Raw genomic sequence first — 57,671 nt, forward strand, 5'->3', positions numbered from 1 at the left:
ACAGCAGGAAGATCGCCATGACCCAGACCCAGCAGGTTTCCACCCATCTGCTCGATCGCGTGTCGCTGTGGCTCAAGCAGACGGCCCTGACGGGAGGCTCGCTGGAAACGCTGGTGACAGGCTTTTGCGAACGTCTCGCGGCCGCCGGCGTGCCGCTGTCGCGCGTGCATCTGAGCTTCGCCATGCTCCACCCGCTCTACGACGCGCTCGGTTTTACCTGGCAGCGCGGCAAGGGCGTGACCGTCGAGGGCTTTCGTGCCGGGCAGAGCGAAACGGATGCCGAACGCTTCCTGCGCAGTCCCTATTACTATCTCTTCTCCCATGACCTCGACCATCTGCGCCGACGGATCACGCCGGAATCGCCGATCGAGTTTCCGATCTTCGAGGAACTGAAGCGCGACGGTGCGACCGACTATTTCGCCTTCGTCCAGTCCTTTAACGAAAGCCACGGCCAGGGCATGGTCGGTTCCTGGACCACGGACGCACCCGAAGGCTTTTCCGATCAGCTGATCGAGGCCATGCTGCGTCTCCAGAGCAGCCTTGCCGTTGCCGCCAAGATGGCGGTGCTCGGCAAGCTCGCCGACAACATGCTCACCACCTATCTGGGTGAAAATGCCGGCAAGCGCGTTCTTTCCGGCCAGATCCGCCGCGGCGACGGCGAAACCATCCGCGCCGTGCTCGTCATGGCGGACATGCGCCAGTCGACCGTGCTGGCCGAACGCGAGGGTCGGCAGGCCTATATCGACACGCTGAACCAGTTCTTCGACGCGATCGCGACGCCGTTCAACCGGGGCGGCGGCGAAATCCTGAGCTTCCTCGGCGATGGCTTCCTCGCGGTCTATCCTTGCGGCCGCCATCGCGAGCCGTCCCAGGCGGCAGCCCTTGCAGCCATGGACGCCGTCCGCCAGGCGACCGCCCGCATGATCGAGATGAACCGCGAACGGCGTGAGAACGGGCTGACCGAAATCGGCTACGGCATCGGCCTGCATATCGGCAACGTCATGTTCGGAAATGTCGGCCTGCGCGACCGTCTTACCTTCTCCACCTTCGGCACGGCGGTGAACGAGGTGTCCCGTCTGCAGGGGCTTACCAAGAAGTACGCAACCCACATCGTCGCCAGCCAGGCCTTCACGGCCTATGCCGGCGGTGAGTGGGAAACGCTCGGAGAGGAAAAGCTGCGCGGGGTCCGCCAGAAGCTCACCGTGCTGGTGCCGAGCAGGAAGCTCCTGCAGATCGATCAGGCGGAGGCCATCCGCCACAGCACCCAGGAAAGCAGCTCCGAGGCAGAGCAGGTCATGCTGCTCTATCGCAACCGCAACACGCCGCAGCGGGACATCTGGAACAAACTGTTGCAGTAGTGATTATTTTCCCTGCGGGAGCAGGCATTTCAAAAAATCGATACATCACGACGCTAGACCCGCAGCCGACGCCGGGAAGGCGTGACCGTGGTTTGCAGAGCGGTCATGGACAGGCCGAAATGCCTGCGATAGTCTTCCCTTAAAGGTTTCGGCGAAAAGCCGGCCACCATCCGCACCGGATGGAGAAAAAAGTGGGGAATGGCAGGCATGACATCAGGCGGAGACCTGTTGAGGATCGAAGACCTGAGCGTTTCCTTCGCCATGTTCGGCGGTCGGATCGACGCGGTGCGCAAGGCAAGCCTTCGCGTCCTGCCAGGCAAGGTCACCGCCCTGGTGGGCGAGTCCGGGTCCGGCAAGTCCGTGATCAGCCAGGCCATCATGGGTATTCTGCCGAAATCGGCGGAGATCGGCGGCAAGATCCTGTTCAAGGACGAGACCGCTCCGGGCGGGGTCGTCGATCTTGCGTCTCTCGCACCCGATGGCGCGGACATGCGCGCCTTTCGGGGCAACCGCATGGGCATGATTTTCCAGGAGCCGATGACGTCGCTGTCGCCGCTTCACACGATCGGCAACCAGATCAGCGAAAGCCTGCGCGTCCACCGGGATGTGGACAAGGCGGAACAGCGGTCGCAGACCGAGGAAATGCTGCGGCTTGTCGGCTTTCCCGACCCGAAACGCGCCTTCGGCATGTATCCTTTCGAACTGTCCGGCGGCATGCGCCAGCGCGCCATGATCGCGATGGCGCTGATCTGCCGGCCGTCTCTCCTCATTGCCGACGAGCCGACGACCGCGCTCGACGTCACCATCCAGGCCCAGATCCTGCAGCTGCTGAAGGATCTGCAGGCGACCTTCGGCATGGCGGTATTGCTGATCACGCACGATCTCGGCGTCGTCGCCAACATGGCCGACGAGGTCGTCGTGATCTATCATGGCGAGATCATGGAGGCGGGCTCCGTCGAGGAGATCTTCCGCAACCCGTCCCATCCCTATCTCCAGGGGCTGATGGCCGCCGTGCCGCATTTCGACATGAAACCCGGCGAGCGCCTGAAGGCACTGCGCGAGGTGCCGGTCAACGTCGAAAACCTGATTGTGCGGCGCAAGGGCGAAAGCGCACCGAAACGGCCTCTCCCGCGGGTTGAGGACACGCTTCCCGCACCGGGCGAGGACGTTCTCCTGTCCGTGCGCCACATCGGCAAGACGTTCACCAGCCGCAAGGCCGGCTGGTGGAAAAAGGGTGTGAAAAGCGAGCATCGCGCCGTCGACGACGTCAGCTTCGACATTCATCGCGGTGAATGTCTCGGGCTTGTCGGCGAAAGCGGCTGCGGCAAGACCACGCTGAGCAAGATCCTGATGCGGGCCCTCTCGCCGGATACGGGCTCGATCATGCTGAACTCGGCCGATGGCCCGATCGATATCCGGGAGGCGCACGGGTCGTCGCTCGATCGCCTGCGCACGCGCATGCAGATGATCTTCCAGGATCCGGTCTCCTCGCTGTCGCCGCGCATGACGGTGCAGAACATCCTCAGCGAGCCACTGGAAATCCACCACCGCGGCGATCCGAAAAGCCGGCAGCAGACGGTGAAGGCACTGCTGAAGGCCATCGGCCTCAGCGAGCGGCACATGAACCGCTATCCGCACAGCTTTTCCGGCGGCCAGCGCCAGCGCATCGGCATTGCCCGCGCCTTGGCGCTCGGGCCGGAGCTGCTGATCTGCGACGAGCCCGTCTCCGCGCTCGATGTCTCCGTGCAGGCCCAGATTCTGAACCTTCTCAAGGATCTGCAGGCGGAACTCGGCCTTACCTATCTCTTCATCTCCCACAATCTTGCGGTCGTCGACTACATGGCCGATCGCATCGCCGTGATGTGTGCCGGCCGCATCGTGGAACTGGCGCCACGCGAAATGCTGATGCGCGCGCCCGTGCACCCCTATACCAAGGCGCTTCTGGCAGCCGTCCCCTTCCCGGATCTCGATCGGCCGCTGGACTTCGTCGCGCTGGGCGCGAGCGGTGCATCCGACAAGAAGCGATGGCATGCCGCATTTCGCCCTGGGGAAAGCGACGCAGGTCTCGCCCCGGCGGATCTCGGCAACGGTCACTGGGTGCTGGCAAGCCGCAATGCCGACGTCAAGGAGCTTCAGCCGTGATCAAGCGCCGCACCACGCTCGGACTTCTCGCAACCGCCGTCGCCATGCCGCGGCTCCTGCTGCCGCGCGAGGCGATGGCCGCGGGAGCGGAGCCTGAGATCCTCGTCGAAAAAATCACGGCCGGGACCCTGCCGCCGATGGCCGAGCGCATTCCCAAGACGCCGCGCGTCGTGAACCTCGCGGCCATGGGGCGTACCCCCGGAAGCTATGGCGGCGCCATCCGCATTCTCATCGGCAGCCAGAAGGACATCCGTGTGATGTACATCAACGGCTATGCCCGCCTGGTTGGCTACGACGAGAAGCTGAATTTTCAGCCGGACATCCTGGAAGCCTGCGACATCGACGGCGAAAAGGTCTTCACCTTCCGCATTCGCGAGGGCCATCGCTGGTCGGACGGAAGCCCGGTCACATCGGAGGACTTCCGTTACACCTGGGAGGACGTGGTCCTCGATCAGGACCTGCGCAAGGGCGGCGTGCAGCAGGAGCTCCTCGCCGAGGGCAAGCCGCCGCGGTTCGAGGTTCTCGATGCGCGCACCGTTCGCTACAGCTGGGACGCACCGAACCCGGATTTCCTGCCCAACCTCGCATCGGCACTGCCGCTGACCCTGCTGCTGCCGGCCGCCTACATGAAGCAGTTCCACAAGAAGTATCAGACCGAGGAACAGCTCAAGGCCTTCATGAAGCAGTACCGGGTTAAGAAATGGGTGGATCTGCACATCAAGATGTCGCGCCAAAGCCGGCCCGACAATCCCGAGCTGCCGTCCCTCGACCCCTGGGTCAACACGACCGTGTCTCCTGCCGAACAGTTCATTTTCGACCGTAACCCCTACTTCCACCGTGTCGACGAGAACGGGGTGCAGCTTCCTTATATCGACCGCGTCGTCCTCAACGTCTCGTCGCCCGGCATCATCGCGGCCAAGACCGGGGGTGGCGAGGCCGACCTGCAATCGCAGAACATCGACTTCGTGGACTACGCCTTCATCAAGGACAGCGAAAAGCGCTATCCGGTCAAGGTCAAGCTGTGGAAGCGGACACAGGGCTCGCGCGTGGCCCTGCTTCCGAACCTCAATTACGGCGATCCCGTCTGGCAGGGTCTGCTGCGCGATGTCCGGGTTCGCCGGGCGCTGTCGCTTGCCATCGACCGGCGCGAGATCAACATGGTCGCCTTCTACGGTCTGGGCAAGGAAAGCGCCGATACCGTGCTGCCGGAAAGCCCGCTCTACAAGCCCGAATATGCCGCGGCCTGGTCGCAGCACGACCCCGAACAGGCCAATCTCCTTCTGGATGCGGTGGGCCTGACCCAGCGCGACGACGACGGCATGCGTTTGCTGCCGGACGGCCGCGTCGCGCAGATCGTGGTCGAGACCGCCGGCGAAAGCACGCTGGAAACGGATGTGCTCGAACTCATCACCGATCACTGGGCGAAGATCGGCATCCCGCTCTTCATCAAGACATCGCAGCGCGAGGTCTTCCGCAACCGCACCATGGGCGGCGAGATCATGATGTCCATGTGGTTCGGCCTTGCCAATGGCGTGGCGACGGCAGACATGAGCCCGGGCCAGCTGGCTCCGAGTGCCGACGATCAGCTGCAATGGCCGGTCTGGGGCATGCACTATCTTTCGCTGGGCCAGTTCGGCCACGCACCCGAGCTGCCCGAAGCGCAGAAGCTCGTGGACCTGCTGAAAGAGTGGCGTCGGACGGCCGACACGGCCGGGCGTACGCGGATCTGGCACGAAATGCTGTCGATCTACACGGACCAGGTCTATTCCATCGGCATGGTCAATGCGACGCTCCAGCCGATCCTGCACGCGGCGCGCATGCAGAACGTCCCGGAACAGGGCCTCTACGGCTTCGATCCGACCTGCTTTTTCGGGATCTACATGCCGGATACGTTCTGGCTCGGCGACAAGGTGAGCTGATCGATGCTGCGATACATTCTCTGGCGCGTCGGCGTCATGATCCCGACGCTCGTCATCATCTCGGCCCTCGTCTTCACCATCATCGAACTTCCGCCGGGCGACTATTTCGAGAGCTACATCTCCGAGATGCGCGCGCAGGGCGAAGGCGTCGACATGGCCGAGATCGAAGCGCTGCGGGCCGAATACGGTTTCGACAAGCCTCCCGTCATCCGCTATTTCCACTGGGTCGCCGGCATGCTGCACGGCGATTTCGGCTATTCTTTCGAGTATCAGCTGCCGGTGTCCGACGTCGTCGGCGATCGCCTCTGGCTGACGGTTCTCGTCTCCTTCGTCACGATCTTCTTCACATGGATCATCGCCTTTCCGATCGGCATCTATTCGGCCACGCATCAGTATAGCTGGGGCGATTACGGGCTGACGTTCCTCGGTCTCCTCGGCCTCGCCATCCCGAACTTCATGTTCGCGCTGATCCTCATGTATTTCGCCAACATGTGGTTCGGCACCTCCATCGGGCACCTGATGGACCAGAAGTATCTCTCGCAGTCCATGAGTTGGGACAAGTTCCTGTCGATCCTCGAGCACCTGTGGATCCCGGTCATCATCATCGGCACGGCGGGCACCGCCGGCATGATCCGGCGGCTGCGGGCCAATCTGCTCGACGAACTTCAGAAGCAATATGTGGTGACGGCGAAGGCCAAGGGACTTCATCCCTTCCGCGCGCTGGTGAAGTATCCGCTGCGCATGGCGCTCAACTTCTTCATTGCCGACATCGGCTCGATCCTGCCGGCCATCATCTCCGGCGCCGAAATCACGGCCATCGTGTTGTCGCTGGAAACGACGGGACCGATGCTGATCCGGGCGCTGCAGAGCCAGGACATGTATCTGGCCGGCTCCTTCCTGATGTTCCTCGCCTTCCTCACCGTCATCGGCGTGCTCGTCTCCGACATCGCGCTGGCGCTGCTCGATCCGCGCATCCGGCTCCAGGGGGGCAGCACCAAGTGACCGTTCCGCATCCTCCGTCGACCGTCCCGTCCGCACCGAACCAACCGGCCTGCCTGCCGGCCCCCGGCCAGCCCCTGAAGCACTTCGTCTCCGCAGCGGCTTTCGATCCCATGGCCGTGGAAGCGATGAGCGAGGAACAGAAGCACGTCTACGAGGCCTCGCAGCTTCAGCTGATGTGGTGGAAGTTCAAGCGTCACCGGGTGGCCGTCGTCTCGCTCGTCTTCCTGGCCCTGCTCTACGCAATGATCACGGTCGTCGAGTTTCTGGCGCCCTACAATCTCCACACCCGCAACGTCGATTTCATTCACGCCCCACCGCAGCAGGTGCACCTGTTCGATGACGGGCAGTTTGTCGGCCCCTTCGTCTACGGCCGCACGATGACCCTCGACATGAACACGCTGCGCCGCGTCTATACGGAAGATCCGGAGCGGGTCGAAAAGCTCCGCTTCTTCTGCAGCGGCGATGCCTACGACTTCTGGGGCCTCGTTCCCGCCTCCCTGCATCTGGTCTGCCCGGCCGAAGGCGGTCAATTCTTCATGCTGGGCAGCGACCGCCTCGGCCGCGACGTGCTGTCGCGCATCCTCTACGGCGCACGCATCTCGCTGACGATCGGCCTTCTCGGCGTGACGGTGAGCTTCGTCCTCGGTATCGTCATCGGCGGTCTCGCCGGCTACAAGGGTGGCATCTTCGACCTGATCGTCCAGCGGATCATCGAGGTGCTGCAGTCGATCCCGAGCATTCCGCTCTGGATGGCGCTCGCCGCCATCATGCCGGTGACGTGGAGCCCCCTCTTCATCTATCTCGGCATTACCGCCATCCTCGGCCTTCTCGACTGGACGGGTCTTGCCCGTGCGGTGCGGTCCAAGCTGCTTGCGCTCCGCGAGGAGGACTATGTGCTGGCGGCGCAGCTGATGGGTGCGCGCACCAGCCGCATCATCGGGCGCCATCTTGTCCCCGGATTCATGTCGCATCTGATCGCCAGCGCGACCATGTCGATCCCGGCGATGATTCTCGGCGAAACCGCCCTGAGTTTCCTCGGTCTCGGCCTGCGTCCGCCGATCACGAGCTGGGGCATTCTCCTGACGGAAGCACGCAGCGTCAGTACCATCGCCTTTTATCCGTGGTTGCTCTATCCAACTATCCCGGTCATTCTCGTCATCCTGGCCTTCAATTTCCTCGGTGACGGGCTTAGAGATGCGGCTGATCCGTACAAGTGAGTTTTCAATGCTGATCACGCTTGCCCAGCACGGAGAGCCGTGCCGATGACACGTCGCATCGAAAATGCCCGTATCCTGATGTACAGCCACGATACGTTCGGTCTCGGCCATTTGCGCCGGTGCCGAGCGATCGCACATGCCCTGGTCGAGGATTATCGCGGCCTGCAGGTCCTGATCATCTCCGGCGCGACCATTGCGGGCGCCTACGACTACCGCGCCCGCGTCGACTTCGTGAAGATCCCGAGCGTCATCAAGCTGCGCAACGGCGAATACACGTCGATGGATCGCCATATCGATCTGAACGAGACGCTGAAGATGCGCCGCTCGATCATCCGGCACACGGCAGAGACCTTCAAGCCCGACATCTTCATCGTCGACAAGGAACCCATGGGGCTCCGCGGCGAGGTGGAGGATACGCTGTCCTACCTGAAGCATCAGGGCACGACGCTGGTGCTCGGCCTGCGCGAGGTCATGGACGCCCCTCACCTCCTGGAAGCCGAGTGGAAGCGCAATGACGTGATGCGCAAGATCGGGCAGTTCTACGATACCGTCTGGGTCTACGGTCCTCCCGATTTCTACGACCCGCTGGTCGGTCTCGACGTGCCGGCGTCGGTGCGCACGCGCATGAACTTCGTCGGGTTCCTCCAGCGCAGCGTCTCGCTCGACGTCAGCTCCGAGCACAAACCGAAAGGCGAATATATTCTGATCACCACGGGCGGCGGCGGCGACGGATCGGACCTCGTGCACGACGTCGTGGATGCCTACCGGGCCGACCCGACCTTGACGCATTCGTCCTTCGTGGTGCTCGGCCCCTACATGCCGGCCAAGCAACGCCACAAACTCCTGTCCAAATGCGCGCTGACGCCCCACCTGCAGGTGATCGAGTTCGACAACCGCATGGAGGAACTCATCGCCAATGCGAGCGGCGTCGTCGCCATGGGCGGCTACAACACCTATTGCGAAATCCTGTCGTTCGACAAACCGGCCCTGATCGTGCCGCGCGTCGCGCCGCGCGAGGAGCAGCTGATCCGCGCCCGCCGCGCCAGCGAACTGGGCCTGGTCGACATGCTGCTGCCGCAGGAAGCCGCGGACCCCAAGCGGCTCGCAGCAGCACTGCATGCGCTGCCGCACCGCGCGCCGCCGTCCCACCATGCCTGCAATATGCATCTCGACGGGCTCAGCAACATTTCCCGGATCGTCGGCGACATGCTAGATGGGCGGGATCGCGACCATTTGAGCGTCGTCAAGGCCTGAGACTTCATGCAAAGCCGCAAGATCGTCGTCATCCTGAAGGGTTATCCGCGCCTGTCGGAAACCTTCATCGCGCAGGAGCTGCTCGGCCTTGAGCAGGCGGGACTCGAGCTGTCGCTGATCTCGATGCGCCACCCGACGGACACGAAGCGGCATCCGGTCCACGACGAGATCCGGGCGCCTGTGCTCTATCTGCCGGAATATCTTCATCACGAGCCGCTGCGGGTCTTGCGGGGACTTTTGGCCGCCACCCGCCGCGCCGGCTTTCGCAAGGCGTTTGCGGCGTTCCGGCGCGACCTCGTGCGCGACGTCTCGCGCAACAGGATCCGGCGCTTCGGCCAGGCCGCCGTGCTCGCGGCGGAATGGCCGGACGGCGGTGGGTGGCTCCATGCCCATTTCATCCACACGCCGGCCTCCGTTGCCGCCTATGCTAGCCTCCTGACCGACATTCCCTGGACATGCTCCGCACACGCCAAGGACATCTGGACCTCGCCCGACTGGGAGCTGAGCGACAAGCTTGCCGCCAATCGATGGACCGTGACCTGCACGGAAACCGGCTTCCAGCATCTCCGCACGCTCGCAGCCGACACGGCAACCGTGCACTTGAGCTATCACGGCCTCGACCTTGCCCGCTTCGCCCCCTTCGAGGCGGCGCGCCCCCCGCGTGACGGCAGCGACCCGTCGGATCCCGTCGTCATTCTCAGCGTCGGCCGGGCCGTGGAAAAGAAGGGCTATGACCTCCTCCTGACGGCACTTGCACGGCTGCCCGACGATCTGGCCTGGCGCTTCGTGCATATCGGCGGCGGTACGCTGGCCAGGACCCTGAAGGCCATGGCGACCGATCTCGGCATTTCCCACCGCATCGACTGGCTGGGCGCGATGGCGCAGGAGGACGTGCTGGCCCGCTATCGCGCATCCGACATCTTCGCGCTCGCCTGTCGCATCGGCGCGGACGGCGACCGCGACGGCCTGCCGAACGTGATCGTCGAAGCCGCAAGCCAAAGGCTCGCCTGCATCTCCACCACAATCTCCGGCGTGCCCGAACTGCTCAGCGACGGGGAAACCGGCCTGCTCGTGCCCCCGGAAGATCCCGAGGCGATTGCCCACGCCCTCGAGCGCGCCATCCGCGATCCCGCTTTGCGCGCATCCCTCGGCCTTGCTGCCGAACGGCGCGTCCGGCGCGATTTCGATTACCACAGCAGCATCACCCAGCTACGCAATCTCTTCGAAACAGAATGGCGGACCGCACCATGACCGATCCGGAACCGAAACGGGTTCTCTTCTACGTCCAGCACCTGCTCGGCATCGGCCACCTTACCCGCGCAAGCCGGATCGCCAATGCGCTGGCCGTGCGAGGCTTCGACGTGACGGTCGTCACCGGCGGCAAGCCCGTTGCCGGCTTCCCGGGCCCGGCCGTTCGCCACGTCGCGCTGCCGCCGGTCGTGTCGAGCGACGAGGGCTTTTCAGCGCTCGAGGACATCGACGGTCATCCGGTCGACGATGCCTTTCGCGCCATGCGTCGCGACCGGCTTCTGGCCCTTCTCCACGATATCCGGCCGCACGCCATCCTCACCGAGGCGTTTCCGTTCGGTCGGCGGCAGATGCGCTTCGAGCTTCTGCCCTTCCTTGATGCCGCACGCGCCATGGCCGAGCCGCCGAAGATCTTCGCTTCGGTCCGCGACATCCTGCAGAAACGCCCGAAGCCGGAGCGCGACCGGGAGACGGTCGACTACATCGACAGCTACTTCGACCGCATCCTCATCCACGGCGATCCGAGCTTCGCACGCCTCGAGGAAACCTTCCCGCATGCAGACGAGATCGCCGAAAAGGTGGTCTATACCGGCCTCGTCGCACCACCACAGCCGGAAACCCCGAAGGACACGTTCGAGGTCGTCGTCTCCGCCGGCGGCGGCGCCGTCGGCCGGCACGTACTGCATGCCGTCGTGGGCGCGACCGCGATCCTCCGCCCGGACAAGCCCTGGGCCCTGGTCACAGGGCCGAACCTCGCCCAGGCCGATCATGATGCGATCGCGGCCGGCGTGGTCGGAAACGTCCAGGTTTTCCGGTTCCGTCCGGATTTTGCGAGCCTCCTCTCGGTTGCCCGCCTGTCGGTATCCCAGGCCGGCTACAACACGGTATGCGACATCCTGCGGGCCCGCTGCCGCGCGGTCGTCGTGCCCTTCACGACCGGCGGCGAGACGGAGCAGGCGGCCCGCGCCGAACGGCTGGAACGCCTCGGCCTCGTCACCGCGCTCGATGATTCCGACATCTCGCCGGAACGGATGGCCGACGCCATTCGTGCCGGCCTCGACGCTCCAGCCTTCCCGGCCGGAGACCTGTCGATCGATCTGGAAGGTGCCGACCGGACGGCGGACATCCTGCGCGACATGCTATAAGGCAGCGCGCGCCAAAGGTGTCGGCAAGGACCTACAGAGCGATGCGTTTGCGGGTGGTTTTCCGGGTGCGTGTGCTATAGATTTCGATGGAACGGAGGAGACAGACGAGCACCTGGTCCGCCGCGTCGTCTCCGCTTCGTCTCGATGGCAGCCCTTCATGGATATACGCCTTACCCATTACATCTGGACCCACACGCGCAAGCAGCAATTGTGGATCCTTCTGGTCGTCGCCGTCTCGATGATTCCCTACTTCCTGTCGTTTGACCTGCCCAAGCAGATCGTCAACGGCCCCATTCAGGGAAAGGGCTTCGAACAGCCGGGGGCAACGCAGCGCTTCTTCGACATCTCCTTTTCTCTGCCCGGCATCGGCAATGTCACGCTGTTCAACGGGATCGATCTGACGCGGATGGAAACGCTCTATGCGTTGAGCGTCATCTTCCTCCTGCTCGTCATCGTCAACGGGCTCTTCAAGCTCTACATCAACACCTATAAGGGCCGACTGGGCGAGCGCCTGCTGCGCCGCATCCGCTTCGAGCTCGTCGATCGCATCCTTCGCTTTCCGCCCACCCAGTTCAAGCGGATGAAGGGGGCCGAGGTCTCGTCCATGGTCAAGGACGAGGTGGAGCCCCTCGGCGGGTTCACGGGCGATGCCTTCGTCTCGCCGGCCCTGCTCGGCGGACAGGCGCTGACCGCCCTCGCCTTCATCTTCATGCAGAACATGTGGCTCGGCTTCATCGCCGCCTTCATGGTCGGCATTCAGGCGACGATCATCCCGCGCATGCGCCGCCGCCTCCTCGTGCTCGGCCGCGAGCGCCAGATCACGGCGCGCGAACTGGCCGGCCGCGTGAGCGAGATCGTCGACGGCATCGGCACCATTCACGCCTATGACACCTCGAACTACGAGCGCGCCGATGTGGCCGCGCGGCTGGGGCGGATCTACAAGATCCGTTACGATCTCTACCAGTGGAAGTTCATGGTGAAGTTCATCAACAACTTCCTCGCGCAGCTGACGCCATTCCTGTTCTACTGCATCGGCGGCTATCTTGCTTTGCGGGGCCAGCTCGACATCGGCCAGCTCGTCGCCGTCATCAGCGCCTACAAGGATCTGCCCGGCCCGCTTAAGGAATTGATCGACTGGGATCAGTTGCGCCAGGACGTGCAGGTGAAATATGTTCAGGTGGTCGAGCAATTCACGGTCGATCCGCTGATCGATCCGAAGATCCAGGCGGTCTCCGCGGCCGGTGCGGCCGGTGCGGTTGCCGTCGGTGCTGGCGTGGCGGGTGCCGCGGCCGCAGCGGGTACGAAGGACGCGGGTACGACGAAGGACGAAGGCTGCAGGGCGGGCTCCCTTGCCGCCACCGGCCTCACGCTCGCCGACGACAGCGGCGCGCGACTGCTGGAGCGCGTTTCGGTGGAGATCAAGCCGGGCGAGAAGGTGGCCATCATCGGGGGAGCGGCCAGCGGCGGCGACGTGCTCGCCGAGGCTTTCGGCCGGCTGATCTGGCCGGAGGGCGGCAAGGTCACGCTGGGCGGCGAGGATCTGCTGCACCTGCCGGAATCGGTCGTGGGGCGCAGCATCACCTACGCATCCTCGGACACCTTCTTCTTCTACGGCTCGCTGCGCGACAATCTGCTCTACGGGCTGAAGCATGCGCCCTTGGCGGCCGCGACCTACGAAGGCAGCCTCGCCGCCCATCGCAAATGGGAGATGACGGAAGCAAAGCTCGCTGGAAATCCCGACTACGACGTCAATGCCGACTGGATCGACTATGTCGCTGCCGGCTCGACGCAGGCCGAGGATCTCTTCCCGTCGATCCTTGCCGTGCTCGACACGGTGCAGCTGTCCAAGGACATTCTCGATCTGGCCCTGCGGACCAATATCGAGCCTTCCGACAGGCCGGAGTTTGCGGCGAGCATCGTGGAAATGCGGCAGGCGCTGCGCGAAGAGCTCGAGGAAGCCGGCCTCAACGGGCTGATCGCCTATTTCGAGCCCGGCGAATACAACATGGAAGCGACCGTTGGCGAGAACCTGCTGTTCGGCACGGCGACGGCCCCGAGCGTTGCCGGACGTGCCATCGCCAAGAACCCCTATTTCCGCAAGGTCGTCTCGGAGACGGGGATCGACCGGGTTCTGTTCGACATGGGGTACCAGATCGCCGAAAACGCGGTCGAACTCTTTGCCGACCTGCCGCCCGATCATCCCTTCTTCCAGCAGCTGACCTTCATGACCGCCGACGATATCCCGGCCTATCAGCTCCTGCTGCAGAAATATGCCGGCAAGGGCCTGGAAACGGCAAGCGAGGACGACCGCTACCAGATCATCCGTCTCAGCTTCAACTACGTCGAACCGCGCCACCGTTTCGGTCTCCTGACGGACGAGCTGATGGCGCATATCGTCGATGTTCGCCGCCAGTTCCACGAGAACATGCCGGAGGATCTCTCGCACGACATCGAGCGCTACGATCCGGAGAAATATCTCGCTTCGGCCAGCTTGATGGACAACGTGCTGTTCGGCCGCATCAGCCACAAGCACACCGACGGATCCAAGCGGATCCGCGCCATCGTGTCCTCGCTCCTGAATTCGCAGGGCCTGATCGAACAGGTGCTGGACATCGGCCTTGATTTCAATCTGGGCGCCGGCGGCAAGCGATTGACGGCCGTCCAGCGGCAGAAGCTCAATCTGGCCCGCGCCATCATTCGCCGCTCCGATTACTACGTCTTCAACCGCCCGCTCCCCAGTCTCGATCACCGGCTGCAGGACGAGATCGTCCGCGACGTGATGAAGCTGCTGACCCGCAACGGCGCCAATCCGGCCGTGATCTGGGTGCTGTCCAACAACGGCTTGACGAAATTGTTCGAGCGTGTGCTGGTATTCGACCGCGGCGCTCTCGTAGAGGATGACACGCACGCCAATCTGTTCAACAATGACGGTGTCTTTAAACAGCTGGTAACCTCGTGATACCAACGGGGACTGGACGAGCGGCAGGAACCGGCCGATCGAGAGGCACCGGATGGCGGGCAGGCATGGCTGCAGCCTCTGGACGTTTGAGGGCGTGTACCGCCGAGGATGAGGAGTTGACGAGCTGATGTTGCTGAAGGACGAAGTGCAGATGCTGCGGCGGGTGCCGCTCTTTTCCGGCGTCGAGGCGGGCAAGCTGAAGCTTTTGGCCTTCACCTCGGATCGGGTGAGCTACGGCGTCGGCGAAACGCTCTTCCACCAGGGCGATGCCGGCGATGCGGCCTATGTCGTGCTGGACGGCAAGGCGGAGATCCTTGTCGATTCCGCAACCGGCCCGATCCGCGTGGCCGAGGTCGAGCGCAACTCGATCGTCGGCGAAATCGCCATTCTGTGCGATGTCTCGCGAACGGCGACGGTGAAGACGACGACGACCGTCGAGGCCCTGCGGATCCGCAAGGACCACTTCATCAAGCTGCTCACCGACTTTCCCGAAATCACCATCGAGATCATGCGCGTGCTGGCCGACCGTTTGAGCCATACGACGAGCGAGCTGACGGAAGCCCGCAGCCGGGTGCGCGAGCTCGAATAGGCGCATTCAGAGGTCGGTGATGTCGCCGGTCGCAAGGTCGATCCGGATATCGACCGAGGGAAGCCCGCTTCGATAGGCCTCAAACAGCGCCAGCATCGCGGCGATGCCGCCTTGCGCCGAGCCTTCGGGCCAGGTCTGCGACGAATAGAGCGCCGACAGCCGGTCGTAGAACCGCAGGCGCTGCGGGCTGATGGCCATTCGTCCAAGATCGCTTCCCATGCGCAGGCGATACCAGTCCCCGAGGAAAGCGATGGCCGACAGGGTTTCGGGACCGTCCTTTTCCGGAGACCGTGCCAGTCCGGGCGCCGCGGGCAGCATGGACAGGGCATCGCCCATCGGCACGACGGGCCGGACCGCCAGCCGCGCGAGGTCGCCGAGCGTGGCCGCCCGCAACACGGCGGCAAGCGCTGCCGGCCACTCGCGCTTGAGGTGTCTGCGCCACGCGAGATGTCCGATATGGGCCGAGAGAAACTCGCCATAGCGGGTCGCCTCGGCCATCCCCCCGGTGTCCACGCCGGTCCGGCGCACCTCTGCGGCGTAAAGCGCTCCGATCGCCGCATCCATCGGCATGTCGCCGAGCGGGACGGTCTCGATCTCGGCCGCACCGGTGCGCAGCGTCAGGATCTTGTAGGCGGGCGGAAAACCGGCAAGCGAGGGCACGGCAATATTGATGAAGGCTTTGCCCCCGCGCGTCATCCGCGCGGTATCGTTGACGTGAAGATGACCGCTGAAATGCAGCTGGATCCCCGCTTCGATGAAGGCTTCTCCGACGGCATCCCGGGGAACGCGACCTGACGTTGCCGTCGGCCCGAGAAGCGCGATCTCCGCGGCCTGCGTGCCATCCAGCGGATCGAGCGCAGGATAGTGCGAAAAGGCCACGAGCCGCTTGCCGAGACGCGCCGCCCGTGCGCTGACATCGGTCATCCAGGAGATCACATGACGCTTGTGCTCTAGCATCGCGTTCCAGCCCGCGGAGGTGCTGTCGACCCAGTCGTCCGATCCGTCGATCGGAACGAAGACATTGGCGTCGATCATGAGCAGCCACAGCCCTTCGACGGGCTCGACCAGATACGACGCCTCCATCAACGGCCGCCGTGTCCGCCCGCTCGCCGACACGGCGGTGAACATTCGCGCTTCCACGTCGCTCTCGGATCCGAAGGGGGATTCCCAATGGAGATAGCCGGGTTGCGGAAAGTAGCCGTGCTCGGCAAGCGCCATGAGGCCGTCGGGATAGCCCGGGCAGAACATTGCCGCAGACACGGTGACCGGGATATCGCGCGGAATGCCCGGCGGCAGCGGATCATGCGCAGGCGTGACCGGATGGCTCGTGACCACGGCACTCGATCCGTCCGCCTGCAGAAACCGTTTTGTCCGGTGCCGGCCGGCATCGCCGAAGATATCGTGATTGCCCGGCAAGGCGAAGAACGCCATGCCGTGGCGCGCGCGGTAGTCGCCAAGGATTTCTGCGACGGCTGCCGTCGTCGCGATCTGGCCGTCGTCGGTATAGTCGCCGAGGAGCACCACGTGCCGGATGCCGCGTGCGGCCACGTCGTCGAGGGCGGTCCGGAAAGCCTGCAGGCTCTCGTTGAACACCCGGGTCGACCGCGCTCCTTCCGACAGGGGCCGGACCGACAGGCCTCCGGTCTGCAGGGCGCCGGGAAAGCCGAAATCCGCCGCGGGATCGTGGACATGGGCGTCTGCAATCACGGCGATCGGCGGAAAAACCTCAAAAGTCATGGCGACGGCAACGGTTTCGAAATCGGGATCGGGTAGTTTCAGCGTGTCTCTGGCACGGGATGCGAGAAAAAGCGAATGCCTGTCTCGCTTCATGTGGACAGTTTGGATAACATGTCAAAAATACGGCCGGACGAAGAAGCCGGCAGGGTCGATCCTGACCCAAGCAAGTGAGAGGGACAGTCGCGGCACGCCACGTCACACCGGCGGGCCGAAACTGAAGCAAACTTTGGACGAAAATCTGTTTCGCGTACGTTTCTGGGGCGTTCGGGGCAGCCTGCCGGTATCGGGGGCCGAGTTTCAGCGCTATGGCGGCCGAACCGTCTGCATCGAGATGCAATGCGGAAACGAACGCCTGATCTTCGACGCAGGCTCCGGCCTGATGCCGGCCGGCGTCGCGCTCAAGGCCGAAGGCGTGTCTGCGTTCAACCTGTTCTTCACCCACTGTCACTACGACCATATCATCGGCCTGCCCTTTTTCCCGCCGCTCTATGATCATTCGGCCGACGTCACCCTCTGGTCCGGGCATCTCGCAGGGCGCATGTCGACCCGCCAGATGATCGGCGAGTTCATGCGACCGCCCTGGTTCCCGGTGGAACCCGATATCTGCCGCGCCGCGCTGGATGCGCGGGATTTCCGTTCGGGCGACCGTCTCGCCCCCGTCCCCGGCATCGAGATCCGGACCGGCAGCCTCAATCATCCCGGCGGCGCCGTCGGCTACCGCGTCGAATGGGGCGGACGCGCCTGTGCGCTCATCACCGACACGGAACATCATCCGGGCGTCCTCGATCCGGCCGTTCTCACGCTCATCGAGGGCTGCGATCTCTTCATCTACGATGCGATGTATGACGACGCCGAGATGGAGCGCCATGTGGGCTACGGCCACTCGTCGTGGGAACAGGGCATCCGCCTGGCCAAAGCAGCCGGCGCAAAGCGCGTCGCCTTCATGCATCATGCCCCCTTCCGCACCGACGACGCCCTCGACGCTGTCGAGAAACAGGCAAAAATCCTCTTTCCCGGCGCCTTTTCGGCCTTTGACGGCCAGATCGTCGATCTCTAACGGCACGAGAGCGGACACGGTTCCCTACGCCAGACGGACGCAGACCCGGTTGCGGCCTGTGCGCTTGGCCTCGTAGAGCGCTGCGTCGGCAATATGGATGGCGTGCTCTAGCAGCGGCTGTTCCTGCCGGAAGGGCGCAACGCCGATGCTCGCGGTCACGGGGATCGTCATGCCCTCCACCTCGAAGGGTCGCGACTCGATCGCGCGGCAGAGCAGCTCCGCAAGCCGGGTGGCATCCTCGAGCGTTGCATCATGCAGCACGGCGACAAATTCCTCGCCGCCCCACCGGGCCAGCACATCCTCCTGCCGCTTGACGACGACGGGCAACCTCTCGGCAAACTGCTTCAGCACGATGTCGCCATGCGAATGGCCGTAGAGATCGTTGATCGACTTGAAGTGATCGATATCGGCGATCAGCACGGCCATGGGCCGTCGCCCCCGCCGCCCAGCGCCGATCACCGCGAGCGTCCGCTCCTCCAGTCCCCGCCGATTGGCGAGACCCGTCAGGAGATCCGTGGTCGCAGCCACCTGCATCTGCCGCTGCGCTTCCTCGAGCGTCATCGAGATGAGGCCGACATAGATGAGGACACTGAAGGTCTGGTCGATGAAGACGGAGAGATAGACATTGTTGCTGTTGGGACCGAGAGCGGGATAGCCGAAGATCTCGCTGATCAGCAGGGAACCCACCGTACCGGCAAGGGCAAGAGCGTAGAAAGCGAGCGCCGAGCCGACCAGAATCTGGGCCGGCAGAAGCGTGCGCTTCCGGACCTTCAGAAAGCTCAGCGACGCCGTACACAGCATGTAGACCAGCCCGCATTGCGTCAGCGCCAGCACATAGGCCGGCAGGAGCTGCGCGGTGGCCGTTGCCCAGTAGACGAGAGGCGGCACCAGACAGGTCCAGAGGAAAGGCGGCTGGTCGATCGGCACGCCGAAAAACGACCGCGCACCCGCCCGGACGGAGACCACGCTGAGGCTGACGATGAAATAGACGAGCGCGCCCTTCCCGGCCTCGAAATTCGGAAAGCGGGGATCCTGATAGGTGATCCAGAGACCGAGCGCCGAACAGAAGATGCTGAGTGTCCAGAACCGGTAGGCGGTCACGGCACCCGGGCGGAAGCTGTACAACAGGAAGACGATGAGAAACCCTGCCCGTGCCGTCACGCTGGTTATCAAAAGCGTCACCACGTCTACCATAACTGCGTCCTTCGCCTCACGGCGTCCCTCCCCGAAGTCACCACACAAAATCCGTGTCATCCATGCACAAAATACCTTAAACATTACACTCTACATTAGATATCTCGCGATAGGGAGTGTGATGATGTCGTCGAAGCCGGTGGGACGCAGCAAGACGATGCCCAGGTCTTTCCGCCGCAAGAGACCGCCCGGTCGGGGGGCGTCCGTCTCCGCGATCCTGGTCGCGGGATTGCTGGTGTCCCTTGTGCCAGCGACATCGGCGCTTGCCCAGGACGCCGGCGAGGATGCCGCTAAGGCGCAGGCAGCGGAACACGGCTTCGAGGCCGGCGATGTCGTCGTCCGGGCGCGCATGTCCGGCGTTCTGCCCTATGACGTCCGGTCGCATATCGACGTGATCGGTGGCCGGGTCGATGTCCCCCGGATGGTTCTGCCGGATATGGATGTCAGCTACTTCCTCACCGACCGCCTCGCGATCACCGGTCAGACGGGCGCCCTGAAGACCCGGTTCAGCGTCCGCGACACGATCTTCGGCGATATCGATGTCGGCTCGGTCTGGGCGGTGCCGGTCGGTGTATCGTTCGAATATCACGTCCTGCCGGATGCGCGGTTCAATCCCTATGTCGGCCTCGGTGCGGTGGCGACCTGGTACACGGGCGCAAAGTCCGCCAGCCCGCTCGTGAAGGACTTCCGGGTGGATCCCCAGCTCTCGCCCGTCTTTCGCGTCGGTCTGGATGTGCGGATGACCGAGACATGGTTCGCCAACACCGAAATGCGGCTGGTTCTGCCGCCGACGCAGGTGCTGACCAATTCCGGCGTGACGGCCCGCACGGATGTCAAAAGCCTGACGCTCGGCTTCGGCGTGAGCTACCGGTTCTGATCCGCCGTTGTGAAATCGGCCGCCGCAAGATCTACAAGCGCGGACAGCCCGACCCACTGGCAGGCCGGATGACCCGTGGTCGCGACGAAGAGCTCGCCAAGAAATGTCCAGACGGCCTCGTCATGGACAAGATGATGCGTGAGCAGCCCGACGCTGCCGCCGCCGGCCAGGCACACGCCGAGCCGCGCCACGATCTCGCGCCGTAGCGCCTGCGCGTCGCGGCATCCGCGCGTGCCGTGCCAGTCCATCACGTCCACATGTGTATTGACCATCGGCAACGGCGACCGCTTTTCCGGCCCGTAGACCGAAAGCGCCCGGAAACCGAGATCCGGCAGACCGGGCAGAAGGCCCGGATCGACACGATTCCACGGCGGCACGAGCACGGGAAGACAGCGATCGCCATAAAGGTCGGAAAGCTTGGCTAACCCCGCCGCGAGCTCGCCGAGAACGATATCCGCCGGACGATCGGCACCGAGCTCGCACTTCTTGGCGGCGGCTGTCGCATGATTGGCATGCCGCCAGCCATGGACCGTGACGGAGGCAAACGGCGCGCGGGCCAGCCGCCGCGCGAGAGCCGGCCCCGTCGGTTCGGGAATGACGGCGAGCGCCAGGGGAACGCCATGCGTTTCCGTGAGGTCCAGAAGGCGATCGAGGCCCGCCGTCGGTTCGATCGCATCGTCGTCGCGCAACCAGAAGCGGGCGACCCGTCCGGCGTCCCGAAAACGGTCGAGTGCCGCAATGATGTCGGTATCGCCACCCGCCTTCATGCCGTGTCCCCCCTGCCCGACGGAACGGCCCGGTCGAGAATGTCGGCCAGCCGTGCCGCGGCCGGCGCAAGCGCGCGCTCCTGGCCCGCAAAGAGCCGAGCCTCTTCACCCATGGCCTGACGCCGCATCTCGTCGGTCAGGAATGCCGCGATCGCGTCGGCATAGGCATCAATATCGCCTGCCGGCGTCAGCACGCCGGTTCGACCGTGCTCGACCACTTCGGGAACGCCGGCAATGGCCTGGGCCACCACCGGGAGCCCCGCTGCCTGCGCCTCGAGATAAGCGAGCCCATAGGCCTCGCCGCAGCCGGGCCAGACATAGAGCGCGCAGGTCGACAGGAGCGCTGCGACCTCGTCCGCACTCCGCTCGCCGCACCAGACGACACGGCCAGGGCCGAGCGGTGCGAACAGGGCCTCTACCTCGCCCCGTGCCTTGCCGTCGCCGATGATCGTCACCGTAAACGGCAGGTGCAGCAGCCGGGAAAGCGCGTCGGCCAGCATACGGTAGCTGTCCATCTTGTCGCCGGGCCGCATCATGGCGACCGTCGCGAGGCGGCCGGGATGCGGCGCGGGCGCATGGGCGAGGAACAGTCCGGGATCGATGAACGGCGGCAGCCGCTCGACGCGCGCCTCCGGAGCGCCGTCGAGAATACCGACCCTGTCACGCTCCGTCATGCAGATATTGACCGACGCGAAGGCCAGCGTTTCCAGAAGGGCAGCCTGTGCCGATGCCCAGCCCTGCCCGTCCCGCCGCGCCGAATAGGACGCCTCGGCCGTGACGTAGCCTATGCCATGATCGCGCGCGAGCGAGGGGCCCAGAAGGTCGGGCGCCTTGTAATAGGGGTGATAGCAGAACCAGCAGTCGGGCACGCCATCGGTCCGCCAAGTGGCCGCGATGCGCGCGCGCTCGGCATGCGCGGAGACGCCGAGGCCGGCCATATCCTCGGGCATGCGCAGGAAGCTGCGCAGCTCGGACACGAGGCTTACCCGGTGCCCGGCCTGTTCAAGCGCCTGCATCATCAGCCGCGCCATCAGCCGGTCGCCGGACGGCGTGGGATGGTGCGGCGACTTGAGGGGAGCGTAGAATGCGATCTTCATGCGCCTCATCTACACCATCGCCGCCCCGCTCTTCAAACGCTTCCGACCCGTGATTGACCGAAGACCGGCAACCTGTCTGACGCGGCGATAAAATATTCTTGAACAGGGCGCGATGAGCTTTCGTCAAGCGACGCTCTACCTTTCCAGCATCGTCAATGCGTCGTTCGACGCCGTCATCAGACAGGAACATCGATGAAAACGCGTGCTTGCCTCCTCGCCGGGACCGTCCTGACAGCCTTCCTCAGCGCAAGCCCGCTGATGGCGCAATCGACGGGCGACACCTCTCCGATCGATCATGTCGAAGGTCAGCCGCCAGCCACCGGCGAGATCAAGGCTGCCGGAAAGCCTGTCGAGACGGAAGCCGCGAACGCACCCGATCAGAAGCCCGCCTTCGAAAACCAGACGCGCGCGCCGCAGCCGGACACGATGCCCAAGGTGACGCATCAGGCCGTCGCCGAAGGCCTGCCGCAGCTCTGGTCCATGGAGTTCCTGCCGGACGGCCGCATGCTGGTCGCCGCCAAGAAGGGGTCCATGCACATCGTGACGTCAGACGGCAAGCCGAGCGCGGCCCTCAAGGGGGTTCCCGCGGTGATTTCCGATGGCCAGGCCGGCCTGCTGGATGTTGCGGTGGCACCGGATTTTGCGACGTCCAACCGGATCTTCTTCTCGTTCTCCGAGCCGCGCGAGGACGGAAACGGCACCTCCGTCGCGTCTGCCCGGCTGGTTACGGACGATCGCGGCGGCGCGGCGCTGGAAGATGTCGCCGTGATCTTCCGCCAGACGCCGAGCTACGACAACACCAAGCATTACGGCTCGCGGCTGGTGTTCGGCAAGCAGGGCGAACTCTACGTGACGGTCGGCGAGCGCTCCGACCGCGAGACCCGCGTCTTCGCGCAGGATCTGAAGAGCGGCTTCGGCAAGGTCTTCCGCATCGATACCTCTGGCAAGGCACTGCCCGACAATCCGTTTGCCTCTGCCGGCGAGGGTGATGCGAAGCCCGAAATCTGGAGCTATGGCCACCGGAACCTCCAGGCGGCAGCGCTCGATGCCAAGGGGCGTCTGTGGACCGTCGAGCATGGCCCGAAGGGTGGCGACGAGCTGAACATGCCCCAGGCGGGGCGGAACTACGGCTGGCCGGTCATCACCTACGGCATCGATTATAGCGGTGCGCCGATCGGCGACGGCATCACCGCGAAGGACGGCATGGAGCAGCCGGTCTATTACTGGGATCCGGTGGTCGGCCCGTCCGGCATGGTGTTCTACAGCGGATCGGCCTTTCCCGAGTGGGAAGGAGCAGCGCTGATCGGCGGCCTCGTCTCGACCGGCCTCGTCGTCCTTCACATGGAGGGGGACAAGGTCAGCCACGAGGAGCGCGTGCCGCTCGAAGCCCGCATCCGCGACGTCAAGGTCGGCCCCGACGGCGCGGTCTACGCGGTGACGGAGAATCCGAAGGAAGGGACGTCCGCCATCCTGAAGCTGACGCGCGAAGGCTGATCCGACGGGCTCGAAACCGAGCGGCCGCGTGCCGTCCGGCAACCTTTTGGGCGGTGGCGGGTTGATGATCCGCCATTCCCATCCACAGGACACGACACCGACATGGCCCGCAACAGTTTCTGGAAAGGCTACCTCCGTCTCTCCCTCGTCACGGCTTCCGTGTCGCTGACACCGGCAACGACGGAGAGCGAGAAGGTGCGCTTTCATGTGCTCAACCGCGCCACCAAGAACCGGGTCGAGAGCCGCTATATCGATAGCGTGACGCACAAGAAGGTGGCCGCGAAGGATCAGGTCAAGGGGTTCCCGAAGAGCGAGGACGACTATGTCCTGCTCGAAGACGACGAGATCGAGGGCGTGGGACTCGAGAGCACGCGCACGATCGACATCTCCACATTTGTCCCGCGCGATGCGATCGACTGGATCTGGTACGACAAGCCGCATTTTCTTGTGCCCGAGGACAAGGTCGGTGCCGAGGCGTTCTGCGTGATCCGCGAGGCCATGACCCGGAAGAACGTCGTCGGCATCGCCCGCCTCGTTCTCTACCGTCGCGAGCGCGCCGTCCTGCTCGTGCCGAACGGCAAGGGCATCGTTCTGTGGACCCTGCATTATGGCGAGGAAGTCCGCGAAGCCATGGCCGACCTCGACATGAAGGCGAAAGGCGACAAGACGGAACGCGAGATGGTCGCCAAGCTGGTCGAGAAGGACAAGGGCACCTGGAGCCCGACGCTCGTCCAGGATCCCGTTCAGAAGAAGATCAAGGCCTTCATCAAGAGCCGCCAGAAGAAGGATGGAAAGCCGGCACCAAAGTCACGCGCGCCCGTCAAATCCTCAGGCAATGTCATCAACATCATGGATGCGCTGAAGAAAAGCCTGCAGCAGGAAAAAAGCGGCTGAGCCGCCCTTTTCTCACCTCTCCCGTCTTTTCCGTTGTCCGGCCCTGTCCGTTCCGTGTTCCGGACGGCTTTACGGCTTGGGAAGCGCCTTGGCCGCCGCGAAGAACCCGTCCCACGGGTCTTTCTTCAGTGCCGCCAGTCGCGCCGGCATATTTTCGACCGTGAAGTGGTCAGGGCCAATAGCTTCCGACAGTTCCGACCACTCGAGCGGTGCGGACACGGCCGCGCCGGGCCGGGCGCGTGTGGAATACGGCGCCACCGCCGTCGCCCCGCGGCCGTTGCGCAGATAGTCGATGAAGATGCGCCCGCGTCGCTTCGCCTTGGTGGCGACGGCAAGATAGCGGTCGGGGTCCTGCTTCGCCGCATTCGTCGCCAGGGATTTGGCAAACGCCTTCACCGGTGCCCAGCCTGCGGACGGCTTCAGCGGGACGACCACATGCAGGCCCTTGCCGCCGGACGTCTTGACGAAGGCGGCGAGCCCCTTCGCCTCGATCTCGCCCTTCAGGAGCAGGGCAGCATCGATGATCTCGGCCCAGCTGACATCCTCGCCGGGGTCGAGATCCATGGTGATCATGTCGGGTTTCTCCCAGGCGCGCGTAGTCGTGCCCCAGGGGTGAATCTCGAGCGCTGCGGACTGGACGAGCGCAATGAGGCCATCGAAATCGGTGATCCGCAGCGACGGCTCGCCGCCCTTGTCCTTCGGATCCTTGATCTGGTCGATCGCCTTGTTGATTCCGCGCCAGGCATGTTTCTGGAAAAAGCGCTGCTTGCCGTCGATGCCATCCGGGCAGCGCAGCAGGGAGAGCGGCCGATCGACCACATAGGGCGCCATGAACGGCCAAACCTCGGCGTAGTATTCCGCAAGCCCTTGTTTCTTCACGCCCTCCTTCGGCCAGTAGAGCCGGTCCGGATGGGTCAGGGTAATCGTCGCCTTGGGCAGAGGTTTCGGCTTGCGGCCCTTGTCCGCCGCCGGACTTTCCTGCCGCACCTCCGTGGCCGGCTTGTCCTCCCGCAGACCGCGAAACGAGGCGTGCCGGAGATTGCCGTCGGCCGACCAGGCGCGAAACTCGACCTCTGCCACCAGCTTCGGCTCGACATAGTGCAGGCCGCGCCGCGCATCCGCCGTCAGCTTGTCGCGAAACGGGCTCTCCTTGCGCTCGATCGCCGACAGAGCCTCGAACAGCATGTCGGCCGTCGCATGACTGAAGCCGGTACCGACGCGCCCGACGTGACGGAGTTCGCCCTCCTCGTAGACCCCCAGCGCCAGCGCGCCGATCGAATGATCCGATGTCGAGGACGGCGCATACCCGCCAATGACGAATTCCTGCCGCTCGGAGCACTTCGACTTGATCCAGCTGCCGTTGCGCCCGGAGAGGTATTTCCCCGAGCGCTCCTTGGACACCACGCCTTCGAGGCTCAGCCGGCAGGCATGCGTCAGCACGAGATCGCCGTTGTCCTCGAAATGCTCGCTGAACCGCACAGTGGGACTATCGGTGAGAATGAGCTTCTGCAGAAGATTCTTGCGGTCGATCAGCGCGGCATTCGTCAGGTCGTGGCCGTCAAGATGCAGAAGATCAAAGGCGTAATAGAGAAAACGGTCGTTCCGGCCGAGGCTCAGATCTTCCTGCAGGGCGGAGAAATCGGAGGCGCCATTGTCCTTTTGCACGACGATCTCCCCGTCGATCAGCGCGGTCTCGAGCGGCAGCCCGGCAAAGGCCGAGGCGACCACGTCGCCGAACCGCTCCGTCCAGTCGAGACCGCTGCGCGTCAGCAGGCGCACCTGGCCGTTGTCGATCCGCGCCTGAAGACGGTAGCCGTCGAACTTGATCTCGTGCACCCATCGATCACCCGATGGCGCCTTCGGCTTCAGGGACGCCAAAGCCGGCTCCACGAAATCCGGCAGCCCGCCCTTCTTTGCGCCCTTCGGCCAGGCATGCGCCTGCCCGACAGGTGCCGTCGTCACCTTCGCGGCCTTCTTGCCTTTTGTGCTCGATGCTCGACTGTCAGCGCTTTGTGTCTCGGCGCTTTTCCTGGCGGCGCTTTTTGCGCCCGCCTTCGCCTGTCCCGCTTTGCCCTTGGCACGCTTGGAGTTCCAGGTATCCTCCGGAGTCTCGCCGACCGCCTTCAGGTCGCGCCCGGACTTGACCGATTCCGGGCGCTCCTCGAGGATGTCGAAACCGTCGTTTCGCGCCTCCTCGTCGTCGCTCTTGATCAGCAGCCAGTTCTCGCGCGTCTCCCCGGGACGGCCGTGCATGCGCACCAGGTGCCAGCGTCCCCGTAGCTTCTCGCCCTCCAGGGTGAATTCCAGATGCCCCTTCCGATAGGCCTTGGTCAGGTCGCCGATCGGCGTCCACGTCCCGCGATCCCAGACGATCACGGTTCCGCCGCCATACTGTCCCTTCGGGATCACGCCTTCGAAATCCCCATAGGCGAGCGGGTGGTCCTCGACGTGGACGGCAAGGCGCTTGTCCTCGGGATTGAGGCTCGGCCCCTTGGTCACCGCCCAGCTTTTGAGCACCCCCTCCATTTCCAGCCGGAAATCATAATGGAGCCGTGTCGCGTCATGCTTCTGGATGACAAAGCTTGCGCCTTGGGATGCCGCTTTTTTCGCCCCCGCCGTCCGGCCTTCGCCTTTCGGCTCCGGCGTCGAATCAAAGCGCCGCTTGGCGTTGTAGGTGTCGAGGCTCATCGTCAGCTCGCCTTCTTGTCTCGGGTATGAGAGCCCTTCGCTTTGGCGCCGGGTTTCGCGTTCGAGCCCGCGAGACTCTGGCGAAGAGCCTCTTTGAGATCGACGACGTTATCGTGCTTCGGCGGCGCCTTCTTCTCGATGGTCCGCCCCTCGATCTTTGCCTTGACCAGTTCGGCCAGCGCATCGTTGTAGCGGTCGCTGTAGCTCTCGGGATCGAAGTGCCCTGCCTTCGTTCCAATGATATGGCCGGCGAGGTCCAGCATTTCCTCGTCGAAGGCAATGTCGGGGATCGACTTGAAGGCCGTCTTGGCCGAGCGGACCTCGTAGTCGAAGTTGAGCGTCGTCGCGGTCAGCGTGTCGTCCTGCGGGCGAATGAGCACGGTGCGGTTGCGCCGGAAAAGGATGGCCTCGGCAATGGCCGCAACATTCTCGTCCCGCATGCTGCGCGCCAGCAGCGACAGCGTTTCCGCATCGTGATCCTCGACCGGCGCGAGGTGGTAGGGCCGGTCGAAATAGAGCGTATCGACATCCTCGAGCGCAATGAATCGCGTCACGTTCAAGACCTTGTCGCTGTCGGGCATCAGCGCGGCCAGGTCGTCGCCCTCGATGGCGATGTAGTCGCCGTTGTCGAGCGGGTAACCCTTGATCTGGTCATCGCGCTCGACCGGCTTGCCGGTTTCGCTGTCCACGAACTGCCGTTCGACACGGTGGCCCGTCTTGCGGTTGATGATGTTGAACGAGATCTTTTCCGACGAAGAGATCGCGGTGTAGAGACCGACCGCGCAGTTCAGATCCCGGATTTTCAGCTGGCCTTTCCAGCTCGCCCTTCGTGCCATCCGTCGCGTCCTCGCTCCCTTGCCGCTTCTGTATGAGCACCAAACGGAGTGGCACGGAAGAGGTTCCGGTCGGAACATTCCGACCCGCATTTCGTTGACAGCCATTGCCAGATTTAGGGCCGGCCTGAGTGAGGGCACGCCTGTGAGTGCCAGAAAGGCTTTTCCATGCTTCACGCCGACTCCGAGCGATCGGGCATTCCGATCGTCATCACGCTGAATGGCAAACAGGAAAGGTTGGAGGTCGCCCCCTGGGTGACCCTGCTCGACCTGTTGCGCGGCCCGATGGAACTGCCGGGCACGAAGAAGGGCTGCGATCATGGCCAGTGCGGCGCCTGCACCGTCCTCATCGACGGGCAGCGAATGAACGCCTGCCTCAAGCTGGCAGTCACGCTCGATGGCGCCGAGATCACCACCATCGAAGGTCTCGGCCAGCCGGACAAGCTCCATCCGCTACAGCAGGCCTTTGTCGATCATGACGCCTATCAGTGCGGCTATTGCACGCCCGGCCAGATCTGTTCCGCCGCCGGCCTTCTCAATGAAGGCCACGCCCAGTCTCGTGCGGAGATCCGCGAATTGATGAGCGGAAATCTCTGTCGCTGCGGCGCCTACACCAACATTGCCGATGCGATCGAGCAGGTGATGGGCCAGTCGTCGGGCGAGCGCCCCGACCGGAACGCTCCGAACAAGGCCTTCCCCGGCAAGGGCTTCAAGGAGGCTGCGGAATGAAACAGTTCTCCTACATCCGCGCCGAGAATGTAGCCGGCGCCGTCGCTGCTCTCGCCGCAGACCCGCAGGCCCGGCTCCTTGCCGGCGGCACCAATCTGGTTGACCTCATGAAATACGACGTCATGAGCCCGCCGACCGTCATCGACATCAATCGCCTGCCCTTGAAGGACATCGAGACGCTGGACGACGGATCGCTGCGGATCGGCGCGCTCGTCAGCAACGCCGCGCTTGCCTATGACCCCACGGTCGCCGAGCGCTTTCCGTTGCTGGCAAGCGCCCTGCTGGCGGGGGCCTCCCCGCAGTTGCGCAACGCCGCGACGACCGGCGGCAACCTCCTTCAGCGCACGCGCTGCTACTATTTCTACGATCCCGCCAGCCCCTGCAACAAGCGCGAGCCCGGCTCCGGCTGCGGCGCGATCGGCGGCGTCAACCGCATCCACGCGATCCTCGGTGCGAGCGCGTCCTGCATTGCCACCCATCCCTCCGACATGTGCGTGGCTCTGGCAGCGCTCGATGCCACCGTCGAGGTGGAAGGCCCGGACGGTCGCCGCGACATTCCGTTCCTTGCGTTCCACCGTCTCCCCGGGGATGAGCCGCAATATGACAACACCCTGGCACCGAACGAGATGGTCGTCGCCATTCGCCTCCGGCCAGACCACTTTGCGGCGAACCACAGCTATCTGAAGATCCGTGACCGTCTGTCCTACGCTTTCGCGCTTGTCTCCGTCGCCGCGGCGATCGACATGAAGGACGGCGGGATCACGGATATCCGCGTTGCCCTCGGCGGCGTGGCGCACAAGCCGTGGCGCGATCCGCTCGCCGAAGCCGAATGTGCCGGAAAGCCGGCCAACGAGGCGACGTTCCGCGAGCTCGCGCAACGGCTTCTCGCCGGGGCGCAGGGCCAGGGCGGCAACGATTTCAAGATCCCGATGGCCGAGCGGACGATCATCCGTGCCCTGACGCAGGCCGCCAACGGCACGCCGCAGGTCCAGTCCGAAAAAGCCATCCGCTAGGAGAACCCCATGTTCAATCCGTCCAAAATCGTCGGACTGCCGGTCTCGCGCGTCGATGGCCCGCTCAAGGTCTCCGGCAAGGCACCCTACGCGGCCGAGCACTACGAGCCGGGAATGCTGCATGGCGTGGTGGTTCTGTCCACCATCGCCAGCGGCAAGATCCGCAGCATCGACACGGCAATGGCCGAGGCCTTTCCGGGCGTGATCAAGATCTATACGCACGAGAACCGCCCGAGCGCTGCCTGGTGGGACAGCAAATGGCAGGACAGCGTGGCGCCGCCCGGAAGCCCGTTCCGGCCGCTGGAAAAGCCGCACGTCCAGTTCGACGGGCAGCCGGTGGCTTTCGTCGTCGCTGAAACCTTCGAGGCCGCCCGGGATGCCGCCTCGCTGGTGACGGTCGCCTACAAGGAGGACAAGCCGGAGACGAAGCTGGCCGACGTGTATGCGAAGTCCTACGAGCCGAAGAAGAAGCGCTCCGGCATCCAGCCGCCGCCGAAGCCGCGCGGCAGCCCCGAAGAGGCGTTTTCCGGTGCCGCGCACAAGGTGTCTGCCGAATATGTGATGGAGGGCGAGCACCACAATCCGATGGAAATGTTCGCGACGACCGTCCTGTGGGAAAACGACAAGCAGCTGACGGTCCACGACAAGACGCAGGGCTCGCAGGCCTCGCGCGACTACATCTGCAACATCTTCGGGCTCGACCCGGAAAATGTCATCGTCAAGAACGCCTATGTCGGCGGCGCCTTCGGGCAAGGCCTGCGCCCGAAGCACCAGCTGTTTCTCGCCGTCATGGCCAGCCTCGACCTTAAGCGCTCCGTGAAGGTGGAGATGTCGCGCCAGGAAATGTTCGGGCTGACCTGGCGGCCATCCTCCATGCAAACGGTCTCGCTGGCCGCCGACGAGACCGGCATGCTGCAATCGGTCATGCACCACGCGGTGGAAGCAACGTCACGCTACGAGGACTATCAGGAGACTGTCGTCAACTGGTCGGGCCTTGCCTACAAGTGCGACAATGCCAAGCTGACCTATGAGCTCGCCCAGGTCGACATGTCGACACCCGGCGACATGCGTGCCCCCGGAGCTGCGACCGGCGTCCTCGCGCTGGAATCCGCCATGGACGAGCTGGCATCCGAGATCGGCATGGATCCGCTGGAACTGCGGGTGAAGAACTTCATCCACTTCGACCAGAACGACGACAAGCAACTGACATCCAAGGCGTTGCACGCCTGCTACCGCGAGGGTTCGGAAGCGTTCGGCTGGGACCGGAGATCGGCAGCGCCCCGCTCCATGCGCGATGGACACGACCTCGTGGGCTGGGGCATGGCAACGGGCTTCTGGGAAGCCGGCATGGCCCAAGCCGAGGCCAAGGTGCGCTACGCCATCGACGGAAAGGTCACCGTGTCCGCGGCGGCCACCGATATCGGCACGGGCACCTATACAATCCTCGCCCAGCTGGGCGCCGAAGCCTTCGACGTGCCGATCGAGGCGGTTCATGTGGCGATTGCAGATTCCAGCCTTCCCACCACGGGCGTGGAAGGCGGGTCCTGGACAGCGGCGTCAACCGGTTCCGCCGTGCAGATCGCCGCGGAAGCGGTCAAGGCAACCCTGCTCGACATGGCGCAGGACATGGACAACTCGCCCCTGGCCGATGCGCGTCCCGAAGAGGTCGTCATCCGCGACGGCCGCCTCGTGCTCGACGTCAACAGCCAGGTCGGCATCGCCCTCTCCGATATCCTCGCCTCCAAGGATCTGTCGTCCGTCGAGGAGCCGGGAAAGGCCGGTCCGGACATGATGCAGATGCGCAAGTTCGTCAGCTACACCCATTCCGCCGTGTTCGTGGAGGTCAAGATCGACGAGCAGCTGGGCGTCCTTAGGGTCACCCGCGTGGTCAGCGCCATCGGCGCGGGACGCATCCTCAATCCCAAGACGGCCCGCAGCCAGATCCTCGGCGGCATCGTCATGGGCATCGGCATGGCCCTGCACGAGGAGAGCATGATCGACCACCGCACCGGCCGCATCATGAACCACAATCTCGCCGAATATCACGTGCCCGCCCATGCGGATATTGCCGATCTCCAGGTGATCTTCGTGGAAGAGCATGACGACAAGGCGAGCCCCATCGGCGTGAAGGGACTGGGCGAAATCGGCATCGTGGGCGTGGCTGCGGCCGTTGCCAACGCGATCTATCACGCGACGGGCACCCGGTTCCGCCACTTCCCCATCACGATCGACAAGATCCTCGAAAGCGAGTTGACGCATTGATGACCCAGCCTCCCGTAAAGCTCGAACACTATCGCCCCGATGTCGAAACCATCGAGAAGGACGAGCCGGAGACCTCGCGCGCGCTGGCGGAGACGCTGCTGTCCATCGCCCACACGACCTGGCGCAACGGCGGCCATGCGGTGCGCAGCGTGCATGCAAAGAGCCATGGCCTGCTCGAGGGCACGCTCGAAATCCTGCCCGATCTGCCGGCCTCTCTGGCGCAGGGCATGTTTGCCAAACCCGGCCGGCACGAAGCGATCGTCCGCCTGTCCACCTCGCCAGGCGACATCCTGCACGACAGCGTCTCCACGCCGCGCGGCTTCTCGCTGAAGATCCTCGATGTCGAGGGCGAACGCCTGCCCGGCGGGCTGGAAGGCTCGACCAGCCAGGATTTCCTGATGGTCAACGGCAAGCAGTTCAATTCCCCGAGCGCCAAGGCCTTCCTCGCGAACCTCAAGGGCCTTGCGCTGACCACCGACCGCATGGAGCGGACCAAGGAGGTGGCGTCCAAGGTGTTTCGTGCCGTGGAGGGCGCGCTCGAGGCATTCGGCGCCGAGAGCGCCACGCTGAAGAGCCTGGGCGGACATCCGGAAACCCATATTCTCGGCGAGAGCTTCTTCACTCAGCTGCCGCACCGTTACGGCGAGCACATCGCCAAGTTTGCGCTGGTGCCGGTCAGCGAGAACCTGAAAGCCCTCAAGGACCAGCCGATCGACGCGAACACGGATGAAGACGCCTTGCGGCACGCTGTCCGCACCGTCTTCGCCAGCGAGACGGCCGTGTGGGAACTGCAGGTCCAGCTTTGCTCGGACCTCGAGTCCATGCCCGTCGAAGACGCCTCCGCGATCTGGGACGAGGCGAAAAGCCCGTTCATCTCCGTGGCGCGGCTCACCGTGCCGCCGCAGGATTCGTGGACGGCCGACAAGCAGAAACGCATCGACGACGGCCTGTCCTTCCGCCCCTGGAACGGCATTTCCGCGCATCAGCCGCTCGGCTCCATCATGCGCATGCGCCGCGAAGCCTATGATAAATCCGCGGCTTTCCGCTCCGAGCGCAACCCGGTCCCGGTGCGCGAGCCCGGTGCCCGCTGTCCCGTCGCCGCCGTTTGAGGCGATGGACAGCTTTATGTGCCGCAGCGTTTCGACGCTGCGGCAGAGACTGGAATAAGGACATTTGCATGAATCGCTTCGAAGACAAGGTCGTCATCGTCACAGGTGCGGCCTCCGGCATTGGCGCGGCAACAGCCCGCCGCTTCTCAGAGGAGGGCGCCCGCGTCGTCATGGTGGACAAGGACGGGGAGACACTGACGAACACCGCGCAGACGTTTCCGAAAGACCGCACCCTGGTGCAGGTCGCAGACGTCTCCCAATCCACCTCCGTCGATGCACTGGTGGAAACCGCCGTCCATCGCTTCGGCCAGATCGACGTGCTCGTCAACAATGCAGGAACGGCCGAGAGCGGCCGGCCGGAGGATATCACCGACGACGCCTGGCGAAAGGTCATGGCGACCGATGCCGACGGCGTCTTCTACGGCTGCCGGGCGGCAATCCCGCATCTGGAACGCACAGGCGGGGTCATCGTCAACACGGCCTCCGTCTCCGGCATGGGTGGTGATTGGGGCATGAGCCCGTACAATGCCGCCAAGGGTGCCGTCGTCAACTTCACCCGGGCGCTCGCGATGGATCTCGGCAAGCGCGGCATTCGCGTCAACGCGGTGTGCCCGAGCCTCACCCGCACCGGCATGACCGAGGACATGATGGGCGACGAGGCCCTCCTGCAGACCTTCTACGAGCGCATCCCGCTCGGTCGCGTCTGCGAACCCGAAGAGGTGGCCGCCGTCATTGCCTTTCTGGCAAGCCCGGATGCAAGCTTCATCACGGGGGCCAACATCTCCGTCGATGGCGGTGTTTCCGCATCCAACGGCCAGCCGCCGCAATAGGCAAACATCCCCTCGGATTGCCGGTCCGTGCTGACCCCGAGGGCCGGGCCGGGCCATCTCAAACCCGACAGCTTTGCCCATGAAAAAGCCCGCCTGCCAATCGGCACGCGGGCTTTCCCATGCGCTAGACGAGCTTGTGCTATCGGACGATGCGCACCGGAACCGACTTTGCCGCCGGCACCTTGCTTCGCTCCGCATGCTGCCACAGCGGGATCAGCACGTTGCACTCGGGATAATAGGCGCCGCAGCATCCGTCCGGAATATCATAAGGCACGATCTGCAGCCCATCGATCCGGCGCGCAACACTATCGTCGGCTACGGTTTCCAGAGCGATCTTCTCGCCTGCCCGCGCGCCGATCTTGGCCATTTCCTTCTTGTTGAGAAACAGCACCATGCGCGTGCCGTCCACGCCGCGGAAACGGTCGTCATAGCCATAGACGGTCGTGTTGAACTGATCGTTCGAGCGCAGCGTCATCAGCCGCAGTACATCCGGTCCGTCCGGTGCAAAGCTTGCCGACAAGGACTTCGGCAGCTTGAACTCGGCCTTTCCGCTTTCTGTCTTCCAGATCCTGTCGCGCACCGGGAGCGGCTTTTCCATGCCTCCGGGCGTGTGCATGCGCGCGTTGAAACCGGTAAAGAGCTCGGGATAGGTCGCCTCGATGGCATCCCGGACCGTCGCGTAGTCGTCCACCCACGTGTCCCAGGGGACGCGGGGATTGGGCGCGAGCGATGCCTTTGCCAGTTCGGCGACGATGCGGATTTCCGACTGCAGCGTGTCGGAGGCGGGCGCATGAAACCCCTTCGATCCGTGGAAGCAGGACGTGCTGTCCTCCATGGTTACGGTCTGCGGGCCACTCGCCTGCTGGTCGACCTCGGTGCGGCCGAGACACGGCAGCAGATAGGCGACCCGGCCGTTGAACAGATGGCCGCGGTTCAGCTTGGTGGCGATCTGCACGGTCAGCCGCATCCGCGGCCATGCCTTCTCCATCAGCCCCTGCTCGGGCACCGCCCGGAGAAAGTTTCCGCCAAGCCCGATGAAGGCCTCGACCGTACCGTCGATGATGCCCTGACAGGCATCGACGGTCGCCAGCCCTTCCTCGCGCGGCGGCTCGAACCCGTAGAGCTCCTTCAGCTTGTCGAGCGGCACCAGTTCGGGCTTCTCCGATATGCCGACGGTTCTCTGGCCCTGCACGTTGGAATGGCCCCGGACAGGACAGATGCCCGCTCCGGGCCGGCCGAAGTTGCCGCGCAGGAGCAGGAGATTGACCAGCATCTGCACCGTCTGGACGCCGAGCTTGTGCTGCGTCAGGCCCATGCCATAGATGCCCATCACGCTCTTCGCGCTCATGTAGACGCCGGCGGCCTGCGTGATCGCGGTACGGCCGAGGCCCGCTTCCCGTTCCAGCACCAGCCAGTCCTGCGCCTTGACAAACGCGATGAAATCTTCGGCGCCCGTGGTGTGCTGTGCCAGGAACTCCCTGTCGAGCACGCCTTTGCCGCCCCGCTGCAGATCGGCATCGTCGGCCTCGAGCAGCGCTTTCGCCATGCCGATGATCACGGCGATATCGCCGCCGGCCTTGACCTGGTGATACTGACAGGAAATTTGGGTCGCGTTCTGCGTCAGCATCTGGACCGGATCCTGCGGATTGACGAAGCGTTCGAGTCCCCGCTCCTTCAGGGGATTGAAGGTCACGATGCGCGCGCCGCGCTGAACGGCTTCCTGCAGCTGGTGCAGCATGCGGGGGCTGTTGGATCCCGGGTTCTGCCCGAAGAAGAACATCGCGTCCGCCGCATCGAAATCTTCGAGGCGCACCGTGCCGACCGGCTGCCCGATGCTTTCCAGAAGTCCGACGGATGTGGACTCGTGGCACATGTTCGAGCTGTCCGGCAGATTGTTGTTGCCGTACATGCGTGCCAGCAGCGCATACATGTAGGACGTCTCGAGAGACGCGCGGCCGGATGCATAGAACACGGTGCGCTTCGGATCCTCCGCCTGGATCGCCTTCATCTCCGCGCCGATCGCGGCATAGGCCTCTTCCCAGCTCGTCTCCACATAATGGTCGGTGGCGGCGTCGTAGCGCATGGGATGCGTCAGGCGTCCGGTGGACTCGAGCTTGAAATCGTCCCAGCTGCGCATTTCGGTGACGGTATGCCGGGCAAACAGCGCCGGCGTCGCACGGTCGGCCGTCAACTCCCAGAAGGTCGCCTTGGCCCCGTTTTCGCAGAATTCGGCGGGGTGCGGCTTGGCGGGCTTGGCCCAGGCACAGCTGACGCAGGCAAAGCCGTCCGGTTTGTTCTGCTTGGCAAGCCCCGGCAGGATCGAGACCGGTCGCTTGCTTTGCCGCGCCTGGCGCATCAGCGACTTGACCGACCCCCATCCGCCAGCCGGCGCAGTGTAGGTCGTGATCTTGGGCACGTGGGACATGACGGAAGCTCCAGAGGCAGGAGCAACAGGAACGGCCGGAGGCCGCGCCGGTTCCCCGCAACCATCAACTTCATGGCACCTGCGACCTCTTGGCGCGGCCGGCGCCGACAAGGGGGCATGAGAGCGTTGAGACCGCCGGAGACGCGGCGGTTCGCCAACGGAAACAGGAACCTTCCCGACGGCCCACGGTTTGACGTGGAGGCCGACCCATAGGGAGCCGGCGCACGGGAGCCTGTCGTCCGACGGCAGCGCTCGCGGACAGAAGGAGGAACCGCCATGCAGCCCATCAAGGAACCACGGGAAAAGGACGACTATGCCGAACGCGCGCTCGACTGCCGCGAGGCGATCGGCGCCAAGGTGCAGCAGGTGACGGAAGCCGCGATGCATGCCGGCTGGAGCCGTGACGAGATCAAAGCGGCCTTCATCGACATTGCCGACCACTGGAAGACCACGGACCACATCGTATGAAGCGACCCCGCCCATGAGCACACCCACAACCGGAACCTGGCGTCATCTCTGCGTCGACATGCAACGTCTTTTCGCCGAGGATACGCCTTGGCGCGTCGACTGGATGGGCCGCATCCTGCCCAACACGGTTGCCTGCGTGGAGCGGGCGCCGGATCGCACGATCTTCACGCGCTTCATCCCCCCGGCCTCGCCGGATACGGCAATCGGCGCATGGAAGGCCTATTACGAAAAATGGCGCAACATGACGCGCGAGGCCCTCGAGCCCGGAATGCTCGATCTCATGCCGGAGCTCGCGCCCTTTGCACCGCCGGCGCGGATCTATGACAAGCCCGTCTACACGCCCTGGTTTGCCGGTGACCTGCAAAGGATCCTGCGCGCCGAGGGCGTCGAGACGCTGGTCATTACCGGCGGGGAAACCGACGTCTGTGTGATGACAACGCTTCTCGGCGCGATCGATCTCGGCTTCAACGTCGTGCTGATCCGCGACGCCATCTGCAGTTCCGCGGACGAAACGCACGATGCGACGCTGCAGGTTCTCAGCAACCGGTTCTCGGTTCAGCTCGAGATCCTGGACACCGAAAGCTGGCTGTCGCGATCCTGAGCCTGTCCGCGGGAATGCCGCTTGTGGAACATCGACGCATCCTGGTGGTTCACATGGCAGAGCAGATGAGGAGACCGACATGACCGAAGCATTCAAAAGCACCGGCGCCGCCGGCACGATCGACCAGAAACCCCGCTGGGAAGGCCCGGAGGAGAGCCGCCCGAGCGGCTATCTGCCGGCCAAGGACGATCCCGACAGGGAGCCCGATGCCAATGGCGAAACGCTGGCCGAGCCCGAGCGGGCAAAAGCGACCGATGCCGGCAAGGTGAAGGGAGACTGAAGATGACCGATCACGCCAAGCCTGCTGCCGAAACGGACGCGAAGGGCGCCTTCAAGCGCCCCACGATCGGGCGCGACAACAATGGCGTCACGAGCGCCAAGCCGACCGTCCTCACGGGATCGGACGACAGCACGATCAACACCGGTCCGGGTGGCGAACGACGTGAGGGCAAGGATTTCGACATGAACTACAACGAGCGCGATGCAAGCGCCGGCGATCCTGGCAAGGCATCCTGAGACCCGTTGATGTCGGCAGACACACGGCCCCGTCGGAAACGGGGCCGTTTTTACGTCAGGCGGCCAGCGCCCTGTTGTTGCGCGACAGATAGAGAATACCCTTCTGCAGCAGGATGAAAGCGAAGAGGAGGAAGCCGATGAGGATCTTCGTCCACCAGCTCGACAGGGTCCCGTCGAAGGTGATGTAGGTCTGGATGAGCCCCTGGATAAGGATGCCGATCAGCGTTCCCGCCACGAAGCCCGACCCACCCGAAAGCAGCGTTCCCCCGATCACCACGGCGGCGATCGCATCCAGCTCGACGCCCACGGTGGCGAGCGAATAGCCCGCCGATGTGTAGAGCGAGAAGACGATGCCGGAAAGGCCGGCCAGCAGGCCCGACAGCGCGTAGATCATGATCGTCGTGGTGCCCGTGGGAACCCCCATCAGCCGCGCGGTCTGCGCGCCGCCCCCCAGCGCATAGACATTGGTGCCAAAGCGGGTTCGGTGCGCAATGAGGATGCCGAGCGCGAACACCAGAAGCATGACGCCCCCGATCAGCGTCAGCCGGCCACCGCCGGGAAGCTTGAGATAGAAGCCCTTCATCGTCGCGTAGAACGGATGCCGGATCGGGATGCTGTCGATCGACAGCACGAAGGCCATGCCGCGGGCAAGGAACATGCCGGCAAGCGTCACGATGAAGGCGGGCATTTCCAGGTGATGGATGATCGCGCCCATCAGCGCGCCGAAGCTGGTGGTGATGATCAGCACCAGGACGAAGGCGGCGAGCGGATGGATCGAGGTGTTCTCCATCATCACGGCGAGAAAGACGCCGGTAAAGGCGATGACCGAACCGATCGACAGGTCGATGCCGCCCGACAGGATGACGAACGTCATGCCGACCGCGGCGATGCCGAGAAAGGCATTGTCCGTCAACAGGTTGCCGATGACGCGCGTGGACAGGATATTGGGAAACTGAAACGCGCAGAGGGCATAGGAGAGGACGAAAATCAGGATCGTCGCCGCCAGCGGAAGATGTTTGGCTTTCATTTCGCTTTGCTCTCCGCAGGCTTGGGCGTGCTGTTCGACCGCGAGAGGAAGGCAAGCGTGCCTTGCAGCTTCGGCGATTGCAGCACGAGGATGAAGACGATGATGGCCGCCTTGATGATCAGGTTGAACTCGGGCGGAAAGCCCGACAGCAGGATGCCCGTATTGATCGACTGGATGATCATCGCGCCGAGCAGCGAGGCTGCGATCGAGAATCGTCCACCGAGGAGCGAGGTGCCGCCGATGACGACCGCGAGGATCGCGTCGAGTTCGAGCCACAGGCCGGCATTGTTGGCGTCCGCACCGCGAATGTCGGCTGCCGCGATGATTCCGGCGACGGAGGCGCAGAGACCCGAGAGAACATAGGCGGCGATCAGCAGCACAGGCGTGGAAACGCCCGACAGGGTGCTCGCCCGGCGATTGACGCCGACCGCCTCGATGAGCATGCCGAGTGCCGTGCGCCGCACGAGAAGGGCGACGAGGATCCCGGCCGTGATCCAGATCACCACGGGCATGGGCAGGCCGAAGAGCGAGCCGCTGCCGATGAAGATCAGACCTTCATCGTTGAAGGTGAGGATGGCGCCGTTCGTCACCATCTGCGCGATGCCGCGTCCGGCCACCATCAGCACCAGCGTGGCGATGATCGGCTGGATGTCGAGGATGGCGACGAGAATACCGTTCCACAGACCGCAGAGCAGGCCGACACCGACGGTGATCAGCAGCGTGGCCGGGAGCGAATAGCCGGCGGTGATGGTCGATGCCGCGACCGCCCCGCAGATCGCCATGACGGCGCCGACGGACAGATCGATGCCCTTGGTGGCGATGACCACGGTCATGCCGATCGCCAGAAGCGCCACCGGCGCGCCGCGATTGAGGATGTCGATCAGCGAGCCGTAGAGACGACCGTTCTGGATCTGCAGATTGAAGAATCCGGGAAAGGCGATCGACACGAGGCCGAGGATGATCGCGAGTGCGATGAACTGCGGCAGCAGCCGCTTGCCGTAGAGGCCGAGCATGGACATTACGCGATCTCCCCTGCCGCCGCCCCGGCGGCGGCCGATATCTGGTCCGGCGTCTTCGCCGTGCCGGCAATCGTGTTGACGATGCTCTCGGTGGTGATCTCGGCGGCCGTCAGCTCGGCCACATGCTCGTGGTCGCGCAGAACGATCACGCGGTGGCTGTAGACCACCAGCTCCTCGATTTCGGACGAGATCACGATCAGCGACATGCCTTTCTCGCAGAGCGTTTCGATAAGTCGGATGATTTCCGCATGCGCTCCGACATCGATGCCGCGCGTCGGCTCGTCGAGAATGAGGAAGTCCGGGTTGGTCGCCAGCCAGCGCGCAAGGATCGCCTTCTGCTGGTTGCCGCCCGAAAGGAGCCGGATCGGTTTTTCCGCGTCGGTGGTGCGAATGTCGAGCGCCTTGATGTATTCGGCAGCCAGCCGGTCCTGCTCGGCGCGCGGAATGGGTCTGGCCCAACCGCGGCGGGCCTGGAGCGCGAGTGCGATGTTCTCGCGCACCGAGAGGTCTCCGATGATGCCGTCGGTCTTGCGGTCTTCAGGACAGAAGCCGAATTTCTGGCGGATGGCGGCCCGTGGCGACGACAGATCCGCCGCCTGGCCGTCGATCGTCGCCGTGCCGCTGTCGGCACGCCGCGCGCCGAACATGACCTCGGCCGTTTCCGTGCGGCCGGAGCCGAGCAGGCCGGCAATGCCGATGACCTCTCCGGCCTTCACGTCGAGATTGAACGGGTTGATCCGGCCCTTGCGGCCGAAATCGCGGAACTGGAAACGAACCGGGCCATCGACCGTCTTGGAGGCCCCTGCTTCGTCATGCACCTCCGCCGCCAGCTCGCGCCCGAGCATCATGGCGATCAGGTCGCGCCGTTCGAGGCTTGCGGTGTCGCGCGTCCCGACGAGCTGGCCATTGCGCAGGATCGTGACGCGATCGGTGATCTCGTAGACCTGCTCGAGGAAGTGGGTGATGAAGATGATGCCGAGGCCCCTCGCCTTCAGCCGCCGCACGACGCGGAACAGCATGGCGACTTCATGGGCATCGAGGCTGGCCGTCGGCTCGTCGAGGATCAGCACCTTGCCGGAGACATCGACGGCGCGGGCAATCGCAATCACCTGCTGGATCGCCACGGAAAAACTGTCGAGGCCGGCGGTCACGTCGATGTCGAGGTCGTATTCGGCCAGCAGCGCGCGCGCCTTGCGATTGACGGCGCCGGTGTCGATCAGGCCGAAGCGGCGGGGCTGACGCCCGAGAAAGAGATTTTCAGCAACGCTGAGATTGGGCAGGAGGTTGACCTCCTGGTAGACCGTTCCAATGCCGAGCCGCTGGGCGTCCAGCGTGTCGCGCGGATCGATCTCGACGCCATCGAGCAGGATCGTGCCGCCGTCGCGATGGTAGGCGCCTGTCAGGCATTTCACCAGCGTCGACTTGCCCGCTCCGTTTTCGCCGAGAAGCGCATGCACCTCGCCGCGACGAAGCGAGAAATCGACGTGATTGAGCGCCTTGGCACCCGGAAACACCTTGTCGATGCGGTTGGCGGATAGAACGGTATCCAGATCTGTCTGCATGATCCCTCCCGGAGCGTCGGCCGGCGTTGATGCGCCCGGATCGCTCCAATGCTGTCAGTGGATGCGGTGTCGTCCGTTCGGGCGGACCGTCCTGCGACATGCGCAGCCGGGGATCGCCGAACCTGCGGTGCGACCGTGGTCGGAAGCGCTTGGAACGCGGCGCGTCGTTGCCGACCGGCAAGCGTCAACCGGCGGAGGCCCCTGCTCCCGCCGGTCGCATGTGCAAATCGTCGGTCCGGGTGCCCCTTCAGGAACCCGGACCCGAGATCAGCCTCTTAGTAGCCGAGACCCTTCTTGGCGTCGTACACCTTCTGCGGATCATCCGCCTGGGTGTAGAGCTTGGATTCCGTCTGGATCCACTTCGGCGGCTCCTTGCCGTCCTTCTTGAAGGCAGCGAGGGCGTCGAAGGCGGGGCCGGCCATGTTCGGCGTCAGTTCGACCGTCGCATTGGCTTCGCCGGCCGCCATGGCCTTGAAGATATCCGGAACGGCGTCGATGGAAACGACGAGGATGTCCTTGCCCGGCTTCAGCCCGGCTTCCTTGATCGCCTGGATGGCGCCGACGGCCATGTCGTCATTGTGCGCGTAGAGCGCGCAAATGTTCTTGCCGCCGTTTTCCGCCTTCAAGAAGCTTTCCATGACTTCCTTGCCCTTGGTGCGGGTGAAGTCGCCGGTCTGCGAGCGGACGATCTTGAGGTTGTCGTGACCCTTCAGCGCTTCTTCGAAGCCCTTCTTGCGGTCGATGGCCGGCGACGAGCCGGTCGTGCCCTGGAGTTCGACGACATTGCACGGCTTGCCGGCCGTCGTGTCAACGAGCCACTTGCCGGCGACATTGCCTTCATGCACGAGGTCGGACGTGACCGCCGTCATGTAGAGGCTCTTGTCGGCATCGACCGTGCGGTCGAGCAGGATGACCGGAATGCTGGCATCCTTGGCTTCGCCAAGCACTTCGTCCCAGCCGGTCGCAACGACCGGCGCGACGAAGATCGCATCGACGCCCTGCGCGATGAACGAGCGAAGAGCCTTGATCTGGTTTTCCTGCTTCTGCTGGGCATCGGCGAACTTCAGGTCGATGCCGCGCTTTTCGGCTTCCTGCTTCGTCACCGTCGTTTCTGCCGCGCGCCAACCGGACTCAGAGCCGATCTGCGAAAAGCCTACCGTCATGTCGGCAGCGGATGCGCTGGAAAATACGCAGCCGGCGAGAACCGTTGCACAGCTAAGTGCTTTCATAAACTTCATGATTTCCTCCCAAAAATCGCTCCTCAGCGATGGCGGTATATAGTCATACAATATGACTTTAGTAAAGTGGATCGGCGGGCGAAATTGCCAGGTTTCGACATTTTTCGCGCACGTTTTCCGGTCGCACGATCGGTTGTCGGTGTACGTGCAAAAGCACCCGCTTCTGGCGAAGCGGGTGCTTTGATTTCAAGAACTTACGACTTGTTTGCCGGGTTGCTCTGGCCGTAGTAGGCGCCAGGGCCATGCTTGCGCTTGAAGTGTTTGGCGAGCAGTTCTGGCTCGATCTGCGGAAGCTTCGGCGCGAGCTGCAGCGACATCATCGCCATATGCGCGATGCACTCGACGGCAACCGCAACCTCGACCGCCTTCGCCACCGTCTTGCCCCAAGTAAACGGGGCGTGGCGGTTGACGAGCACGCCGGGAAAATCCAGCGGATCAGCATTGCCAAGGCACTCGACGATGACGTTGCCCGTTTCCCACTCGTAGGCCGTGCCGATCTCCTCGGCCGTCATCTTGCGGGTCACGGGAATATCGCCGTTGAAGTAGTCGGCATGCGTGGTCCCGAAGATCGGGATCGGCAGTCCGGCCTGGGCGAACGCTGTCGCGTGCGACGAATGGGTGTGCACGACGCCGCCGATGTCCTCGAAAGCCATCAGCAACCGGCGATGTGTCGGCGTGTCCGACGACGGGTTGAGCGTTCCCTCAACCCGCTTGCCGTCGAAATCGACGATCACCATGTCCTCGACCGTCATGGCAGTGTAATCGACGCCGCTCGGCTTGATCGCAAAGACGCCCCGCGCACGGTCGACCGCACTCGCATTGCCGAAGGTCAGGTTGATCAGGCCGTGGCGCGGCAGCGAGACATTCGCCTCGAAGGCTTCGCGCTTGAGTTCCGTATAGACCGACATGGCGTCCTCAGCCCCGGATGCCGCGGGCGAAGTGGTAGTACACCTCGTTGTTGCGCAAATCCTGCTTGAAGGCGGGCAGCGTCGTGTCGTCGTTGATGACGGCGAGCTCGATGCCGGCGATGGTGGCGAAGTCTTCCAGCATCTCGGTCGTGACGTCGTAGCTGTAGACCGTGTGGTGCGCGCCGCCGGCGAGAATCCAGGAGGTGCAGGCGGTCTTGAAGTCCGGCTTGCATTCCCAGACGGCACGCGCAACCGGCAGCTTCGGCAGGTCGGGATGCTCGACGGATTCGACTTCGTTGACCAGCAGGCGGAAGCGGTTGCCGAGATCGATCAGCGACGCGTTCAGCGCCGGGCCCTTGATGGCGTCGAACACGAGACGGACCGGATCGTCCTTGCCGCCAATGCCGAGCGCGTGGATCTCGACCGAAGGCTTGCCGCTGGCAATCGTCGGGCAGATTTCCAGCATGTGGGAACCGAGCACCTGCTCGGAGCCGGGCGCCATATGGTAGGTATAGTCTTCCATGAAGGAGGTCGCGCCGGTCAGGCCTTCGCCCATGACCTTCAGCGCGCGGAGCAGTGCCGACGTCTTCCAGTCGCCTTCACCGGCAAAGCCGTAGCCATCGGCCATCAAGCGCTGCGGCGCCATGCCCGGCAGCTGTGTCAGGCCGTGCAGGTCTTCGAACGTGGTGGTGAAGCCTTTGAAGCCGCCTTCTTCGAGGAAGGCGCGAATGCCGAGTTCCTGGCGGGCATTGTAAAGCAGCGATTCGTGACGGGCACCGCCTTCGGCAAGGTCGGGCACCACGTCGTAAAGCTTGACGTATTCAGCAGCGAGCGCCTTGACGTCTTCGTCGCTGACGGCGTTCATCCGGGCGGCGAGGTCACCGATACCATAGGTGTTGACCGAGAAGCCGAAGGCCATTTCGGCCGAAACCTTGTCGCCATCGGTCACGGAGACGAAGCGCATGTTGTCGCCGAAGCGGCAGAAACGGGCACCCTGCCAGTCGTGCCAGGCGCGAACGGCGCGGATCCACGCATCGATGCGCTGATGGACTTCGGGGTCCGTCCAGTGACCGACGACGACCTTGCGGCCGAGGCGCAGGCGCGTGTGCATGAAGCCGGCTTCGCGGTCGCCGTGGGCCGACTGGTTGAGGTTCATGTAATCCATGTCGATCGTCGCCCAGGGCAGCTCGCGATCGTACTGGGTGTGAAGATGCAGGAACGGCTTGTTCAGCTGGGCCAGCCCGCGGATCCACATCTTGGCCGGCGAGAAGGTGTGCATCCAGAGGATGAGGCCGGCGCATTCCGCGTCGGCATTCGCCTCGATGCAGAGATCGGCAGCCTGTTCCGGCGTCGTGACGATCGGGCGGCAGACGATTTCGAGCGGGAAATTGCCGGTATCGTCGAGGGCCTTGGCGATTTCCTCGGCATGCGCCGTCACCTGCTGGAGGGCCTCCGGGCCATAGAGGTGCTGCGATCCGCAGACGAACCAGATTTTAGCGGGCTTCAAACCAAACATCGTATCAGTCCTTGTTGTCTATCCTGTCGCACCCGTCGGGTGCGGAAGTTTCAGCTGTTGGCGGCGTACTTGATGTCGATCAGGCTCTTCATCAGGCCGGAAAGATCGGCCTGCTTGTTGAGACCGCCGAAGCTGTCATGCAGGTCGCGGTAGAGCGTGTAGAGGTCGTTGTAGACCGCCTGGTTGGCTGCGATGGGCGTATAGCGCTCGTCGCGCAGCGCGGTCATGGCAGATTGGGCGGTCTCGAAATCCGGGTGTGCACCGGCCAGGACCGACGCCGCGATGGCGCCGCCCAGTGCGCAGGTCTGGCTGGAGCCTGCGACCAGCATGGTGCAGCCGGTGACGTCGGCATAGATCTGCATCAGCATGGGATTCTTCTCGGCAATGCCGCCGGTGCAGACGACGCGATCGACCGCAACGCCATACTCCCGGATCCGCTCGATGATGGCACGCGCGCCGAAGGCCGTCGCCTCGACCAGCGCCCGGTAAATTTCGGAACGGGTCGTATAGAGGGTCTGCCCGAGGATCAGGCCGGAGAGGCGCTGATCGACGAGGATCGTACGGTTGCCGTTGTTCCAGTCGAGCGCCAGAAGGCCGCTCTGGCCCGGCTTCAACTGCTCGGCTTCGGCCGTCAATTCGCCATGCAGCGCACCGGAGCCGCCGCAGACGCCCTCGACCCACCATTTGAAGATATCGCCCACGGCCGACTGTCCGGCCTCGACACCGAAGAAGCCGGGCAGGATCGAACCTTCCACGATGCCGCAGATGCCGGGAATATCGCCCGGCTGCGTCTTGACCGGCACGACGGCGCAGTCGCAGGTGGACGTGCCGATGACCTTGACCAGCGTGCCCTCCTCGACGCCGCAGCCGATGGCGCCATAGTGAACGTCGAAGGCGCCGACGGCGATCGGGATGCCGGCAGGCAGGCCAAGCTTGTCGGCCCACTCGGCCGACAGGGCACCGGCGGGCGTCGCGGCGTCATAGGCCTTGTCGTAGAGCCGGTCGCGCAGCTCGGCGATCTTCGGGTCCAACATGGCCAGGAATTCCTTGTCCGGCAGCCCGTTCCACGCCGTGTTGTAGAGCGCCTTGTGGCCGGCCGCGCAGACGCCGCGCACGATGTCGCTCGGCGTCTTGACGCCGGCGAGCACCGAGGGCACCCAGTCGGCGAGCTCGACCCAGGAATGGGCGGCGGCGAACACGTCGGGCGCGACCGTCAGGCAACGCCAGATTTTCGACCACCACCACTCCGACGAATAGGTCGAGCCGACCATCGCAATGTATTGCGGACGGTGTTCGGCGGCGAGCTCGGTGATACGCGCGGCCTCGCGCCAGCTGGTATGGTCCTTCCAGAGCCAGCACTGCGCATTGGGGTTGTTCTCGAACTGCGGCAGCATGCCGAGCGCCTGGTTTGCGGCATCTACCGGCAGCGGGCTCGAGCCCGTGCTGTCGACGCCGATGCCGGCCACCTTGGAGACGTCGAAATCCGGCTGGGTCACGGCCTCGCGGAGCGCCCGCGCCACGCTTTCCTGCAAGCCATAGAGGTAATCGGCCGGGCTCTGGCGCGCGACATTGTGGTCGCGCGGGTCGAGCAGCACGCCCTGCGTCCCGCTGGGATAGTCCACGACGCCCGTGCCGTATTCCTTGCCGTCGGACGCGCGCACGATGAGGGCGCGAACCGAATTTGTGCCGTAGTCGATACCGAGAGTGAACATGAAAGCTCCAGAAAAATGCGAATGTCAGCCTGTCGAAACGTCACGAACCGCTGCGACCGCAACGCGTCCTCGAGACACGCGCTGGGATCGCAGCGAAAACTTCGGGCCCGCGGCCGTCCCGAACCGTCGGACCGCCGAAACCCCGGGATCGGAGCCCGGAAGCTCGGAGACCCACCTGCGCAGCGCGATCTGCGCGGCGCCGCGCGCCCGCCGATCTCCTGCTCGAATAGTCCGATTCCCCTCCCGAAACCGCCGCTCCGCGAACAGCGCGGACAGAAAAATCATATTGTAATACTTTTGTAAACAGAGAACCTCAGCTTTTCCGCATGGACGTCGTCCCCGCTGACCTCACCCATTTCCGAGCCCCTCGCCGTGCACGTTCGCTTGCCGTGAACCCCCGCTGTGCGCCAGCGCAGATTGGCATGAGAGGATGACGAGGTGAAGGCGTCTCCAGCGATATCGACAGGCCCGTAACGCGCGCCTTGACTGTCGGAGGCTTGGCACGAAAAAGCCGGCACACTCATGATGCACCGGCCCTTCATGTCGTCGATCCGCGGCTTGGCGCGCTTAGACAGCCAGACGCTTGGCGACCTGATCGCGGAGCGCGTGCAGATCCTTGGCAAACGCGCGAATGCCTTCGGACAGCTTTTCTGTCGCCATGGCATCTTCGTTCAGCATCCAGCGGAACGTCTTCTCGTCCATGTGGATTTTCTCCACGGGCGTGACGTTGTCGGGCGAAAGCTTGCGCTCGAGCTTGCCGTCGTCCTTGGACAGTTCTTCGAGCAGCGCCGGGCTGATCGTGAGACGGTCGCAGCCCGCAAGCGCTTCGATCTCGCCGATGTTGCGGAACGAGGCGCCCATGACGACGGTCTCGATGTCGTTGGCCTTGTAGTAATTGTAGATCTCGCGCACGGAAACCACGCCCGGATCCGTTTCAGACGTGTACTTCTCGCCCGTGGACTTGACGTACCAGTCGAGAATGCGGCCGACGAAGGGCGAGATGAGGAAGGCCTTGGCATCGGCGCAGGCAACCGCCTGGGCCATGCTGAAAAGCAGCGTCAGGTTGCAGTCGATACCTTCCTTCTGCAGCACTTCCGCAGCGCGGATCCCTTCCCAGGTCGAGGCGAGCTTGATCAGGATGCGGTCGCGTTCGATGCCGCGCTCCTTGTAGGCAGCAATGATGGCGCGCCCCTTGGCAATCGAACCCTCGGTGTCGAAGGACAGGTCGGCATCGACTTCGGTCGAGACGCGGCCGGGAACCAGCTTGGACAGTTCCGCACCCACGGACACGGCCAGACGGTCGGCAACGGCGCTGACCAGCGCATCGCCCGAGCTCGATTGGCTCTTTGCCCAGGTGACGGCTTCCGCATTGATCTCGTCGAACAGCGGTGTGCCCAGCGCCTTCAGCACGATGGTCGGGTTCGTCGTGCAATCCACCGGCTTGAGGCGGGCAACGGCCTCGATATCGCCGGTGTCGGCCACGACGGTCGTGATGCCGCGTAATTGTTCCAGCTTGGACATCATCTTCGCCTTTCGTCTTCTTTCGTCGGGAGGTGCGAAATGCGGCCTCTGCAGCGCGTCATCTCTGCCCTCGATAGGACTTCCGTCGCCGCGCGACGGTTGGTGAGACCGAACGGAAATTAAAGCCTGAGGTTCCGCTACCGGCCAGACTGGATATGAGGAGCTTGATGACTTTTGTCAAATCGTTTATTCAAAAGTTGTGCCGCATCCTTGGATTTCGGGACCGTCATCGGGACGCTATCGCCCCCGAGACCCATCATGCAAAAGGATCGACGCCTTGGCCAGACTGGACAGGACCAACCCGAACATACTGCTCGACACGCGCTCGTTGCGCCTGCGGGCGGCATGGCTGTATTACAACAGAGGGCTCACGCAGAAGGACATTGCCGAAAACCTGGGGATCAGCCGGGCAACCGTGATCCGCATGCTGGACGAGGCGGTCAAGCGCGCCGAGGTGCAGATCTGGATCAACGAGACGCCGGAGGATTGTACCGGCCTTGCCCTGCGGCTCGAGGAAAAGCTGGGACTGGACGAAGCGATCGTCGTTCCGGGCGACGGCAATGTCGATGAAACCGCCCGCGATGTCGGGGCGGCGCTGGGCACCTTCCTGTCAGAGGTCATCCGCGACGGCAATGTGGTAGGCGTCGGCTGGGGCCGAACGCTCAGCGCATCGCTGCAGACGTTCCGACCGCCGCGCATGGAAAAGGCCAAGATCGTGTCGCTTCTGGGCGGGCTGGTGGAAACATCCACCCTCAATCCGGTCGATTACTCCTGGCGTCTGGCAAGCGCGCTCGGTGCGGACTGCATGCTGATGCTGGCGCCGTTGATCGTGGACAGCGAGGAGACGAAGGCACGCCTGATCGAACGCTGCGGGCTCGACCGTCTGTTTGCGACCGCCGAGATGCTCGACATCGCCGTCGTCAGCTGCGGCGATTTCAGCGCCCACGGATCTTCCCTCTCCCCGGGATTTCTTCCGCCGGAGGATCTGACGGCGCTGCTGGCGGCCGGGACGGTCTGCGATACGCTCTGCCATTTTCTCGATGCGGCTGGAAACAGCGTCGATCACCCCTTGAACCGACGTGTCATGTCGGTCGGCCTTTCCGCTGTCGCCAAGGCTCGTCACGTCGTTATTGCCTCGGGCGGGCGCAAGCGCGTCGCAGCCATCCGCGCCACCATGGCCCGCACCGGCTGCCACACGCTGATCACCGACGAAGCCGCCGCGCGCGGCCTGCTCGACATGGCCTGAGGTCGACGGGCCCACGCTCGCCGAGCAGGCGCGCGGGACGAGCGACGGAACAGAAAGCCGGTCTTCGCTGTTCTCCCTGGGAACGAACCCAAGGAGACACACATGGCGCATACCGACGACACGACGAAGGTCTGGGATCTCATCGACAAGATCGGCTTCTGCATGCTGGCGACCGAAACCGGCAACGACATCCGCGCACGGCCGATGGCCGCCTATGTCGAGCGCATGGAGAATTCCGTCTACTTCCTGACCGACGCCGACAGCCACAAGGACGAGGAAGTCGAGGCGCATCCGAATGTCTGCCTTGCCTTTGCTGACTCCAAGGGCCATAAATACGTCTCCCTCTCCGGGACGGCGTCGATCGAGAACGACCGCGAGAAGATCAAGGAACTCTGGGGCACGCCGGCCAAGGCCTGGTGGGACAGCCCGGATGATCCGAAGATCCGCATCCTGCGCGTCACGCCGTCGTTTGCCGAATACTGGGACAGCCCCGGCACCGTCATCAGCTACATCAAGATGGCGGCAGCGGCCGTGTCCAACACGAAGCCGGACATGGGCGAGAACGCCAAGGTCAATCTCTGATCGATCCTCCACAATCGCTCCCGTTCGACGGCGCGGCACTTCTGCCGCGCCGTCTTTCATTCAAACCTACGACGTCCGCAACACGGCGCAGAGTGTCGACAGCCTGTATTATCCCGTGATAGAGATCGTGGAGCCCCCTATCTGAGGGCAGTGTCCATGCAGGGAGCGGTCTCATGACGGAAGCGGTATCGCCGGATGCGGTTCGCGCCCGCGGCTCGGGCACGCAAAGTGTCTACGCGGCCTTGCGCACGGAAATTCTGTCCATGGCCCTGTCGCCCGGCAGCCCGCTCGACGAGGTCCGACTGTCGGAACGCTTCGGCATGTCGCGCACGCCGATCCGCGAGGCGCTGCTGCGCCTGTCGGCCGATGGCTTGGTGACGACGCTGCCGAACCGCAACACCATTGTTGCCACCATCGATTTTGCAGCCCTGCCGCCGTATTTCGACGCACTCACGCTGATGTACCGCGTCACGACGCGTGCTGCCGCTGCGCGCCGCGATCCTGCAGGGATGCAGGAGGTCCGCCGCCACCAGCAGGCTTTCGCCGAAGCGGTCGAGGCGCATGACGCCTATGGCATGATCGAGGCCAACCGGGAATTCCACGTGGCCATCGCCGTGCTCGGCGGCAATCCCTATTACGTCAGCTTCTTCAGCCGCCTGCTGGATGAAGGCCGCCGCATTCTCAGGCTCTATTACTCGACCTTCGATGATCGGCTTCCCCGGCAATATGTCGAGGAACATGAAGCCATCATCGCCGCCATCGAGGCCGGCGACGTGGACACGTGCGACCGGCTGGCCATCGCCCATGCCGCCCAGATCGTTCGGCAGATCCAGGAGTATGTCGCCCGCGACATGGGCAAGGCGACAGCCATCCAGAACCTCTGATCTGTGACACGGCAACGGCCGGTCGTCACCCCGATCGACCAGCATCACGGACAGGTTCAGAGACTTCAGAGACACCCAGCGAGCCAGAAAGCACGTCATGCCCCATCCCGATCTCGGACTCCCCCCGTTCATTTCCGATGCCGAGCGGCAGCAGCGCCTGGAAACGCTGCGCGCGGGCCTTGACGCTCAGGGGCTTGCCGGTCTTCTCCTCGGATCATCCAAGAGCCTGCAGTATTTTACCGGTCTTCACTGGCATGCGAGCGAGCGGCTGCTGGGCGCCTTGGTGACCCCGACATCGCTGCATTACATCGTGCCCGGCTTCGAGCAGAGCCGTGTCGAAACGCTGCCGCATCTGCCGGGCGAGATTGCGGTCTGGCAGGAAGAGGAAAGCCCCGCCGATCTGATCCGCCGGATCCTCGGGACGACGGGGAGCCTTGCGCTCGACGACGCCCTGCCGCTCGCCATCTATCACCCCCTGGCGACGGCCTTCGGTGCGGAACGCCTCGTGGACGGCGGACCGCTGATCCGGGATATCCGGATCGTCAAATCGCCCGCGGAAATCGCCATCATCCAGCATGCGATGGATATCACGCTCGACGTGCACAAGCGGGCCCATGCGCAGATGGCACCGGGCGTGCGCGCCTCCGACATCGTCCGCTTCATCGATCGCGAGCACCGGGCCCTGGCCGGCTCCGGCTCCACCTTCTGCATTGTCTCCTTCGGCGCAGCCACGTCCCTGCCCCATGGCGCGGATGGCGATCAGATCCTCGCCGAAGGCGATGCGATCCTCGTCGATACCGGCACGCAGATCGACGGCTATCACTCGGATCTCACCCGCAGCTACATGCTCGGAGAGCCGACGTCGGACTTCGCCCGCGCCTGGAGCATCGAGCGGGAAGCGCAGCAGGCCGTGTTCGATGCCGCCCGCATCGGCGCGCCCTGCCACAGTCTCGACGACGCCGCCCGCGCGGTTCTCCGACGTCACGGCCTCGGCCCCGACTACGCGCTGCCCGGCCTGCCGCACCGCGCCGGTCACGGCCTCGGTCTGGAGATCCACGAGCATCCCTATATCGTGCGTGGCAACACGCTGCCGCTGCGCGCCGGAATGGTCTTTTCCAACGAGCCGATGGTCGTCTTCCCCGATCGCTTCGGCGTCCGCCTGGAAGACCACATCTACATGACGGAGGCAGGCCCCAGGTGGTTCACCGAACCGGCGCCAGGCCCTACCCAGCCCGTGGCATAAGGATCATGGGAGGCCTCGCCGAAGGCGCGGCTCTCCCTGCCCCTTGCGCCTTTCCGGGGATCCCGGATGGACGCCGGAAGGCTCAGAGCGCCTCGACAGCCTCGATGCGCGCTTGACCGCCGATGACGGGTGCAAAGGCGTCCCAGACGCCGCGCGCGCCCTGACGCCAGGCGGCAAGGTCGGGGACATCGAGAACCTGCCCGCCGTGCGACCGGGCGGTCGCGACGCTCGCCGCCTCGTCGGCGACGATCAGATCGTTGAAAACGCCCGCACCTTCCCGGGACGCATCGGTCAACACCTGCTGTTCCTCGGACGACAGCCCGTTCCAGAAGCTTCCGGCAAAATAGACGACGCCGGACGCGCGGATATGGCCTGTCAGCATCATCACCGGCACGACCTCATAGAGCTTGAACCCGGCATAGGCCGATTTCGTTAGGTCCATCGCATCGACCACCCCGGTGGACAGGGCATTGTAGGTTTCGGTGATGGGGATGCCGACGGGAACGGCTCCGAAGCCCGACCAGAGCTTGGTATGGAGCGGGCTCTGGATCACGCGGATCTTCCGTCCGGCCATGTCCTGCGGCCTGAGGATCGGCTCCTTGGCGAGCAGATGCCGGGCACCATAGTCGATGAAACCCGTGGCGATGAAATTCTGCGCTTTGAGCCTGTCTTGAAGCTCGACGCCGATCTCGCCGCCCACCACGCGCGCGACATGGGCCGCATCCCTGTAGAGAAAGGGCAGGTCCAGGATCTGCAGCTCGGGCACCCAGCCCGACAGCGAGGACGTGGTGGCGAGGCTTGCCTGCACAGCCCCGAGCCGCGTCGCCTCCGCCACGTCCTTTTCCCCGCCCAGCGCGCCATTGGCGACGACATTGAACCGGAAGCGGCCCGGCATGCGGCTTTCCACCCGCTCGGCGATATGCCGCCAGATCCGGGTTTCCGGCTTGTCCTCGCCCAGCAGGGAGGCGACCGTGATGCTCGTGGTCCTTGCGAAGGCCGGACGCACGAGCGCCGGCGCGGCGAGGCCTGCGGCCAGGGCGGATGTCAGGAAGCTGCGACGGGTGATGATGGACATGGGTTTCGAGTTCCTCAGGGACGGAAGATGAGCGCGAGCGCGGACAGGACGACGAGCGCGACGAGAAGCGCGGCGAGATAAGGCAGGACGGCGCGAAACAGTGCGAGGGCCGGCACGCCGGTCACGCCGGACACGACGAAGACGAGCAGGCCGAGGGGCGGCGTCAGCCCATGGATCATCAGGTTAACCACGAGGATCACCCCGAAATGCACCGGATCGATGCCGGCAGCGACGGCGGCCGGCAACAGCACGGGACCGATGAGAAGGATCGCCGCGCCGATGTCGAGGATCAGCCCCAGCGCCAGGAGCACGAGGTTGGACAGGAGCAGCACCGACAAGGCACTGCCACCGAGCAGCGTGACGAGCGACTGCATGACGCCGGCGATATCGTCGATGGCCAGCAGGAAGGCAAAGGGCGCAGCCGTGCCGATGAGCAGCCCGATTGCCGAGGCCTCGACGGCAGCCTGCCGGAAAACGCGGGAAACGTCCCGGGCGCCGCGCTGCGCCACGAGCGCGAGACCGAACGTATAAGTCGCTGCGAGTGCGGCGGCCTCGGTGGTCGTGACGATGCCGACGCGGATGCCGAAGACGACGATCAGCCCAAGCCCAAAGGCGGGAATGGCAGACAAGGCCGCACGCGCCTGCACGCGGCGCCCGACACGGGGCGTGCGCCCGTGCTCTCCGGCTGTCAGCGCGATGGCGACCGCCAGGCACAGCGCCATCAGCCCGCCTGCGACGAAGCCGCCGGTGAGCAGGGAACCGATCGACAGATTGGTGGCGGCGGCAAGCAGCAGGAAGGCGATGGACGGCGGAATGATGTTGTCGAGCACGGAGGTTGCAGCGATGATGGCCCCGGCCTGGGCCGGCGGATAGCCATGGCGCACCAGCTCCGGCTGAAAGGTCTCAGCCCCGAAGGCCGCATTGGCCACGGACGAGCCGGAGGCTCCCGAAAAGAGCACGCTGGTCAGAAGAACCGTCTGCGCAAGACCGGCACGCCGATGACCGACAAGGCTGGCGGCAAACCGCACCAGCCGGTCGGCAGCACCCGACGCCGTCAGCAGCGCCCCGGTGAGCAGGAAGAACGGGACGGCCAGAAGAAGGAATTTGGACAGGCCGGCAATCGTCGTCGACAGGATCGCCGGTTCCGGCAGGCTGCTGCCGAAGGCGACCGCCATGGCCGCAGCCGCTAGGAAGGCATGCGAAAGCGGCGCCGAGACCAGGAGACCCAGGCCCGCAAGCAGTGCCAGGAAGAGGCTCGGCGGCCAGGACGTTTCGATGACGGCGTGGCCTGCAAAAAGGTGCAGGGCGACGCCGAGCAGCGGTCCGACCACCGCCCCCACCCGGTCGCCTTGCGCGATCCGGGTCAGAAAGAGCCTCACGAGCAGGGCCCCGCCCCCGAAGACAGGCAGCGCGAAACGCAGGGCTTCGGGAAGCCCGAGCGTCGGCGACGTTCCCCCGACCATGCCGATCACAGCCGTCCCTCCGGAGACGAGGACGAGGCCGGCCAGCACCGAGACCGCGTCGGCACAGATGGCGGCGGCCCGCTGCGGCAGAGGGGGCAACCGTGACACCAGGACATCGAGCCGCATGGCGAGCGGCCCGTTCAGTGCCAGCGGTGCGCCGACGGAGATGAGGGCGATGTGCAGCCAGATCCCGAGATCCTCTGCCCCCAGAAGCCCGGTGTGGAACCCGTAGCGCAGCACGATGCCCGTGATCACCACGCCGAGCATGATCGCAAGGACGAACCCGGCCAGCGCGCCGAGAAGACGGTCGAGCCCGTGCAGAAGGACGCTGGCCATACGCGCCGGCCGACCCGGGTCTTTGGCCGAGCCACGCGGGCTCGGGCCGCCCGGCGCGGGCCGGTCAGCAAGGGTCGTCACGCCGGCCACCACCGGTAGAAATGGTGCACCGGGCCGCGCCCCTTGCCGATCGACAGGCCACGCCCGGCTTCCAGCGCCTGGTGAAGATAGGTTTTCGACAGGCTGATCGCCTCGACGATGTCATAGCCCCGTGCGAGGTGGGCCGTGATGGCGGCCGCCAGCGTACAGCCGGTGCCGTGATCGTTCCGCGTTGCGATCCGCGGTGCGGCAAAGGTCCGCACGCTGTTGCCGTCGAACAGGAGGTCGACGCTTTCCGGCCCGTCGCCATGCCCGCCTTTGATGAGCACGGTCCCGGCGCCGGCTTTCAGGATCGCCTCAGCCTGCTGCGTCATGCCCGTCCGGTCCTGTGCGACCGGCGTTCCCGTGAGCAGCGCCGCTTCCGGAAGGTTCGGCGTCACGATCGCCGCGCGGGGCACGAGCACGGTCCGCAAAGCGTCGATCGCTTCTTCCCGCAGCAGCCGATCGCCCGAGGTCGCGACCATGACGGGGTCGAGGACCACAGGCCCGGCAAACCCGGCAAGACCCGCAGCGATCGTCTCGATGGTCTCGGCCCGCGACACCATGCCGATCTTCAGCGCCCGCACATCCATGTCGGCAAAGATGGCCGCCATCTGCGCGGCGATCAGTGCGGACGAAATGTCCTCGACCGCCGTAACCCCCGTCGTGTTCTGCGCCGTCACCGCGGTGATGACGCTCGTGGCAAAGGTCTCAAGCGCGGAAAACGTCTTGATGTCGGCCTGAATGCCGGCGCCGCCTCCGCTGTCGGAGCCGGCAATGGTCAGGGCAACGGCGGTCATCGGGCGGCCCCCAGCCTGGCCTCCCGTCCAGCCTCCACCCCGGCATCCACCGCCGAGCGGAACGACCGGGTCGCTCCCCCAATGTCACCGGACCTGAAGATTGCAGAGATCACCGCGACACCGTCGGCGCCGGCGGCAATGACCTCCGGCACCCGTGCCAGATCGATCCCGGCGATGGCACTGACAGGCAGATCGGGGCTGAGGCGGCGGATCGCTTCGCGCAAGGTGCGGAGCCCGGAAAGCCCGACCGGCGGATCCGGATTGACCTTGGAAAGGGTCTCGAACACGCCGCCGATGCAGGCATAGGTCGCGGGCGCTCGACCCGCACGGTCCGCATCGGCTTCCGTCTTCACGGTCAGCCCGATGATGGCCGTCCCGCCCAGCAGACGCCGTGCCGTCTCCGCATCCATGTCGTCGGCACCGAGGTGCACCCCGTCCGCACCGGCTGCGAGCGCCACGTCCACCCGGTCGTTGACGACGAAGGCAACGCCCGTGCCGGCAAGCGCCTCCCGGATGGACGTCGCCCGCTCGACCATGACGCGCGTCGATGCCGTTTTGTCGCGATACTGGATCAGGGTTGCGCCATTCCGGGCGGCGGCCCGTGCGAGGTCCGGAAGAGGCGCGATGTCGGCGAGCGATGCATCGACGATCGCGTTGAGGCGATTATCGACGCCCGATGAGGTCATGCTGGTCATGGTGGATCCTTGCAAGAGGAAGAATGTCGGCCTCGCCGACGGCGGCGAGCGCGTCGAGAAACAGTGGCGCGAAGGTGCCGGGACCCTGTGCCCGCGACGCTGCCCGTTCGGCCGCGACGCCGGTGACCGCGAGGGCGGAACCGGCCGCCACCAGCGCATCGGGCTCGGCGGCGAGAAAGGCTGCGATGACGCCGCCCGAGAGGCAGCCTGTGCCGGTGACCTGCGCCATGAAGGGATGTCCGTTGGCGATCTCCACGCAGGAATGGCCGACCTGCAGCCGATCGACCGGACCGGTCACGATCCGCAGGATGCCGGGCGTCTCGCCGATCAACGCCATCTCGGCGCGATTGCCGCGCACGACGGTCGGGCGAAGCGCGATCAGCTCCTGTGCGAAAGCGAGCCGGGACGGCGAGTAATCGCAATGGACGGGATCGACGATCCAGGGTTTGCCCTGTGCCCGCGCCACCGCGACGCCGAGCCGGATCGCCGCACGCCGTTCCGCGTCGAGCGTGCCGAGATTGACGGTCAGCGCATCCGCGCGGGCAACAAAGCTCTCGACCTCTTCGAGCGACCCGGTCATCGAGGGCAGGCCACCGATGACCGTAATGCCGTCGGCCGTGAACTTCTGGACCACGGTGTTCATCAGACAGTGGACGCGCGGACGCGCCTGCCGCACCCGCGCCAGGATATCCGCAGCGATCTGTGCACTGAGACCGGTCATTTCAGCTCCACGGCGATGTCGGCGACATCCGGCGCTTTCGCGATCAAGCCCTCATCCTTCATGAAGGCGCCGAAGCGGGCATAGCGGCCCGTGTCGAGCGCCGCGGGACGCTTGGCGAACCGTGGCAGCGTGTCGAAAAAGGCGGTGCGGTTCAGCTCGTCGTCGAGGTTCGGATAGGCTTTGGCAAACACGGCCCAGGCCTCGTCCGGATGGTTGGTGAGAAAGATGGAGGCCTCCTCGACGGCGGCGAGGAAGCGCGGCAGACGGTCGTCCGAAAGGAGATCCCGATGCGTGACGAAGACGAGTTCGTCATAGGTCGGGATGCCGTGCTCCTCGAGGAAGAAGGCGCGTCCCGGATGACCCTCGAGCTTCATCTGGGTCAGCTCGAAATTGCGATATCCGCCGATCGTGGCATCGACGGCCCCGGAAATGAGCGACGGCGACAAGGAGAAGTTGACGTTGACGAGGTCGACATCGTCCTTTCCGAGCCCTGCAGACGCCAGCATGCGCTGCAGCAGCACGTCCTCGAAACCCGAAACCGAATACCCGACCTTGCGCCCCTTCAGATCCTTCAGGCTCTTGATCGGCCCGTCGGCGAGAACCGTCACCGTGTTCAAGGGT

Annotated in this window: 48 protein-coding genes (1 of these 48 only partly in view); 27 read left to right on the forward strand and 21 right to left on the reverse strand. The window is 64.5% G+C overall.

The window, feature by feature from the left end; all coding sequences use genetic code 11:
• Positions 1–17 precede the first annotated feature (17 nt).
• The 10 genes from ASG25_RS17085 (at position 18) to ASG25_RS17130 (ending at position 14,833) form a co-directional block, all read left to right on the forward strand.
• The gene (locus tag ASG25_RS17085) at positions 18–1,358 is read left to right on the forward strand and encodes an adenylate/guanylate cyclase domain-containing protein (protein ID WP_062476609.1); all 1,341 of its coding nucleotides are present in this window, start codon (positions 18–20) and stop codon (positions 1,356–1,358) included.
• 207 nt (positions 1,359–1,565) lie between these two features.
• Positions 1,566–3,500 (forward strand): ABC transporter ATP-binding protein, encoded by a 1,935-nt coding sequence (locus tag ASG25_RS17090; protein ID WP_062477136.1) that lies wholly within the window; start codon positions 1,566–1,568, stop codon positions 3,498–3,500.
• A complete protein-coding gene (locus ASG25_RS17095; protein ID WP_062476612.1) occupies positions 3,497–5,419 on the forward strand; it encodes an ABC transporter substrate-binding protein in 1,923 nt (640 codons plus the stop codon). Before ASG25_RS17090 ends, ASG25_RS17095 begins: the two co-directional genes overlap by 4 nt.
• Before the next feature lie 3 nt (positions 5,420–5,422).
• On the forward strand, positions 5,423–6,421 hold the full coding sequence (locus ASG25_RS17100) for an ABC transporter permease (protein WP_062476616.1): 999 nt from the start codon (positions 5,423–5,425) through the stop codon (positions 6,419–6,421).
• Positions 6,418–7,638 carry an ABC transporter permease gene (locus ASG25_RS17105; RefSeq protein ID WP_062476619.1) on the forward strand — a complete coding sequence of 407 codons (1,221 nt, stop codon included), beginning with the start codon at positions 6,418–6,420 and terminating at the stop codon, positions 7,636–7,638. Before ASG25_RS17100 ends, ASG25_RS17105 begins: the two co-directional genes overlap by 4 nt.
• A 45-nt stretch (positions 7,639–7,683) precedes the next feature.
• Positions 7,684–8,892, forward strand: a complete 1,209-nt coding sequence (locus ASG25_RS17110; protein WP_062476622.1) for a glycosyltransferase family protein — start codon at positions 7,684–7,686, stop codon at positions 8,890–8,892.
• Positions 8,893–8,898: 6 nt separating this feature from the next.
• Positions 8,899–10,143: a glycosyltransferase family 4 protein gene (locus ASG25_RS17115; protein WP_062476625.1), complete on the forward strand. Its 1,245-nt coding sequence runs from the start codon at positions 8,899–8,901 to the stop codon at positions 10,141–10,143.
• Positions 10,140–11,285: a glycosyltransferase gene (locus ASG25_RS17120; protein ID WP_062477139.1), complete on the forward strand. Its 1,146-nt coding sequence runs from the start codon at positions 10,140–10,142 to the stop codon at positions 11,283–11,285. The genes ASG25_RS17115 and ASG25_RS17120 overlap by 4 nt, the downstream gene beginning before the upstream one ends.
• A gap of 157 nt (positions 11,286–11,442) precedes the next feature.
• Entirely contained in the window at positions 11,443–14,244 is a 2,802-nt protein-coding gene (locus ASG25_RS17125; protein ID WP_062476629.1) for an ABC transporter transmembrane domain-containing protein, read from the forward strand.
• 127 nt (positions 14,245–14,371) lie between these two features.
• Entirely contained in the window at positions 14,372–14,833 is a 462-nt protein-coding gene (locus ASG25_RS17130) for a Crp/Fnr family transcriptional regulator (protein ID WP_062476632.1), read from the forward strand.
• A 6-nt stretch (positions 14,834–14,839) separates the two neighbouring features.
• Here ASG25_RS17130 and ASG25_RS17135 read toward each other — a convergent pair whose 3' ends face one another.
• Entirely contained in the window at positions 14,840–16,570 is a 1,731-nt protein-coding gene (locus ASG25_RS17135) for a metallophosphoesterase (RefSeq protein WP_062477142.1), read from the reverse strand.
• Positions 16,571–16,796: 226 nt separating this feature from the next.
• On the opposite strand from ASG25_RS17135, the gene ASG25_RS17140 reads away from it, so the two are divergent.
• Positions 16,797–17,627 carry an MBL fold metallo-hydrolase gene (locus ASG25_RS17140; protein ID WP_062476635.1) on the forward strand — a complete coding sequence of 277 codons (831 nt, stop codon included), beginning with the start codon at positions 16,797–16,799 and terminating at the stop codon, positions 17,625–17,627.
• A 24-nt stretch (positions 17,628–17,651) separates the two neighbouring features.
• Here ASG25_RS17140 and ASG25_RS17145 read toward each other — a convergent pair whose 3' ends face one another.
• Entirely contained in the window at positions 17,652–18,821 is a 1,170-nt protein-coding gene (locus tag ASG25_RS17145) for a GGDEF domain-containing protein (protein ID WP_062476638.1), read from the reverse strand.
• A 235-nt stretch (positions 18,822–19,056) separates the two neighbouring features.
• On the opposite strand from ASG25_RS17145, the gene ASG25_RS17150 reads away from it, so the two are divergent.
• Positions 19,057–19,698, forward strand: a complete 642-nt coding sequence (locus tag ASG25_RS17150) for an OmpW family outer membrane protein (RefSeq protein ID WP_162241408.1) — start codon at positions 19,057–19,059, stop codon at positions 19,696–19,698.
• Here the strand turns inward: ASG25_RS17150 and ASG25_RS17155 are convergent.
• Together ASG25_RS17155 and ASG25_RS17160 are read right to left on the reverse strand one after the other, a co-directional pair.
• Positions 19,686–20,465, reverse strand: a complete 780-nt coding sequence (locus ASG25_RS17155; protein WP_062476644.1) for a polysaccharide deacetylase family protein — start codon at positions 20,463–20,465, stop codon at positions 19,686–19,688. The genes ASG25_RS17150 and ASG25_RS17155 overlap by 13 nt on opposite strands.
• Positions 20,462–21,562 carry a glycosyltransferase family 4 protein gene (locus ASG25_RS17160; RefSeq protein ID WP_062476646.1) on the reverse strand — a complete coding sequence of 367 codons (1,101 nt, stop codon included), beginning with the start codon at positions 21,560–21,562 and terminating at the stop codon, positions 20,462–20,464. Before ASG25_RS17160 ends, ASG25_RS17155 begins: the two co-directional genes overlap by 4 nt.
• Positions 21,563–21,754: 192 nt before the next feature.
• On the opposite strand from ASG25_RS17160, the gene ASG25_RS17165 reads away from it, so the two are divergent.
• Complete coding sequence (locus ASG25_RS17165; protein ID WP_062476649.1) at positions 21,755–23,056, forward strand: PQQ-dependent sugar dehydrogenase; 1,302 nt, start codon at positions 21,755–21,757, stop codon at positions 23,054–23,056.
• Between the two features lie 102 nt (positions 23,057–23,158).
• Complete coding sequence (locus ASG25_RS17170; RefSeq protein ID WP_062476651.1) at positions 23,159–23,950, forward strand: Ku protein; 792 nt, start codon at positions 23,159–23,161, stop codon at positions 23,948–23,950.
• A 69-nt stretch (positions 23,951–24,019) separates the two neighbouring features.
• Here ASG25_RS17170 and ligD read toward each other — a convergent pair whose 3' ends face one another.
• Complete coding sequence (gene ligD / locus ASG25_RS17175; protein WP_062476653.1) at positions 24,020–26,638, reverse strand: DNA ligase D; 2,619 nt, start codon at positions 26,636–26,638, stop codon at positions 24,020–24,022.
• 2 nt (positions 26,639–26,640) lie between these two features.
• Positions 26,641–27,474, reverse strand: a complete 834-nt coding sequence (locus ASG25_RS17180; RefSeq protein WP_062476655.1) for a Ku protein — start codon at positions 27,472–27,474, stop codon at positions 26,641–26,643.
• 165 nt (positions 27,475–27,639) lie between these two features.
• Between ASG25_RS17180 and ASG25_RS17185 the strand changes: the two genes are divergently transcribed.
• The 5 genes from ASG25_RS17185 (at position 27,640) to ASG25_RS17205 (ending at position 33,414) form a co-directional block, all read left to right on the forward strand.
• Positions 27,640–28,200 (forward strand): 2Fe-2S iron-sulfur cluster-binding protein, encoded by a 561-nt coding sequence (locus ASG25_RS17185; RefSeq protein ID WP_082480295.1) that lies wholly within the window; start codon positions 27,640–27,642, stop codon positions 28,198–28,200.
• Positions 28,197–29,213: a xanthine dehydrogenase family protein subunit M gene (locus ASG25_RS17190; RefSeq protein ID WP_062476657.1), complete on the forward strand. Its 1,017-nt coding sequence runs from the start codon at positions 28,197–28,199 to the stop codon at positions 29,211–29,213. Before ASG25_RS17185 ends, ASG25_RS17190 begins: the two co-directional genes overlap by 4 nt.
• A 9-nt stretch (positions 29,214–29,222) precedes the next feature.
• On the forward strand, positions 29,223–31,475 hold the full coding sequence (locus tag ASG25_RS17195; protein WP_062476659.1) for a xanthine dehydrogenase family protein molybdopterin-binding subunit: 2,253 nt from the start codon (positions 29,223–29,225) through the stop codon (positions 31,473–31,475).
• A complete protein-coding gene (locus ASG25_RS17200; RefSeq protein ID WP_062476662.1) occupies positions 31,475–32,584 on the forward strand; it encodes a catalase family protein in 1,110 nt (369 codons plus the stop codon). Before ASG25_RS17195 ends, ASG25_RS17200 begins: the two co-directional genes overlap by 1 nt.
• Positions 32,585–32,652: 68 nt before the next feature.
• Positions 32,653–33,414 carry an SDR family oxidoreductase gene (locus tag ASG25_RS17205; RefSeq protein ID WP_062476665.1) on the forward strand — a complete coding sequence of 254 codons (762 nt, stop codon included), beginning with the start codon at positions 32,653–32,655 and terminating at the stop codon, positions 33,412–33,414.
• Between the two features lie 139 nt (positions 33,415–33,553).
• Here ASG25_RS17205 and ASG25_RS17210 read toward each other — a convergent pair whose 3' ends face one another.
• Positions 33,554–35,839: an FdhF/YdeP family oxidoreductase gene (locus ASG25_RS17210; protein WP_200942822.1), complete on the reverse strand. Its 2,286-nt coding sequence runs from the start codon at positions 35,837–35,839 to the stop codon at positions 33,554–33,556.
• Between the two features lie 276 nt (positions 35,840–36,115).
• Between ASG25_RS17210 and ASG25_RS17215 the strand changes: the two genes are divergently transcribed.
• From ASG25_RS17215 to ASG25_RS17230, 4 genes are all read left to right on the forward strand, one after another.
• Positions 36,116–36,307, forward strand: coding sequence for a hypothetical protein (locus ASG25_RS17215; protein WP_062476668.1), 192 nt, complete (start codon positions 36,116–36,118; stop codon positions 36,305–36,307).
• A 13-nt stretch (positions 36,308–36,320) separates the two neighbouring features.
• Positions 36,321–36,908 (forward strand): isochorismatase family cysteine hydrolase, encoded by a 588-nt coding sequence (locus tag ASG25_RS17220; protein WP_062476671.1) that lies wholly within the window; start codon positions 36,321–36,323, stop codon positions 36,906–36,908.
• Between the two features lie 79 nt (positions 36,909–36,987).
• The gene (locus ASG25_RS17225) at positions 36,988–37,188 is read left to right on the forward strand and encodes a hypothetical protein (RefSeq protein WP_062476674.1); all 201 of its coding nucleotides are present in this window, start codon (positions 36,988–36,990) and stop codon (positions 37,186–37,188) included.
• Between the two features lie 2 nt (positions 37,189–37,190).
• The gene (locus tag ASG25_RS17230) at positions 37,191–37,424 is read left to right on the forward strand and encodes a hypothetical protein (RefSeq protein ID WP_062476677.1); all 234 of its coding nucleotides are present in this window, start codon (positions 37,191–37,193) and stop codon (positions 37,422–37,424) included.
• Positions 37,425–37,479: 55 nt separating this feature from the next.
• Here ASG25_RS17230 and yjfF read toward each other — a convergent pair whose 3' ends face one another.
• The 8 genes from yjfF to tal form a co-directional block, all read right to left on the reverse strand.
• On the reverse strand, positions 37,480–38,451 hold the full coding sequence (gene yjfF / locus ASG25_RS17235) for a galactofuranose ABC transporter, permease protein YjfF (protein ID WP_062476680.1): 972 nt from the start codon (positions 38,449–38,451) through the stop codon (positions 37,480–37,482).
• On the reverse strand, positions 38,448–39,470 hold the full coding sequence (locus ASG25_RS17240) for an ABC transporter permease (RefSeq protein ID WP_062476684.1): 1,023 nt from the start codon (positions 39,468–39,470) through the stop codon (positions 38,448–38,450). Before ASG25_RS17240 ends, yjfF begins: the two co-directional genes overlap by 4 nt.
• The gene (gene ytfR / locus ASG25_RS17245) at positions 39,470–41,032 is read right to left on the reverse strand and encodes a galactofuranose ABC transporter, ATP-binding protein YtfR (protein WP_062476687.1); all 1,563 of its coding nucleotides are present in this window, start codon (positions 41,030–41,032) and stop codon (positions 39,470–39,472) included. The genes ASG25_RS17240 and ytfR overlap by 1 nt, the downstream gene beginning before the upstream one ends.
• Positions 41,033–41,307: 275 nt before the next feature.
• Positions 41,308–42,270 (reverse strand): galactofuranose ABC transporter, galactofuranose-binding protein YtfQ, encoded by a 963-nt coding sequence (gene ytfQ / locus ASG25_RS17250; protein WP_062476690.1) that lies wholly within the window; start codon positions 42,268–42,270, stop codon positions 41,308–41,310.
• A 194-nt stretch (positions 42,271–42,464) separates the two neighbouring features.
• Complete coding sequence (gene araD, locus ASG25_RS17255) at positions 42,465–43,178, reverse strand: L-ribulose-5-phosphate 4-epimerase AraD (RefSeq protein ID WP_062476693.1); 714 nt, start codon at positions 43,176–43,178, stop codon at positions 42,465–42,467.
• Between the two features lie 7 nt (positions 43,179–43,185).
• On the reverse strand, positions 43,186–44,694 hold the full coding sequence (gene araA, locus ASG25_RS17260) for an L-arabinose isomerase (protein ID WP_062476697.1): 1,509 nt from the start codon (positions 44,692–44,694) through the stop codon (positions 43,186–43,188).
• 50 nt (positions 44,695–44,744) lie between these two features.
• On the reverse strand, positions 44,745–46,406 hold the full coding sequence (locus tag ASG25_RS17265; protein WP_062476700.1) for a ribulokinase: 1,662 nt from the start codon (positions 46,404–46,406) through the stop codon (positions 44,745–44,747).
• A 567-nt stretch (positions 46,407–46,973) separates the two neighbouring features.
• Positions 46,974–47,930, reverse strand: a complete 957-nt coding sequence (gene tal, locus ASG25_RS17270; RefSeq protein WP_062476703.1) for a transaldolase — start codon at positions 47,928–47,930, stop codon at positions 46,974–46,976.
• 274 nt (positions 47,931–48,204) lie between these two features.
• Between tal and ASG25_RS17275 the strand changes: the two genes are divergently transcribed.
• The 4 genes from ASG25_RS17275 (at position 48,205) to ASG25_RS17290 (ending at position 51,882) form a co-directional block, all read left to right on the forward strand.
• Positions 48,205–49,173, forward strand: coding sequence for a sugar-binding transcriptional regulator (locus tag ASG25_RS17275; RefSeq protein ID WP_062476706.1), 969 nt, complete (start codon positions 48,205–48,207; stop codon positions 49,171–49,173).
• Positions 49,174–49,275: 102 nt separating this feature from the next.
• Positions 49,276–49,755 carry a pyridoxamine 5'-phosphate oxidase family protein gene (locus tag ASG25_RS17280; protein ID WP_062476709.1) on the forward strand — a complete coding sequence of 160 codons (480 nt, stop codon included), beginning with the start codon at positions 49,276–49,278 and terminating at the stop codon, positions 49,753–49,755.
• A 173-nt stretch (positions 49,756–49,928) separates the two neighbouring features.
• Positions 49,929–50,639 (forward strand): GntR family transcriptional regulator, encoded by a 711-nt coding sequence (locus ASG25_RS17285; RefSeq protein ID WP_062476712.1) that lies wholly within the window; start codon positions 49,929–49,931, stop codon positions 50,637–50,639.
• A 97-nt stretch (positions 50,640–50,736) separates the two neighbouring features.
• Positions 50,737–51,882, forward strand: a complete 1,146-nt coding sequence (locus tag ASG25_RS17290) for a Xaa-Pro peptidase family protein (protein ID WP_062476715.1) — start codon at positions 50,737–50,739, stop codon at positions 51,880–51,882.
• Positions 51,883–51,964: 82 nt separating this feature from the next.
• Here the strand turns inward: ASG25_RS17290 and ASG25_RS17295 are convergent, their stop codons facing one another.
• The 6 genes from ASG25_RS17295 to ASG25_RS17320 all read right to left on the reverse strand — a co-directional run.
• A complete protein-coding gene (locus ASG25_RS17295) occupies positions 51,965–52,957 on the reverse strand; it encodes a TRAP transporter substrate-binding protein (RefSeq protein WP_062476718.1) in 993 nt (330 codons plus the stop codon).
• A 14-nt stretch (positions 52,958–52,971) separates the two neighbouring features.
• A complete protein-coding gene (locus ASG25_RS17300; RefSeq protein WP_062476721.1) occupies positions 52,972–54,756 on the reverse strand; it encodes a TRAP transporter large permease subunit in 1,785 nt (594 codons plus the stop codon).
• Between the two features lie 77 nt (positions 54,757–54,833).
• Complete coding sequence (thiD, locus tag ASG25_RS17305; RefSeq protein WP_062476724.1) at positions 54,834–55,634, reverse strand: bifunctional hydroxymethylpyrimidine kinase/phosphomethylpyrimidine kinase; 801 nt, start codon at positions 55,632–55,634, stop codon at positions 54,834–54,836.
• The gene (gene thiE / locus ASG25_RS17310) at positions 55,631–56,329 is read right to left on the reverse strand and encodes a thiamine phosphate synthase (RefSeq protein WP_062476728.1); all 699 of its coding nucleotides are present in this window, start codon (positions 56,327–56,329) and stop codon (positions 55,631–55,633) included. The genes thiD and thiE overlap by 4 nt, the downstream gene beginning before the upstream one ends.
• Positions 56,298–57,050 carry a hydroxyethylthiazole kinase gene (locus ASG25_RS17315; protein ID WP_062476732.1) on the reverse strand — a complete coding sequence of 251 codons (753 nt, stop codon included), beginning with the start codon at positions 57,048–57,050 and terminating at the stop codon, positions 56,298–56,300. The genes thiE and ASG25_RS17315 overlap by 32 nt, the downstream gene beginning before the upstream one ends.
• Positions 57,047–57,671, reverse strand: partial view of an ABC transporter substrate-binding protein gene (locus ASG25_RS17320; protein ID WP_062476735.1) — the 3' portion only. The gene runs 317 nt beyond the window's last position; 625 of the gene's 942 nt are visible here — the last part of the coding sequence; its start codon lies off the right edge, out of view — the gene reads right to left on this strand; its stop codon occupies positions 57,047–57,049. The genes ASG25_RS17315 and ASG25_RS17320 overlap by 4 nt, the downstream gene beginning before the upstream one ends.

Source organism: Rhizobium sp. Leaf384, from assembly GCF_001424065.1.
Taxonomy (GTDB): domain Bacteria; phylum Pseudomonadota; class Alphaproteobacteria; order Rhizobiales; family Rhizobiaceae; genus Ferranicluibacter.

Excerpts from the sequence above, each read along its gene's own strand:
- ASG25_RS17210 (WP_200942822.1), bottom strand. The coding sequence starts at position 35,839 with ATGTCCCACGTGCCCAAGATCACGACCTACACTGCGCCGGCTGGCGGA.
- ASG25_RS17180 (WP_062476655.1), bottom strand. The coding sequence starts at position 27,474 with ATGGCACGAAGGGCGAGCTGGAAAGGCCAGCTGAAAATCCGGGATCTG.
- ASG25_RS17190 (WP_062476657.1), top strand. The coding sequence starts at position 28,197 with ATGAAACAGTTCTCCTACATCCGCGCCGAGAATGTAGCCGGCGCCGTC.
- yjfF (WP_062476680.1), bottom strand. The coding sequence starts at position 38,451 with ATGAAAGCCAAACATCTTCCGCTGGCGGCGACGATCCTGATTTTCGTC.
- ASG25_RS17115 (WP_062476625.1), top strand. The coding sequence starts at position 8,899 with ATGCAAAGCCGCAAGATCGTCGTCATCCTGAAGGGTTATCCGCGCCTG.
- ASG25_RS17300 (WP_062476721.1), bottom strand. The coding sequence starts at position 54,756 with ATGGCCAGCGTCCTTCTGCACGGGCTCGACCGTCTTCTCGGCGCGCTG.
- ASG25_RS17130 (WP_062476632.1), top strand. The coding sequence starts at position 14,372 with ATGTTGCTGAAGGACGAAGTGCAGATGCTGCGGCGGGTGCCGCTCTTT.
- ASG25_RS17280 (WP_062476709.1), top strand. The coding sequence starts at position 49,276 with ATGGCGCATACCGACGACACGACGAAGGTCTGGGATCTCATCGACAAG.
- ligD (WP_062476653.1), bottom strand. The coding sequence starts at position 26,638 with ATGAGCCTCGACACCTACAACGCCAAGCGGCGCTTTGATTCGACGCCG.
- ASG25_RS17125 (WP_062476629.1), top strand. The coding sequence starts at position 11,443 with ATGGATATACGCCTTACCCATTACATCTGGACCCACACGCGCAAGCAG.
- ASG25_RS17315 (WP_062476732.1), bottom strand. The coding sequence starts at position 57,050 with ATGACCGGTCTCAGTGCACAGATCGCTGCGGATATCCTGGCGCGGGTG.
- ASG25_RS17240 (WP_062476684.1), bottom strand. The coding sequence starts at position 39,470 with ATGTCCATGCTCGGCCTCTACGGCAAGCGGCTGCTGCCGCAGTTCATC.
- ASG25_RS17220 (WP_062476671.1), top strand. The coding sequence starts at position 36,321 with ATGAGCACACCCACAACCGGAACCTGGCGTCATCTCTGCGTCGACATG.
- ASG25_RS17090 (WP_062477136.1), top strand. The coding sequence starts at position 1,566 with ATGACATCAGGCGGAGACCTGTTGAGGATCGAAGACCTGAGCGTTTCC.
- araA (WP_062476697.1), bottom strand. The coding sequence starts at position 44,694 with ATGTTTGGTTTGAAGCCCGCTAAAATCTGGTTCGTCTGCGGATCGCAG.
- araD (WP_062476693.1), bottom strand. The coding sequence starts at position 43,178 with ATGTCGGTCTATACGGAACTCAAGCGCGAAGCCTTCGAGGCGAATGTC.
- ASG25_RS17170 (WP_062476651.1), top strand. The coding sequence starts at position 23,159 with ATGGCCCGCAACAGTTTCTGGAAAGGCTACCTCCGTCTCTCCCTCGTC.
- ASG25_RS17290 (WP_062476715.1), top strand. The coding sequence starts at position 50,737 with ATGCCCCATCCCGATCTCGGACTCCCCCCGTTCATTTCCGATGCCGAG.
- thiE (WP_062476728.1), bottom strand. The coding sequence starts at position 56,329 with ATGACCAGCATGACCTCATCGGGCGTCGATAATCGCCTCAACGCGATC.
- ASG25_RS17265 (WP_062476700.1), bottom strand. The coding sequence starts at position 46,406 with ATGTTCACTCTCGGTATCGACTACGGCACAAATTCGGTTCGCGCCCTC.
- ASG25_RS17110 (WP_062476622.1), top strand. The coding sequence starts at position 7,684 with ATGACACGTCGCATCGAAAATGCCCGTATCCTGATGTACAGCCACGAT.
- ASG25_RS17120 (WP_062477139.1), top strand. The coding sequence starts at position 10,140 with ATGACCGATCCGGAACCGAAACGGGTTCTCTTCTACGTCCAGCACCTG.
- ytfQ (WP_062476690.1), bottom strand. The coding sequence starts at position 42,270 with ATGAAGTTTATGAAAGCACTTAGCTGTGCAACGGTTCTCGCCGGCTGC.
- thiD (WP_062476724.1), bottom strand. The coding sequence starts at position 55,634 with ATGACCGCCGTTGCCCTGACCATTGCCGGCTCCGACAGCGGAGGCGGC.
- ytfR (WP_062476687.1), bottom strand. The coding sequence starts at position 41,032 with ATGCAGACAGATCTGGATACCGTTCTATCCGCCAACCGCATCGACAAG.
- ASG25_RS17165 (WP_062476649.1), top strand. The coding sequence starts at position 21,755 with ATGAAAACGCGTGCTTGCCTCCTCGCCGGGACCGTCCTGACAGCCTTC.
- ASG25_RS17295 (WP_062476718.1), bottom strand. The coding sequence starts at position 52,957 with ATGTCCATCATCACCCGTCGCAGCTTCCTGACATCCGCCCTGGCCGCA.
- ASG25_RS17230 (WP_062476677.1), top strand. The coding sequence starts at position 37,191 with ATGACCGATCACGCCAAGCCTGCTGCCGAAACGGACGCGAAGGGCGCC.
- ASG25_RS17285 (WP_062476712.1), top strand. The coding sequence starts at position 49,929 with ATGACGGAAGCGGTATCGCCGGATGCGGTTCGCGCCCGCGGCTCGGGC.
- ASG25_RS17135 (WP_062477142.1), bottom strand. The coding sequence starts at position 16,570 with ATGACTTTTGAGGTTTTTCCGCCGATCGCCGTGATTGCAGACGCCCAT.
- ASG25_RS17145 (WP_062476638.1), bottom strand. The coding sequence starts at position 18,821 with ATGGTAGACGTGGTGACGCTTTTGATAACCAGCGTGACGGCACGGGCA.
- tal (WP_062476703.1), bottom strand. The coding sequence starts at position 47,930 with ATGATGTCCAAGCTGGAACAATTACGCGGCATCACGACCGTCGTGGCC.
- ASG25_RS17215 (WP_062476668.1), top strand. The coding sequence starts at position 36,116 with ATGCAGCCCATCAAGGAACCACGGGAAAAGGACGACTATGCCGAACGC.
- ASG25_RS17085 (WP_062476609.1), top strand. The coding sequence starts at position 18 with ATGACCCAGACCCAGCAGGTTTCCACCCATCTGCTCGATCGCGTGTCG.
- ASG25_RS17155 (WP_062476644.1), bottom strand. The coding sequence starts at position 20,465 with ATGAAGGCGGGTGGCGATACCGACATCATTGCGGCACTCGACCGTTTT.
- ASG25_RS17205 (WP_062476665.1), top strand. The coding sequence starts at position 32,653 with ATGAATCGCTTCGAAGACAAGGTCGTCATCGTCACAGGTGCGGCCTCC.
- ASG25_RS17160 (WP_062476646.1), bottom strand. The coding sequence starts at position 21,562 with ATGAAGATCGCATTCTACGCTCCCCTCAAGTCGCCGCACCATCCCACG.
- ASG25_RS17185 (WP_082480295.1), top strand. The coding sequence starts at position 27,640 with ATGCTTCACGCCGACTCCGAGCGATCGGGCATTCCGATCGTCATCACG.
- ASG25_RS17195 (WP_062476659.1), top strand. The coding sequence starts at position 29,223 with ATGTTCAATCCGTCCAAAATCGTCGGACTGCCGGTCTCGCGCGTCGAT.
- ASG25_RS17225 (WP_062476674.1), top strand. The coding sequence starts at position 36,988 with ATGACCGAAGCATTCAAAAGCACCGGCGCCGCCGGCACGATCGACCAG.
- ASG25_RS17100 (WP_062476616.1), top strand. The coding sequence starts at position 5,423 with ATGCTGCGATACATTCTCTGGCGCGTCGGCGTCATGATCCCGACGCTC.
- ASG25_RS17200 (WP_062476662.1), top strand. The coding sequence starts at position 31,475 with ATGACCCAGCCTCCCGTAAAGCTCGAACACTATCGCCCCGATGTCGAA.